Here is a 56693-nt window from a genome sequence, read left to right as displayed (position 1 = left end):
GGACAGCGTGACGGTCTGGGTGGCGGCCCACACGGGGGCAACAACGGCAGCGAGGGCGAGGGCGGCAAACAGTTTTTTCATGATGAACTCCTGTGATTAATAGAAAAATGGCATGACGTAGGGAAATCCGAGCGAGACCAGGACCAGCGCGGCCACGATCCAGAAAATGAGCTTGTAAGTAGCTCGCACTTGGGGAATCGCGCAGACCTCACCCGGTTTGCAGGCTTGCGCCGGGCGGTAGATGCGCCGCCAGGCGAAAAACAGCGCGACCAGCGCTGCGCCGATGAAGATCGGGCGATAGGGTTCCAGCACCGTCAGGTTGCCGATCCATGCCCCGCTGAACCCCAAGGCGATCAAAACCAGCGGCCCCAGGCAGCAGGCCGACGCAAGAATGGCGGCCAGCCCACCGGCGAAGAGCGCGCCGCGCCCGTTTTGTGGTTCAGACTTTTGTGGTTCAGACTTTTGTGGTTCAGACTTTTGTGGTTCAGACATACGCTTGTCCTTTCAAATTTGGTTTGGATAGCTTAAGCTTACTTCCGTAGTTATGTACGGAGTCAAGCGATATGCAAATTAATTTTGAGAATCTGACCATTGGCGTTTTTGCCAAGGCGGCCGGGGTCAATGTGGAGACCATCCGGTTCTACCAGCGCAAGGGCCTGCTGCCGGAGCCAGACAAGCCCTATGGCAGCATTCGCCGCTATGGCGAGGCGGATGTAACACGAGTGCGGTTCGTGAAATCGGCCCAGCGGCTGGGCTTTAGCCTGGACGAAATCGCCGAGCTACTGCGGCTGGAGGATGGCACCCATTGCGAGGAAGCCAGCGGCCTGGCCGAGCACAAGCTCAAGGATGTGCGCGAGAAGATGGCCGACTTGGCACGCATGGAGGCCGTGCTGTCTGAACTGGTGTGCGCCTGCCATGCGCGGAAAGGGAACGTTTCCTGCCCGCTGATTGCGTCACTGCAAGACGGAACGAAGCTCGCTGCATCGGCGCGGGGGAGTCACGGGGTGACTACGCCTTAGCGTGCTTTATTTTCCGAATTCTGAGACGACCCCAACTAGCGAAATGTTACAGATTTAATAGGGGTCTTAGTCTGCGAATCTTCATGGGAGACGGGACTAATCAGAGCCCTCGCTCTTGGATAACATTAGACGCTCGCGCGCAAAATTCCACCCATTCCGATAAGGCGGCGTATAGAGCCTTAGCGGCATCTGAGGTTGGCGCGTACTTATCTCTGTCGCAAGCCCATCTGGTGAACCGCTTCAGGGTATGCAGGCATCGTAGTCAGTGTCTGAGGGTCGGTTGAGGTCAATTTTGACTTCAAGAATCTAGACGTGGAGGGGAGGCCTCATGCCCGGCAAGACTTTAATTTCCATTGGCATGAGGCGCATGTTATTCGTGAACAGGCAAGATCCAAGTTTAAGCTTGTTTACTGATATTTTGCGGAGCCGATGAACTTAGAGAAATGCTCGCACCATATTTGGACCGTTGTAAACTCGTTGACGTTGACGCTTGCAGGAATGGTTTTCTTGAAATTCCCGAAGTTTTTCAATTCGCCAATCAGAATTGCTTCTTTCTTTATGTCCAAAAACGATTCTTTGTCGGTGGCTTGTTTCTTTGTCAGGTAAATTTTGTAGTCTGGACCAGGTGCTACATCACCTTTAAATACAATTTCGTTATCCGTAACAAAAAGTTGTCCATTCGCCCAGTGAAGGGCGTCGCTGCCTTTCTGATCTTTCTTGAACTCTCCGCTATACTTTGCCACCTTTTGCACTTCTTCAATTTCGGCGATGGTGGCGTTTTCTTGTGCTGTCAAAATCGGAAGTATATAGATCCCTAGCCCAACTCCCGCGCCAAACAGAGCCAGGTGGGACGCGAGCAGAATTATTTTTAATTGCTTTTTCATGGGTTGCCTCATGCAGTGAGTTATTTGGTGTGTCCATCATAATAGCTGGTTGCAGGATCTGAGTGCAACACGGTTATTGAATTGAAGCGGGAGCATCATGCCGCATCACCACGGCTTCTTGCATCACTTCGCCCATCACCTCGATCGGGCATTTGAAGTCGAAGCGTTTGCGCGGTCGCATATTCAGTTGCAAAGCGATGGCGTCCAGGGCTTCCTGACTATGCACCGACAAGTCCGTGCCCTTGGGCAGGTACTGGCGGATCAGTCCATTGATGTTCTCATTGCTGCCGCGTTGCCAGGGGCTGTGCGGGTCGCAGAAGTAGATCGCCACCCCGGTCCGCTGGGTGATCTCGGCGTGCCGCGCCATCTCCCGGCCCTGGTCGTAGGTCATGCTCTTGCGCACCGCCAGCGGCATGCCATTGAGCGCCGCACTGAAGCCCTCCAGCGCCGAGGTCGCCGTCGCGTCGGCCATCTTGATCAGCATCAGGTAGCCGCTGGTACGCTCCACCAAGGTGCCCACCGCCGAGGCATTGGCCTTGCCCTTGATCAGGTCGCCCTCCCAATGGCCTGGCATCAGCCGGTCTTCGACCTCCGGCGGGCGCACGTGGATGCTGAGCATTTCAGGGATCTGGCCGCGCCGATCGACGCCGCCAGAGCGCGGCCTGCGACTCGTCTTGCCCTGGCGCAGGCAGATGATCAGCTCCTTGCGCAGGCCACCGACCGGCAGGGCGTAGATCGCGTTATAGATCGTCTCGCGGCAGACGTAGGCCTCTCTGAGGCTGGGTATGTTCATGCTGCGCAGCTTGCCGGCAATCTGCTCGGGAGACAAACCCTCACGCAGCATATGGACGACCAGCTCGAAGCGCTCACTGCCCGGCAGCAGCTTGCACTGAGGCCTGCAGACCTGGCGGCGGACCTGCATCTGCTGCTGGGCAGCACAGGCCTGGTAGCGGGTGCCAGGGGCCCGGTTGCGGCGCAGCTCCCGGCTGATGGTCGAGGGGGAGCGGCCGAGCATCCGGGCAATTCGCCGCTGGCTGAAACCTTGGGCAAGGCCGAGTTGAAGGGTCGCACGTTCGGGGATACTGAGTTCGTGATAGGACATAGTGGCAGCACCGTACCGGAAAGGTCAGGTGTTGCACTCAGTTTTTGCGGCCGCCGTGCGTGATATGGCTTTGAGGGGAGGTAGTCGAAAGAATATTGGTATCTTTTGGGAGTTCTAAGTTTCGACCCGTCACTGGTAAATTCTGGCGCATAAGAGCCTCAAGGGTTGGCTGTTTTATTTTATTGTATTCGGCATTAAGCCCAATTTCTTGAGCGTTACGATAAAGCTAAATAACTGTGCGAAATAGTAGATCACTCAGGTAAGGGAACTCAATGCAGTTTGCGCGATCAGATCAGTCGCCAAACAAACCAAACCCACAAACGCATTGAGTATGAACAAAATAGCATTTTTGTACGGCGCTGAACAATGATTGACGATCTAACGCTCCAGAACCAAATCAGGGATCTGGCTTTAGCGAGTCGGAGCGAACCGACCGATGGTTGGCGTACCGAAGAGCTTGACCCTAAGTTGTGGAACGGTTGGCGTAAAATGATTCAGGGGGACCGGCTAGAAATCGCTGAATACGATCTGACGGCTAAGGTTAGCCAAGGGGACTCTCCTAGTGACAAGCCCGGAGTGGTTGAAGGTCTAAAACAAAGAATAAGGGCTTACAACTTTAGTAAACAAAGGACGTCATCAATAGCAGTGATATAAAAAGTTATCTTTGCCGCCCCGATAAGGCTTTACGGGGCGACTAAGTCTCACCCAACCGACAATTCCGATAGTTTCAGAATAAGCTTTGAGTTTTCTAAGATTGGAATTACTACACCACAGCACGTACTCGAGATACTACAAATAGCTTTTTGGTAGGACCGATACCGAATAAATATCCATAATACATCAGGAGAAACTTTTTTTAATTTTCTGTAACCGGTCATAAATCAGTGGCGGATAATTTGCATGATATTCACCACACTCTGGGCAATGCTCTTGTTTTAGGTACGCTTGATTGTCGAGATCTTGATAAGGAAAAACGCTGAAGAGAAGTTCGTGCTGCATAAGCGTTTTATAAAAACTCTTATGATAAGGTGCAATCTCGCTGTCTTTGATTTTGTCGAAATATAGGTCAACGCTGTTCAAAATGCTCATAATTTCTTTAACCCCGTCGAACCTTAAAATGTCGTCATCTTTGTGAATATCAACATCTAAGCTCTCTAGATCCTCAATGAAACATTTAATCGCTCGCCGGGAATGCAAAAGGATCATTTGCGACTTGCCATCAATCATCTTTTCCTGATCGTAGCTAAAATTTTTAATGTTTCTTTCGACGAACATATAAAGTTCGTGAAGCTGATTCAACTCGTGCCTCAGTTGCTCCTTCGTATATTCCTTTTCGATTTGCTGATGGAGGATGCCATTAGCGTCAATCTGAGCTTTTAACACCAGAAAGAGAAGCACTGAACCCAGAATTTGTACAAATGGGCTTGAAATACCTCCAAGAACATCTCCTATTTCGCCATAACCTTTCAAATATTGCAGCGGAAGAAGAGGTGCAAACAAAGGGATAAGCAGGCAAGCCGCACCACCAATGACTATGACCCAGAAAGCTATTTTGGTAACAGGAGAGTTATAGATATTCATTTTTACACCTTTTCAGAATTTTCTTTTCTGTACGCGCTAGGAGTTTTGCCAATTTTTTTCTTAAACAACTTTTGAAAGTGTTCATGTGCCGGATACCCAATGGCTTCACTCACTTCGGGAACAGACTTACCGGATTCTTTAAGCAGCTGCTTTGCTTTTTCAAGCCGACAATAGGTTAAATAATCAAGAGGTGTCATGCCTGACAGCTCCTTAAATTTGACGCTGTAGTTCGTACGCGACATCCCCGCAATCCCGGCGAGATCGTCAAGACCCCATTTTTTATCGAGACTATGATGAATAGCTTCCAAGGTTTTGCTGAGTTGCGGATTTTCGATCAGTTTGAAGAATCCAGCATTTTTATTGGATTTGTACATGTGGATTCTTAACGCTTGCACGAAGATAATTTCGGTCAGCTTTCTGACTAACGTGTTGCTTCCAGGAAGCCCTGATTTTGCTTCCTGCTCTATAATACTTAAAAGCATGGCAAGCCAAGGCGAGTGGGAGTTATCAGCACTCTTGATATGCACGACATTTGGCAGCGAATTTAAGAATGGATGATCGGGTCCGCCATTAAAACAAAAATGTCCGCAAACGACGTTGGCTTTGAGCTTGCTCTGATCACCGTATTCCAAAACTTGAGCTTCGGTGAGGTTGGCTTTAGCTCTAAATTCGACCGCAGGCTCGGCCTTGATTTTTGGTGCACTGGCCATGGTGTGCTCCATCCCTTTGAAAAAGATCAAAATATCGCCCTGCTCCGCCAATGCTTTAAGTTTAAGTTTTGGCACCTCATACCAAAACTCGCCATGAGTCACGATGTGAAATCTCGCTAGATTCTCTTCCTGCGGGAGGCTGATGCCCCAGTCTCCCGCAAATGAGGTTCTATACCAGTAGCTGCTAGTAAGCTCTACCTTATCTAAAATTTCACTGAGAACATCCATATATAGCTCCTACGTAAACTGTCCAATAGGTCATGTTATACGAACTATTGAACATATTATATCTATTTTACATGCTGTAAAGTCAGTCTAATCAGTAAGTGGATGAAAACTAAGGAGGCTTTATGAAACTAGATTATGTGATCGTTGCCGGAGGGTGTTTTTGGGGTCTCGAAGACCTCCTTAGGAGTCTGGACGGTGTGACGTCAACGAAGGTGGGCTACTCTGGCGGAGATTTTGATGATCCTACCTACGCCGATATTATAACAGGGAAAACGGGGCACGCCGAAGCGGTTCGCGTGGAATACGACCAAGACGAAATATCTCTCGAAGAGATTCTACATTACTTTTTCAAAATCCATGATCCGACTACGAAGAATCGCCAAGGAAATGATGTTGGCACTTCGTATCGCTCGGCAGCGTTCTATCGTGACGATGCACAGAAAGCGATTATCGAAAACGTGATTGATGAGGTCAATGAGATCGGTCGCTTCGAGAATGAAGTGGTCACGACCGTCACCCTGGAAACAGAATTCTACGACGCTGAGGCATATCACCAAAACTATTTGCAGAGGAATCCCAGCGGATACTCTTGCCATTTTGAAAGAGACTAAATCATGAACCAAATGAACGAGGAAAAAATGAAAGCACTTAAGAATGTTGTTATTTATACGAAAGACCATTGTCCATTTTGCGCACGCGTGAAGAATTACCTAACTGCTGAAAAGGTCGATTTCAAACAAATTCGCGTAGACGACGATCCGAAGACTTACCTGGAGTTGAAGGAAAGAACAAATCTCCAAACTGTACCGCAAGTTTTTGTGGATGGAGAATTCATTGGTAGTGCTACAGACTTCTTCTCGTGGATTGATAGCTAAAGAGTGAACCCTAAAATAAAGGAGCAAATATATGTTCAATTGGAAAAGCATTTACAACTACCTGGATAACGGCACTCCCGCGCCTCCCAAAAAAGTAGAAAAGAGCGAGGAAGAGTGGAAAGAAATTCTGACGCCAGCGCAATTTCGGGTCATGCGGATGAAAGGCACCGAACGCGCGCACACCGGAGAACTCTGTTCATTTTATGAAGCTGGAAGGTACGCCTGTGTGGGCTGCGACACCGAACTCTTTGACTCGAACCTAAAGTTCGATTCGGGAACGGGATGGCCGAGTTTTTCTGAGCCAGTCGCAGACAACGTAATTCAATATGAACTGGATACGACCTTCGGGCGCAGAATCGAAGTGCTATGCAATGTGTGCGAAGCCCATCTGGGGCACGCTTTTCCAGACGGTCCTGAGCCATCAGGGGTCCGATTCTGTATTAACTCGGAGTCATTGAAGTTTGTAGAATAATTTTTAAATCGAGGGGGTTTATGAAAGTGAACCTTTTGAAAAAAGGAGCCGTTCGTGTTGATTAAGCTGTTCGGTCATAAAGACTGCCATAAAACCAAGATTTACCATTCGTACTTGCAAGAAAAAGGGAGCCAGTTTGTTTTTTTGGATGTTCATGAAGACGACGCGGCTGCTGATGAACTGTGCTCCCTCTATTCGAACGGAAAGCTGAATTTCCCGACAATAGTGGTTGGGACAAAGAAGCTGAGAAACCCCAAGTTCAAGGACCTTGACAGGTGGTTGGAAGCTTCAATGAAATAATGAGTTTTTTAGAATTATTAATAACTTAATAAGCAGTAAGATCAATGATTACAGCAATTTTCCGCAGTTGTGTTACCAAGAAACATGCTGCGGAGTTTTAGCAAAGATACTTCATCAAGCTGGTGTTGGAAAACGTGGTCTTATCGTCGTTTGCACGGCGTGAGGAATGGGAGTGGCTTCAATTTTTGAAAGTTAGGTGAAAAATATGTCGGATCTAAAAATGAATAAAGAAGACGGTGTTGAAAGCTATGAATTTGCAACCCCTGAAGCAATCGAAGAAGCATTGAAAATCGGGAAGCTTAGTCAAACGGTTTTCGGCATGGGTTGCTTTTGGGGACCGGATTCTAATTTTGGAGGGACGCAGGGAGTAGTGCAAACACGTGTTGGCTACGCTGGAGCATCAACTCTGGATCCGAGTTACCGCAACATCAACGGACACGCCGAAGTCGTCAGAGTGATCTACGATAAAGACCAAATCAGCTACAGGGAACTTCTTGGAAGTTTTGAATCATGGTCTGTTCATGGTAGAAAGCAGGGCCAGTATCGCCAGATACTTTTTGTTTTTGATCTGGAGCAAAAACAAGTAGCTGAAGAACTGATTCAAGCGATTGGAAAGGAGAAATCTCCCGAGGTGATTGAGGCCGGAGAACAAAATGGTTATTTTTGGCCCGCCGAAGATTACCATCAAAAGCATCGTCTTCGCAGAAACAAACAGCTTGTAAGTCTTGCAGAAGTAGATTTCGGTCCTCGCTGGGATGAACATCTGTATTTTACTAAATTAAATAGTACCGATAGAAAAGGCTTCAGTCTCTCAAGCTGGCTAAAAAAGTTGTCTCCGGAAATGCAGAAAGCTTACCGAATCGGTTAATCTGAAATTGCAGCTGGCTAAAGAACTCTATTTTCTATATGTAAAGAATGTGACGATCTCCTTCACATGGAGTCCAAGAGAGCATAAAAAATCTGTGTAAGTCGCATTACCCATGTATTTGAAAGGAATAAATAATGCCAATATCAGACCAGCTTATCGACCGAAGCAAGACCTCAGTTTTTATGAGGTCTTGAGATCAGCGCAGCATGAACAGATCTCTTACAGTGTGGCGAACACACTGGTTTGATTGCGGCCTTGGGTTTTAGCTTTGTATAACATCTGATCGGCGACTTCGAGCAACTGCTTTTTGTCGTCAAATAAATCAGCGCTGGCCAAACCTATGCTGACCGTTAATTGTCGTAATAACCACTCATGGTTAGCCACTACCAGCCTTAACTTTTCCAGTGTTTTATTTGCGGACGCTGTGTCTGTGCCTGGCAGGATCAGCACAAACTCTTCACCACCATAACGGGCGAAAAAGTCATAGTTCCTGCTATGGCGCTGAAACAGAGCCGCGACTTGACTCAGTGCCTCATCTCCTGCGGCATGACCATAGCTGTCGTTAAAACTCTTAAAGTGATCAATATCAATCAATGCCAGTACAAAAGATTGTCCTGTTCTTTGCCAGCGAGCAAATTCAGCTTCAAACTTGAGGTCAAAAGCTCTTCTGTTGTTCACCCCTGTCAGCGCATCCGTCATGCTGGTATTATGTAATTGTTCGCCGACTTTTTTCAGCTCCAGTATGGCGATCACTTGTCTGGACAGAGCCTGCAAAGAGCTTATCTGCCGCTGGTTCAGCTGCTTAGGAACATGATCATAGACACAAATAGTACCAATCACTGCACCTTCGGGATCAATCAGCGGCGAGCCAGCATAAAATCGGTAGCCAGGTCCTGAAATCACCATAGCATTGGTACTGAATCTGTGATCTAAAGTAGCGTCAGGGACCACCATTACCGCATCAGGTGTTTCCATTGCATACACGCAAAAGGACTCTTTAATTAATACAGAGGTACGCGAAATACCAACTTTTGCAATTAGATTCAGCTTTGTGTCATCGGTTCGCGTCACCATAGCCACTGGTGCATCACAGATATAACACGCCAGTTCAGTGATATCCCGCAGGTTCTGATCTGCTTCAGCAGGTGCTTTTAGTGTGGTTTCTGCACTAGCTGTTTGAGCTAAACTAAAGGTCATGTACTTCTCCGTTTTTCTACTGCATTTTTCAAAGATCCTGCATAGAAAAATGAATTAAATCGTTGATTTAACTCTAGCATAGATCTGTCAGACTTGAAGTTATCTCTGTAGCAATGGTATTGTTTTGTACAATATTCGCCTGCTTGATTTGAGTTTTAGCTGTATTTATAAACTTTTGGCTTTTCCGGTCGCAGGCTCTATAATTTGCTCGTTTAAATCCAACTCTTCGTCTAACGTCATCTATTTAGTGTGCATGCGGCCTCCGGAGCATTTTCCGTGGCTTATTTTACCGAAGCATCGGGATTGCTAAATAGAGCTGAACGCTGTAATGCGCTTTCGAACTGAGCTTTCCGTAACTTCGGCATTAGTTCATGTACCTTGCTTACTGGATGTTGGTTGACGCGCAGCAGCACGTCCGTCAGATAATCGTAAACGTTAATAGCAGTGTTGACCTTGCTTTGAATGACGCCAACATGCTTAGCACCAAGCTCCGTTCAGCAGAATCACAGCCAGTTTTTCAGTTATCCCAAGTGTCACTCTCAGATTAAAGGCCGCCATACCGGATGTAGTGCCAACAAGAAAACTAAAACACAACTTCGCTGATCATCGCTGAGTGTTTATAAATCGTCTCCCATCACCGGTATCGATAAGCAGATAAGCCTGGTTATGCCATTAGCAGTTCTTGAAGCATTCCTGCTTTCAATGTCGTCAACGTGATCACGATTTGAGTTGAGATAACGACTCTGTTGCTGAAGACTCTCAGTTAATTGCCACTCACCAGATTCAAGAACAGCACCCGCTAACTCGGCACATACTGTTGCAAAACCATAAAGCGCTTGATTATCGCGGGTAAAACGCAGCGGCATCGTCTGGCCTTTTACAAGAAGGGACCATTCCAAAACTCTGTACTTACCTTTTAATCGGTTACTGACAAAAATAGTTATACTTGTACCGCTGGCGCCAACAACTAAAAAGCTCGTGATAGCTAGTCCTATCAGAGACCATAACTCTGGTTTCCCACTTAGTAACAGTGGATTAGGCAAATGACTCCTCAAAACGAGATCAGCACCAAGGGTCAGCGCTGTTTTATACACTGCTTGTTCTAATAATGGAGTTGCATTGACCAGTGACGCAACAGCATCACAACTATAAGGTTCTAGAACTGCCGTAGCTCTCAACCATTCTGTTTCATGGGCAATCGCCAACAAATTTGACCAAATTCGAACCAGTGCCGCTATATGAATGGAGTTTTCATCAGTCAGGACGGTTTGATTAAGCTGCTTATCCAGTTCCTGATGCCAGTATTGGTATTGGCTTGTCAAAAGTACAAACAACTCAGATTGAAGCAACTTATTATTAGTTACCGGTCTTATCCTATTTGACATCTCATTGAATAGTTGTATAAATTTTTTGTCTGCTTGTTGCTCACGCTTTAGCAGATCTTGCTGTTGTTGAAGCATCTGTAAATCGTATTCAATGGCCTGCTTAAAAAGTGTGAGTAAGGAACAGTGTTGTGATGCCCGATCTGGGCTTGAAAAGTCCAACATACACAAAGTACCGAAAGTTTTTCCGCTAGGCCAAAGCAATGGCAGGCCATAGTAATAACTAAAGCCTGCTGCAAATGTTGGGTTATTGTTTTCATATCGGGTACCGATTGCATTTTCAACTAGTAATGGCTGGTTACTGGAAATGACTTGGGAACAATAAGTGTTAAGTGCCAATGGAACAGGTTCACCGCAATAAAAAGTTGGTACTGACACACTGCCAACAGCCTGACAAATTTCGTTTTTATCTAATCGATTAATCAGCACACAAGGCACTTCCGCGACTTGAGCCATCGAGTTTACAATGCCTTGCCAGCGCTCTAGGAGCAGAGCGGTTTCTATGCTCAAATCTACTGCCATTTGTTCCCTCAGTATTTAAATAGTCCCCTTTTGCATCATTCGATCTTGTTTATCTCAGAGTATCAAACAGGAAACAAAGTGATTGATGTCAATCAGGGAATTAGCAGCATTGATGCATTAAGCGGCGCACATACACTCTAAGTAAAGTGCTTAAGTCTGATTATGGCAAGAAATTGTTACTTTGTCAGGGATAGTCAACACTTTATTAGCGAGAGACTTGCTTGGCTGACATTTAAGACAAATCGCGAGATTCCAAATCTGCCACCAACAGTCGGAACTGAGTAACTCACTTGAGCTTTAAAAAGTAAAGCATTGAAATATTTATGGTATTTATACATCCTACCTAGCTCACAGCAGAGTTTAGCATCGTGCATTAATATGACCTTACACTAAAAATACGTACTAGTTGACGTCTATCAAACTCGTTTACGAGATAGTGTAGTGGTCGACAAATTTTGGCCACATCGTTATTGCCTAATAACCGATGCTCTCTTTAAATGCGAAATGAGTAGTGCACGCATTTTTAGCCTTTTGGCAAAACGTTGATGTCTCGAAATTTTCAAGCGCTGTGCCTTGTTTATTTTCAGAAACGTCTGCTTTCAGTGAGTTCCTGATGCTCGGGCGCTCTAAATTATGGGTATAGACAATCTGATTTGCCCTATATTTGCAGTTTTTCGTGAACCCTTAATTTCACAACTCTTTTAATCTGATATCCAAAGTCTGCATCCATACATAGCCCCTACGTAAACTGTCTAATAAGTCACATTATACGAACTATTGAGCATGTTATATCTATTTTACATGCTGTAAATTCAGTTCCATTAGTAAATAGATAAAAACCAAGGAGGCTTTATGAAAAATAAATAATGTGATCGTTGCCGGAGGGTGTTTTTGGAGTCTCGAAGACCTCCTTAGAAATCAGGACGGCGTGACGTCAACGAAGGTGTGTAGTGGCACTGAAATGGCGACTGCGCAAGACGTGAAGATGAGCTGTCTGATAGCAACGGATTATCAAGCAGAACCTTCTTAAATACAATTTATTCCACGCCAATACAGCGTGCTGTCTTTCAAATCACTAGGAGAAATTTATGTCACGTTTGAACACCCCTACCACAATCGACGCCGCGCCTACTGCTACCCATACCTCACTCAAGGCTGTGGAAAAACAACTGGGCCGCGTTCCTAACATGTTCCGCGTCGTTGCCAACAGCCCTGCTGCGCTGACTGGCTACCTGCAATTGAGCGCAGCATCAGCACAGGGCGGCTTGGGTACAGCGACTCTTGAGCGTATTGCCCTAGCCGTCGCTGAGATCAACGGCTGCGATTATTGCCTTGCTGGCCATTCCTTCCTAGGCCGTAAGGTGGCCAAGCTTGATGATGCTGAACTCACTGCCAACCGCAGCGGTGCATCAAATGACCCTAAGGCCGACGCAGCCGTGCGTTTTGCTGCCGCCGTAGTCCGCCAGCGCGGGCAAGTCAGCAATGACCAGGTCCAAGCGGTGCTGAACGCTGGCTACAGTGATGCACATGTAGTGGATATTCTGTTGGCTGTTGCCCTGAACACTTTCACTAACTACGTTAACGAAGTGACACAGACCGAGGTCGACTTCCCGGCCGTTCAACCACTAGGCATTGATGTCTAATCCATTGGTGCTCAACTACAGCAATTACCTAAGTTAGGTTCGACTCGAGTAAACATATAGTTTTTCTCAAGAGTCATATCATTTTAGTGGGCTACATAGAGTGAGTCCACATGGCTAAAAATAATTGGAGATATAAGATGACTATTCCCGAAATTGAAAATGGTGTCCAGACTACCAATATCCTTAGTAATAATCTCGGTGCAAAAGTCACTAAGTTTGGTATAGGTGGCATCTACGTTGCCATGACGATAATATATTTGTGGTTTGGTGGTATGAAATTCACTAGCTACGAAGCAAACGGTATACATGGTTTTGTTAGTAATAGCCCTCTGCTTTCATGGATGTATAGTTTCCTCAGCATTCAAGGATTCTCAAATTTTCTGGGTGTGCTTGAAATTTCAGTTGGCCTGTTAATCGCTGCACGAGTTTTCTCCCCTAAGCTCGCAATCTTGGGCGGTGTACTTTCAACCGGACTCTTTTTTACGACATTGTCGTTCATGCTGACTACACCCGGTGTTTTTGAGGCATCTCTTGGGTTTCCTGCGATCTCTGTGGTTCCTGGCCAGTTTTTGCTAAAAGATTTAGGCTTGTTTGTCGTGTCTATATTTATCGTAGGCACATCACTTACAGCACTGGAGCACAAAAACAAATAAGCCGCATCCGAAACAACTATAAGTTAGAGGGCCTTAAATTCTGCGGTATAGGTCTTGCAGTTCTTTTTAGCTGTCATAGGCACCTCGTTATGTGATTTTACTCACTTAGCGCGGTGTACAGAACTACTGGATCAGATCATTTTTTCGGGTTAACGGCCTAAGTGAAATAAATTCTGTAAACAGAAGGTCTCTTATAATCTGAAAGGCACATGGCTCTACTCTATAAGAGGACATTTATGAATACCTATCAAAAATCTATGAATGCGATTTCTGCTCTGACTAAGGAGCAGTATCGGGTGACGCAAGAAAATGGTACAGAGCGTCCAGGGACTGGTGAATTGCTAAAGAACACCAAGCCCGGCATTTACGTGGATATCGTGTCAGGTGAGCCTTTATTTGCGTCTTCTGCCAAGTATGAATCAGGGTGTGGTTGGCCGAGCTTTACCAAAGCGATAGACTCTGTCAACGTAATTGAAATCACTGATAGGTCGCACGGCATGACCCGCACAGAAGTGCGCTCAACTCATGGCGACAGTCACTTAGGCCATGTATTTTCAGACGGTCCCAAAGACCAGGGTGGCCTACGTTATTGTATTAACTCAGCGTCATTACGTTTTATTCCTAGGGAAGAAATGGCAAGTAAAGGTTACGCAGAGTATTTAGACCAAGTAGAGGACATTTAATTATGGCAATTGAACGCGCAGTATTAGCCGGTGGCTGCTTTTGGGGCATGCAGGATCTTATCCGCAAACGTCCCGGTATCACTTCAACCCGAGTAGGTTATACCGGTGGTGAAGTGGCTAATGCTACCTACCGCAATCATGGTAACCATGCTGAAGGCATTGAAATAATGTTCGATAATGAAATCACCAGCTATCGACAAATTTTAGAGTTTTTCTTTCAGATTCATGACCCTAGTACAGTAAATAGACAAGGTAATGACAAGGGCACATCTTATCGCTCAGCCATTTATTATACCTCTGAGGCACAGCATGCTGAGGCAGTAAAAACCATTGCTGACGTGGATGCTTCGGGATTATGGCCTGGAAAAGTAGTGACTGAAGTCGAACCTGCAAGTGATTTTTGGGAAGCGGAGGCTATGCATCAGGACTATTTGGAACTCCGACCAAATGGCTATACCTGCCACTTCCCCAGACCAGACTGGAAGTTGCCCTCATCTCAATGAGTTTGCAGCAGCCCACACAGACTTGCAATTTGCATACGACAACCACCCTTAATACAATCGGCTTAGGCGGTGGTTGTCACTGGTGCACCGAAGGCGTATTTTCATCACTTATTGGCATTGCTACTGTCAATCAAGGTTGGATCGCCTCAATTGGTGACAACGCTCAGTTCAGCGAAGCCATTGAAGTGGTTTTTGATCCGACTGTTATTTCTTTATCAACCTTGATCGAAATCCATTTACATACTCACGCGAGCACATCAAACCACTCAATGCGTGGTAAATATCGTTCAGCGATATACGCTTATGATGAGGTTCAGTATAACCAGGCTGTAAACATATTAGATGCCTGTAGAGCTGATTTTGAGCAGCCAGTCATTACTCAGGTTTATTTTTTTAAGGATTTTAAAGCGAATAAAACTGAGCTTATCGACTACTTTTATACAGCACCCAACAGACCATTTTGTCAAAGGTACATTCATCCAAAACTCACCTTCTTATTAGCACGTTTCAGCCACTATGTTGATACGCATAAATTGACAGAGTCAGGTGTAGAGTTAACATCGATATAGGCTGTGCTACTCTGCAAGTTCGAGCGTCATGATTACCAACTCTAGTAGTGGCATCGATCACACGAAAACTAAAACGATGTCACCGCAAACGAATGGGATCTGCGAGCAGTTTGATAAGGCGATCCTGAACGAGTTTTATCAGGTGGCTTTTCGCAACAAGTTAATCAAACGCTGGAGACGCGGCAAAATGATCAGGATGAGTGGCTGTCTTACAACAATGAACGAACTCATCAGGGCAAAATGTGCAACGGCAGAACGTCAGTTGAAACTGATCTGATCCAGTAGTTCTGTACACCGCGCTAAGTGAGTAAAATCACATAACGATACAACAACGTTACCCTACATAATCCCAAACTAATTTATCGTTGGAAACGCGAGTTATCCGTGAAGATGATAGAGCTTCTACGCGAGATCCTTTCCAACTGAGTCTGTTCGATGCTCTGTTATACCAATATCTTTGGAAACGCCCTTCGATGGTAGCTTGTTGCTTCTATCAACATTCATACACTTTTGTGAAAAAAATTTCCTGTGTATTTATCGGTATAGGGGTCGCCTCAGAAAACGGAAAATAAAGCACGCTAAGCCCTTACTTACCCAGATGTTTGACTGTTCGTGGCACTTTCACCATGGCAATTGCAATTGCCCAACCCTTGCAAAATGCCGCACGCCTCTACAGATCGAGAGCCAGAACACTTCTCGCGCAAATCAACCAAGTGCCGTTTTAACTGCAACAGCGCGGACACACGCATTTCCACCTGTTGAATATGGGCCTCCAGCAGCGTGTTGACCTCCCCACAGTCCTGCATCGGGTTGTCTCGCAGACCCAGCAATGCGCGAATCTCGCTCAACGTCATCTCGAGCGAACGGCAATGACGGATGAATTGCAAGCGCTCAATGTGCGCCTCACCGTACAGCCGGAAGTTGCCACCGCTTCGCGCTGGCTTCGGCAGTAGCCCTTCCTTCTCGTAGTAGCGGATGGTCACGACCTCGCACCCAGAGCGCTTGGCGAGGTCGCCAATTCTGATTTCCATGCATCAATCTCCAATTATCACTTGACTCTATAGTGACTATAGAGATTTTAATGGAGGCTGAATAGAAGATTTTCAGGAGTTACTCATGAGCGAATGCGCTTCAAAGGGGTGTGGCTGCACGACTGAGCCGATCATCCAACCCACGGCACCGGCCCCGCTGGCAACCGGATCGGCTCAAGCGGTGTACCGCATCGAGAACATGGATTGCCCGACCGAAGAGGCGCTGATCCGAAGCAAACTGGCCGGTCTGGCGGGGGTGGCAGGTCTTGAATTCAACCTGATGCAACGTACCTTGGCCGTGCGACACGAATTGCCTTCGTTGTCTCCCGTCGAGCAGGCGCTGAAGGCCATCGGCATGCAAGCTGTGCGCATGGATCAGGCGTCGGCCGAGCAGACGACCAAGCTGTCCATTGCCAAGATGGATTGCCCGACCGAAGAGACGTAGATCCGCAACAAGCTCGGCACCGTGGCCGGTGTTGCTGATCTCGATTTCAACCTGATGCAGCGCACGCTGTCGGTACGCCATGCGAACCAGGTTCTGCCAGACGTGCTCGTGGCACTGCAAGCGCTTGGATTCGAGGCGCAGGTCGTGGACACGGCAGAGGTCGCATCTCCATCCGCCGCCCCTGTGACCACGCCGACCAACTGGTGGCCGCTGGGCATCTCCTTGGTCACTGCATCGGCGGCCGAGGCGGTCTACTGGCTCCACAACGGCAATCACTGGTCGGTTGTCGTTCTGGCGCTTGTCGCGGTCTTCACGGGTGGCCTCTCCACCTACAAGAAGGGGTGGATTGCGCTCAAGAACCGTAATCTCAACATGAACGCCCTCATGTCGATTGCGGTCACGGGTGCCATGTTGATCGGCCACTGGCCCGAAGCGGCAATGGTGATGGTACTGTTCGCGCTGGCCGAGGTAATCGAAGCCAAATCGCTGGATCGCGCTCGTAACGCTATCCGTGGCCTGCTCGACCTGACCCCGGAACAGGCCACGGTACAGCAGGCTGACGGCACATGGCGCGAGGTGGGCGCCAAGCAAATCACCATCGGCGCCCGCGTCCGGGTCAAACCAGGTGAGCGCATCGCCCTTGATGGTGAGGTGCTGGAAGGCCGCTCTGCCGTCAACCAAGCCCCGATCACGGGTGAAAGCCTCCCGGTCGAAAAATCCCCCGGTGATTCGGTGTTCGCTGGCACGATCAACGAATCCGGCTCGTTCGAGTACCGCGTCACCGCCTTGGCCAACAACTCCACTTTGGCCCGGATCATTCACGCGGTAGAGGCTGCGCAAGGTAGTCGTGCGCCGACTCAGCGTTTTGTCGATCAGTTCGCCCGCTGGTACACCCCCGTTGTATTCGGCGTTGCCATCGCCGTCGCGTTGTTGCCGCCGCTGTTCATGGGTGCGGCATGGCTCGACTGGATCTACCGTGCATTGGTTCTGCTGGTGGTCGCCTGCCCGTGCGCACTGGTGATCTCTACACCGGTCAGCATCGTCAGCGGCCTGGCCGCCGCCGCCCGCCACGGCATTCTCATCAAAGGTGGCGTCTATCTGGAAGAAGGCCGCAAGCTGCGCTGGCTGGCTCTGGACAAGACCGGCACGATCACGCACGGCAAGCCCGCACAGACCGACTTTGTCACATGGGGCAATGCACTCGCCTCGGACAGCCGCAGCATCGCTGCCAGTCTGGCGGCCCGCTCGGACCATCCTGTATCCAAGGCGGTGGCACAGGCCGCGCAGACGGACGGGGTTGCCTTGCTCGACGTGGCCGAATTCAACGCGCTGCCCGGTCGGGGTGTGCAGGGCCAAATCAACGGTGAAACCTACCATCTTGGCAACCAGCGGATGCTAGAAGAGCTGGGGCAGCGTACTCCCGAGCTGGAACAGCGCATCGCGGCGCTGGAAACCATGGGTAAAACTGTCGTGATGTTGGTCAGCGCAAAAGGGGTTCATGCCTTATTTGCCGTAGCGGACACCATCAAGGAAAGCAGCAGGAGCGCCATTGCCGAGCTTCATGCACTGGGCATCAACACCATGATGCTGACCGGCGACAACCCCCACACGGCACAGGCCATTGCCGCACAAGCCGGGATCGACCGTGCGCAAGGCAATCTGCTCCCAGACGACAAACTGCGCGAAGTTGAGCTACTGGCCATAAAGGGCAAGGTCGGCATGGTCGGTGATGGCATCAACGATGCCCCGGCCTTGGCGCGTGCGGACATCGGCTTTGCCATGGGAGCGGCTGGCACAGATACCGCCATCGAGACCGCTGACGTGGCCCTGATGGACGACAACCTGGGCAAGATTCCGACCTTCGTGCGCCTGTCGCGTGCGACGGCGCAGGTGCTGATGCAAAACATTGTGCTGGCCCTTGGCATCAAGGCAGTATTTCTGGTGCTGACCTTCACGGGTCAAGCGACCATGTGGATGGCGGTGTTTGCTGATATGGGGGCCAGCTTGCTCGTCGTTGGCAATGGCTTGAGGCTGTTGCGCAAATGAGCTGGAAATTCTTTCTCTACGACTGGGGTGGTCTGAACATCGCGTTGTTCCAAGCCATCAACATGAGCACACCTGCAGCGCTGGAACCGCTGGCATCGTTCTTCAACCTTGTGATAGGCAACTACTGGACTGCACCACTGATGCTCTTGGCGATGTGGGGATGGTCAAAGTCGGCACCTGACCCAACGCGGGCCGATGCCATCCGGTACAGACTCAGAGTCTTTAGCGTGGCCTTTGCGTTGGCATTTCTCGTCGCCACCATCTTGAAGCTATGGATCGACTTTCCACGCCCGCCTGCCGTTTTTGGCGACATGGTGCGCGTTATCGGGGGCATCGAACGACACTACAGCCTGCCCAGCGGGCATGCCACCTATGCCGCGCTGGTGGTCGGCGCGCTCTGGCCTTTGATAGGCCGTCGTGGCCGCATCGGCTTGGTGTTGTACGCCGCATTGGTCGGTTGGTCACGCATCGCAGCCGGAATGCACTTTCCTGCCGATGTGCTGGCGGGGTGGGTACTTGGATTGAGTTGCACGGCGCTCGCCGGGTGGCTGATGCCGCTGGCCGCCCCTGTGTGGCAATCGGCTCGCCGCACATCGACTTGGGTCTGGTTCGCAGTGGCCGCCAGTGCTGTCATGACCGATCAGCTCGCAAAGTTCGCCATCACCCGCACGTTTGCCTACGGTGAACAGGTCGAAGTCACGCCCTTCTTCAACTTCGTCCATGTCCTGAATCCCGGCGCGGCATTCAGCTTTCTGGCGAACGCTGGCGGCTGGCAACGTTACTTTTTCATCACGCTGGGCCTGGTCGTTTCTGCTTGGCTGGGACGCATGCTGTGCCAGCAATTGCCCCGTCTCGAAGCGATGGGATACAGCCTGATCCTCGGCGGTGCGCTGGGCAATGTCGCGGATCGTGTGCTGCGTGGACAGGTTGTTGATTTCCTTGACTTCCATTGGCGACTTGCGCACTGGCCCGCCTTCAACCTCGCTGATGTGGCGATAACTATCGGAGCGCTCTGCCTGTTCTTGACGGTTGTACCGAAAAGCAGTAAAGGCACAGAGGCCGAGGTGTCCGGTTAAGCTATACCCTAACCTGATGTCAGATGCCATGTGTAAATTGCGTCAGGATAGGATTGAATTTTGAATTTATTGACATATCTCGTTGAAGGTCATAGAGTCTTCCCTGACATTTTGCAGGGAATTCCATGACTGGACAGCGCATTGGGTATATCAGGGTCAGCACCTTCGACCAGAACCCGGAACGGCAACTGGAAGGCGTCAAGGTTGATCGCGCTTTTAGCGACAAGGCATCCGGCAAGGATGTCAAGCGTCCGCAACTGGAAGCGCTGATAAGCTTCGCCCGCACCGGCGACACCGTGGTGGTGCATAGCATGGATCGCCTGGCGCGCAATCTCGATGATTTGCGCCGGATCGTGCAAACGCTGACACAACGCGGCGTGCATATCGAATTCGTCAAGGAACACCTCAGTTTTACTGGCGAAGACTCTCCGATGGCGAACCTGATGCTCTCGGTGATGGGCGCGTTCGCCGAGTTCGAGCGCGCCCTGATCCGCGAGCGTCAGCGCGAGGGTATTGCGCTCGCCAAGCAACGCGGGGCTTACCGTGGCAGGAAGAAATCCCTGTCGTCTGAGCGTATTGCCGAACTGCGCCAACGTGTCGAGGCTGGCGAGCAAAAGACCAAGCTTGCTCGTGAATTCGGAATCAGTCGCGAAACCCTGTATCAATACTTGAGAACGGATCAGTAAATATGCCACGTCGTTCCATCCTGTCCGCCGCCGAGCGGGAAAGCCTGCTGGCGTTGCCGGACTCCAAGGACGACCTGATCCGACATTACACATTCAACGATACCGACATCTCGATCATCCGACAGCGGCGCGGGCCAGCCAATCGGCTGGGCTTCGCGGTGCAGCTCTGTTACCTGCGCTTTCCCGGCGTCATCCTGGGCGTCGATGAACTACCGTTCCCGCCCTTGTTGAAGCTGGTCGCCGACCAGCTCAAGGTCGGCGTCGAAAGCTGGAACGAGTACGGCCAGCGGGAGCAGACCCGGCGCGAGCACCTGAGCGAGCTGGCGATGCAAACCGACAAAGGCATCGTGCTGGCCAGCGCCTTGATCGGGCACCTGCGGCGGCAGTCGGTCATTCTGCCCGCCCTCAACGCCGTCGAGCGGGCGAGTGCCGAGGCGATCACCCGTGCTAACCGGCGCATCTACGACGCCTTGGCCGAACCACTGGCGGACGCGCATCGCCGCCGCCTCGACGATCTGCTCAAGCGCCGGGACAACGGCAAGACGACCTGGTTGGCTTGGTTGCGCCAGTCTCCGGCCAAGCCAAATTCGCGGCATATGCTGGAACACATCGAACGCCTCAAGGCATGGCAGGCACTCGATCTGCCTACCGGCATCGAGCGGCTGGTTCACCAGAACCGCCTGCTCAAGATTGCCCGCGAGGGCGGCCAGATGACACCCGCCGACCTGGCCAAATTCGAGCCGCAACGGCGCTACGCCACTCTCGTGGCGCTGGCCACCGAGGGCATGGCCACCGTCACCGACGAAATCATCGACCTGCACGACCGCATCCTGGGTAAGCTGTTTAACGCTGCCAAGAATAAGCATCAGCAGCAGTTCCAGGCGTCAGGCAAGGCCATCAACGCCAAGGTACGTCTGTACGGGCGCATCGGTCAGGCGCTGATCGACGCCAAGCAATCAGGCCGCGATGCGTTTGCCGCCATCGAGGCCGTCATGTCCTGGGATTCCTTTGCCGAGAGCGTCACCGAGGCGCAGAAGCTCGCGCAACCCGATGACTTCGATTTCCTGCATCGCATCGGCGAGAGCTACGCCACCCTGCGCCGCTATGCACCGGAATTCCTTGCCGTGCTCAAGCTGCGGGCCGCGCCCGCCGCCAAAAACGTGCTTGATGCCATTGAGGTGCTGCGCGGCATGAACACCGACAACGCCCGCAAGCTGCCAGCCGATGCACCGACCGGCTTCATCAAGCCGCGCTGGCAGAAACTGGTGATGACCGACGCCGGCATCGACCGGCGCTACTACGAACTGTGCGCGCTGTCCGAGTTGAAGAACTCCCTGCGCTCGGGCGACATCTGGGTGCAGGGTTCACGCCAGTTCAAGGACTTCGAGGACTACCTGGTACCGCCCGAGAAGTTCACCAGCCTCAAGCAGTCCAGCGAATTGCCGCTGGCCGTGGCCACCGACTGCGAACAATATCTGCATGAGCGGCTGACGCTGCTGGAAGCACAACTTGCCACCGTCAACCGCATGGCGGCAGCCAACGACCTGCCGGATGCCATCATCACCGAGTCGGGCTTGAAGATCACGCCGCTGGATGCGGCGGTGCCCGACACCGCGCAGGCGCTGATAGACCAGACAGCCATGGTCCTGCCGCACGTCAAGATCACCGAACTGCTGCTCGAAGTCGATGAGTGGACGGGCTTCACCCGGCACTTCACGCACTTGAAATCGGGCGATCTGGCCAAGGACAAGAACCTGTTGTTGACCACGATCCTGGCCGACGCGATCAACCTGGGCCTGACCAAGATGGCCGAGTCCTGCCCCGGCACGACCTACGCGAAGCTCGCTTGGCTGCAAGCCTGGCATACCCGCGACGAAACGTACTCGACAGCGTTGGCTGAACTGGTCAACGCTCAGTTTCGGCATCCCTTTGCCGGGCACTGGGGCGATGGCACCACATCATCATCGGACGGACAGAATTTCCAAACCGCTAGCAAGGCAAAGAGCACGGGGCACATCAACCCAAAATATGGCAGCAGCCCAGGACGGACTTTCTACACCCACATCTCCGACCAATACGCGCCATTCCACACCAAGGTGGTCAATGTCGGCCTGCGCGACTCAACCTACGTGCTCGACGGCCTGCTGTACCACGAATCCGACCTGCGGATCGAGGAGCACTACACCGACACGGCGGGCTTCACCGATCACGTCTTCGCCCTGATGCACCTCTTGGGCTTCCGCTTCGCGCCGCGCATCCGCGACCTGGGCGACACCAAGCTCTACATCCCGAAGGGCGATGCCGCCTATGACGCGCTCAAGCCGATGATCGGCGGCACGCTCAACATCAAGCACGTCCGCGCCCATTGGGACGAAATCCTGCGGCTGGCCACCTCGATCAAGCAGGGCACGGTGACGGCCTCGCTGATGCTCAGGAAACTCGGCAGCTACCCGCGCCAGAACGGCTTGGCCGTCGCGCTGCGCGAGTTGGGCCGCATCGAGCGCACGCTGTTCATCCTCGACTGGCTGCAAAGCGTCGAGCTACGCCGCCGCGTGCATGCCGGGCTGAACAAGGGCGAGGCGCGCAATGCGCTGGCCCGTGCCGTGTTCTTCAACCGCCTTGGTGAAATCCGTGACCGAAGTTTCGAGCAGCAGCGCTACCGGGCCAGCGGCCTCAACCTGGTGACGGCGGCCATCGTGCTGTGGAACACGGTCTACCTGGAGCGTGCGGCGCATGCGTTGCGCGGCAATGGTCATGCCGTCGATGACTCGCTATTGCAGTACCTGTCGCCACTCGGCTGGGAGCACATCAACCTGACCGGTGATTACCTATGGCGCAGCAGCGCCAAGATCGGCGCGGGGAAGTTCAGGCCGCTACGGCCTCTGCAACCGGCTTAGCGTGCTTTATTTTCCGTTTTCTGAGACGACCCCAAGTGGAAGAACCGACAAATTTGATGAGCTACGACGATTCCACCATTAAGCTGCCGGGCGCTCAAAATACATCCATCCGGCTACAGCGAACTTTGGAGCTGTTTAAATTGACCTTGGATCACGGCTTTTTCCTGAAGAATGACTTTATTCTCGTCGATCAGAAGCGCCGCTTTATCCTGGGTGGTTTTCAATTCGGTTTTTGTGGTCTCCAGTGTTTGGGATAAGACGGCCACTTGCTTATCAACATCAGCTTTCTGAGTGGTGAGCACGGCCATGTTTTGCGCCAAATGATCATTTTGATGCTGGTATTCCCGGCACTTTGCCACGGCTTCTTCAAGCTCGTGTTTCAGGTTCTGGACATCTTCTATCTTTCCCTTCACGTCGCTATTTAGCGCCCCATTGGCCCGTTTTAATTCATCGGCATGTCGTTGTAACTGCACATTGGCGTCAAACAGCTCTGACGCTCTCGACTCAGCCTGGGCGAGCCGGTGTTGCAGATCCTGGATCTGATCGTTCAGCCCCTGGTTAACTGAACGGAATTGTTCGCGCTCCTGCTGGCGGTCTTCGGCAGTACGCTGCTGGTAATGTTCGAAATGATCGCGGATATCCTTATTTTCTTGTTTGAGTTCCGCAACGCTCTCCTTCAATTCAACAATCCGTGCAGCAGCTTCGTCCCGCTGGGACTCGGCCTTGGCCAGGCTGACACGCGCGTCTTCCAGAGACCGACTTTGCTCGCTTTTTTCTTTGCTCAGCCGTTCGGTCTGGTTCTCCAGGTCCCGTTGTCGGGCAGTTAGTTGCGCCATGGTGTTGTCGGCATGGGTCAACTCTTTGCGGAGTTCTTCCTTTAAAGTCTCGAATTCCTGGCGAGCTTGTTCGATACGGTGGTCGGCCATCTGCTGTACCCGCTCATGCAGGGACTTTACCACCTCGACGAGGTCGTTCGGCAGCCCACTGACATCGGCCGCCTCCCCATTGTCTGACCGCCAACGCTTGAGCAATGGCGCGATGGTGCTTTTGCTGCCGGTGCCCAGGTGTTCGCGCACCCGATCCACCGTGGGTTCCTGGCCTTGCGTTTTAATGGCTTCAGCGGCTTTAGCGATATCGTGATAAGTGACTCCGGCACGGGCCATGGTGATTCCTCTCGGATTATTTAGTAACATATTACATAACACGTAATATAACATTATATTAGTTCGTTTCAAGATCGCTTGAATTCATGATACTAACCACTGATAATCATCCTTATCGTGGGCTAGTTGATCTTGACGTAAATTTTCGACTTGTAACGCCGGTATATAGCCGCCTTTTGAGCGACATCGAAGGAAATCCTATTCATGAACAACAAACCGCCAATACAGGCTAGCAACTTGTCGTTACGTAATAAGGATGCGACCCTGGTTGAACGCCAGGGGCCCGAACCACTACGGCAATACCTCCAGGCAGCGACATCCGACAACACACGTAAAGCCTACCGTTCGGCCATTCGACAATTTGAAAAATGGGGTGGTCGCCTGCCCTCGGATCGGGATACTGTCGTGCGTTACCTGCTGGCCAGAGCCGAATCGCTTAATCCCCGAACCCTGGATCTGCACCTGACCGCTATTAGCCAATGGCACCATTATCAAGGGCTCATCGATCCAGTAAGTGATCCGTTGGTCCGCAAAACCATGGAAGGCGTTCGTCGTACCTATGGCCAACCCAAGCGCAAAGCCAAGGCATTGCGCTTGGAGCACGTCGCCCAAATGGTGAATCATTTGCGGCAACTACCAACCACCAAAAAGAAACTGAGGGATATCGCGCTGGTGTTGACCGGCTTTTTCGGTGCCTTTCGCCGTAGCGAATTGGTGGCCATTCGCTACGGTGATCTGGTGTGGGAACCTGAAGGACTTCTCATCCGGCTGTCTAGTTCCAAGAACGATCAACAAGCCTCCGGCTTAGTGCGAGCATTACCTTTCGGTGCACCAGACTGCTGTCCTGCTACGGCCATGAAAAACTGGATAGAACTGGGTGGCATTAATGAAGGTCCGGTTTTTCGCCCCATTAACCGGTGGGATAAGATTCAGCCTAAAGCGTTGAATCCCAGTGCCATTAATGAATTACTCAAGACTTTGGGTAACGCCTGCCAGTTCGATTTTGTACCGGAATTGAGCAGCCATAGCTTCCGGCGCGGCCTCTCTACATCGGCAGCCCGAGAACGAGTTGATTTTGAGTTGATTAAAAAGCAAGGCGGATGGAAGAGCGATGCCACCGTCAGGGAGTACATTGAAGAAGGACAGCAGCTCTCCAATAACGCTACCCATATATTGATGGAGAAAATGGCGGTTCTTATAGATACCGTTCGGGTAAAAGAGATATGAACATGACAAGAACTATCAGTAAAGTTGCCAAAGAACTGGCTATCAATATAGAAACCGTTCGCTTCTATGAGCGTCGTGGATTAATAGAGCAACCGCCAAAACCCGAGTTGGGCTACCGCCATTATCCCGATGAAACGGTTAATCGCATCCGGTTCATTAAGCGGGCGCAAGAATTGGGGTTTACCCTGGAAGAGATCGCCAACCTGCTAAGCTTGAATGACCGCCCATGTGCTCAGGTGCAGGAGCTGGCCGAGTATAAACTCAGCGCCGTCATGGAAAAAATTGCCGATCTGAAGCGGCTCGAAAGCGCACTCAAGGCATTATTGACGCAATGTCAGAGTAATAACGATGACTCACATTGTCCCATTATCGACTCCCTGCAACCTTAATTAGTTTTACACGGGCATCACAAAAACGTTTGACTCCGTACATCGGTACGGAGATTACACTTGCTCCATACACTGAAATCAGAGGAGTAAGTCGTGTCACAGAAAGAATCCAATCTACCTATTATTGGCGGCGTTATCGCGGCTGTTGGCGCTGGCCTGTGCTGCGCTGGTCCTTTCGTGTTGTTGCTGCTAGGCGTGAGTGGCTCCTGGATTGGTAATTTAACCTTGTTAGAACCTTATCGTCCCATTTTTATCCTGCTGGTTTTAGCCTTATTTGGCTTCGCAGGCTGGAAGGTCTATCGCCCCGTTGAGGACTGTGAGCCAGGCACCGCCTGTGCAGTTCCTCAAGTGCGAAAACGCCGGCAGGTGATCTTTTGGTTAACGGCACTGACTGCGTTGGTGCTAGTCACCAGCAATTATTGGATTGTCTGGTTTGCCTGAATACTTTCTTACCGCTCACTTTTATTAATGACTTAATACGTTACTGGAGAAAATGATGAAGAAAATTGCCTTGTTGTCTTTGCTAGCCTTGACCAGCCTGACCGCTTTTGCTGCGCCGAAAACAGTTACTTTGGAAGTTCCAACCATGAACTGTGTGACCTGCCCCTTTACGGTCAAAAATGCCTTAAAAAATGTTGAGGGTGTGAGTAAAGCTGAAGTCACCTTTGAAACCAAATTGGCAGTTGTCACATTCGACGACGAAAAAACCACAGTAAAAGCACTGACCGAAGCCACCACTAATGCGGGTTATCCATCAACGCTCAAGGAGTAAAGCATGGAAATGCTAATACAGTTACTGACCCGTTTCGGCGATAAGATTAGCTCATTGGGCGCGCTGGTTTCTGCTATGGGATGCGCCATGTGTTTCCCGGCCATCGCCAGCCTGGGCGCTGCGGTCGGGTTGGGTTTTCTCAGCCAATGGGAAGGTTTGTTTGTTAATACCCTGTTACCGTTGTTTGCCTGGATTGCCCTGGTACTCAACGGACTTGGCTGGTTCAGCCACCGGCAATGGCACCGTAGTGCGCTGGGTGTGGTCGGCCCCATTTTATTGCTGTTATCGCTCTATCCGTTTTTCCAATACGGCTGGAGCAGCTATGTCACCTATTCAGCGTTAGGCCTGATGGTTGCCGTATCGCTTTGGGATATTTTTTCACCCGCGAATAAACGCTGTGATGATGACAGCTGTGCTGTTTAACACGACGCAATGCCTGACTACTATTTGAGGAAAACGAATGATCTTACTATCGATAGAAGGGATGACCTGTCCAAGTTGCGTCGCTCACGTTAAAGAAGCGCTCGATGCGATCGAAGGCGTGAATAAGGTTGAAATATCTTATGAAAACGCCAGCGCAACGATCACCACAAACGGTGGGGTCAGCGTAACCGATCTCATTGGAGCGATTGAAGCCCTGGGTTATAACCCCTTAGCGGAAAACACAGCACCGAACGCCTACTGTGACAACGAAAATACCAGCAACACAGAAAGCAACCGAACTCAACATGTGGCGATTATCGGTACGGGTTCCGGCGCTTTTGCCTGTGCTATCAAAGCCGCTGAAGGTGGTGCCAAGGTCACTCTTATTGAGGGAGCCGATGTGATTGGCGGCTGTTGCGTGAATGTCGGCTGCGTACCCTCAAAAATTTTGATCCGCGCCGCTCAATTGGCACAGCAGCAACGCAATAATCCCTTTGCCGGACTGGAAAATCATGCGCCCCAATTGAGTCGAGCCTTGTTGGCTCAGCAGCAGACCGCTCGAGTCGAAGAGCTGCGCGCTGCAAAGTATCAGAATATTCTAGAGACAAATCCTGCGCTTAGTTTACTTAAAGGTTGGGCGCAATTTAAAAATGCAAACACCCTGATAGTCAGAAAAAATGATGGCACTGAGCAGGAAATCTTTGCTGATAAAATCCTGATCGCCACTGGCTCCACGCCAACCATTCCTCCCATCGAGGGGCTGGCCGAAACGCCTTACTGGACCTCTACCGAAGCGCTGTTTGCCGAGGAATTGCCGCAGCACCTGGTGGTGATTGGTTCATCGGTCGTGGCGCTAGAAATTGCCCAGGCTTACCGACGATTGGGCAGTGAAGTCACCGTGTTGGCAAGACACTCACTACTTTACAGTGAAGACCCCATAATCGGTGAAAAACTGGCAGGCTGTTTTGAAAAAGAAGGCATTCGAGTTTTAAACAACACGCAAGCCACCCAAGTGACCCACGATGGAAATCAATTCACCCTGAACACTAATGCAGGCGAGCTCAGTTGTGATCGTTTGCTGGTAAGCACCGGGCGACACGCCAATACCAGCCAACTCAATCTGGACGCGGTGGGTGTCACCACCAACAAAAAGGGCGAAATCGTTGTTAACGAACGCATGGAAACCAATGTTGCTGGTATTTACGCTGCCGGTGACTGCTCTAACATGCCGCAATTTGTCTATGTCGCCGCGGCCGCCGGTAGCCGTGCTGGTATCAATATGACGGGCGGCGACGCCAAACTGGATCTGTCCACCATGCCCGCCGTGATCTTTACCGATCCACAGGTGGCTACCGTCGGACTGACCGAGGAACAAGCCAGGGCTCAGGATATTGAGACCGACAGCCGCGTACTGGGTATGGAAAATGTCCCACGTGCGTTAGCCAACTTTGAAACCGACGGTTTTATCAAACTGGTCACAGAGAAGGAAACGGGGTTGTTGCTAGGCGCGCAGATCCTGGCTCACGAAGGCGGCGAACTGATCCAGAGTGCGGCTTTAGCCATCCGCAACCGTATGACGGTGACGGAATTAGCCGACCAGCTTTTCCCTTACCTCACCATGGTGGAAGGTTTGAAGCTCTGCGCGCAAACCTTTAACAAGGATGTCAAAGAACTGTCCTGTTGTGCAGGATAAGAGAGGGCAGTATGGGAACGGCACCCGCCACGCATTCACTGACAGCCCCAACGGTCAATGCGTTGGCGGATGGATTGAACAAGGGTGAATTCGTTCCTTTTTACCAGCCTCTATGGGATGTTCAACACCAATGCTGGGAAGGCGCTGAAACGCTCATTCGCTGGCAACATCCAACTGAAGGATTGATCCAGTCAGACACCTTTATTCCCGTTGCCGAACAAAGCGGATTAATTCTGGAACTGGGCGCGTTTGTCTTACGGGCGGTCTGTCAACAGATGATGCATTGGCGTCAACGCGGTTTACCCGAGGGTATCATCGCGGTCAACGTCTCTGCCTTACAAATCCACCAACCTGACTTTGTCGAAGACCTTGCCAGGATATTGCGTGATACGGGACTGCCTGCTCCGGCATTGGAACTGGAATTAACCGAAACACTGGCCCTGGAGGATACGCCAATCCTGATCGAAAACCTGCATCGCTGCCAGGCGCTGGGCATTCGCCTGTCCATCGACGATTTTGGTACCGGGAGTTCGTCGCTGGCACGCTTGCAATGCTGCCCAGTGACCCGCCTAAAAATCGACAAAACCTTTGTCACGCATATGACAACCGAGCCAAAGGATCGCGCCATTACCGAAAGCGTCATCACCCTTGGCCATAACCTGAATTTATCCATCGTCGCGGAAGGGGTTGAGACGGCCACTCAACAACAACTTTTAGAGAAGCTTGGCTGTGATGTATTACAGGGCTATCGGCTGGCGCGGCCAGCCGATGCCGAAACGACTGAAGCGTTGTGGCCAGGCCGCAGTGTTTGAAACGAACGGAGACAAACCCATGTCAAAAGCCGCCGTGTCAAAAGATGTGTCACGATACTTTGAGGTGATCCCCGACTTTGCGGCATTCATGGATGCCGATGGGCAGGCACTCGAATTTCCCCTGACGATCTCGCAACTGGCGAAAGCCGCGCAAACCACAGTGCATACCGTCAGGAATTACGTCTTGGAAAATTTGGTACTTTGCCCAGAGCATTCCGCGGGTGGTTTCGGTTTATACAATCAATGCGCTTTAAACCGGCTGCGCTTCATTCGCGCAGCGCGTGCGGCGGGCCTGCTGATCCTGGATATAAAACCCTTGCTCTACGCCATCAACGAAGGCGACCAGCAAGCCTGTGAAGCCGCCATGCGCGAACTGCAAACCAAAATTGATGAACGCCAGGCTTACTTGCAGGCATTGGATTCACAGCTGTCGGAGCTGCGCCAACTGGCCTGATCGCCATAACAAAGGAGTATACGATGTCAGAAAAATGTGAAACCGGCCCCCACGACTGGGTAGCCAATAAAGGCCGATTTATTCTCACCTGGGTATTGCCAGCGATACTCATAGTGATTACCGGCATGATGCAACTTGCACCGTGGATGACCGGCAGTATCTGGGCGATCGCTTTAAGTTGGATGGGATATGCCTGTTTAAGAAATGCGCGTCAATGTGGGCGAATGCATTGTTTTTTCAGCGGGCCATTTTTTCTGGGTTCCGCCATGTTGGCATTAGGCATTGGGATGCAGTGGATACAATGGCTCACCTTTAACGGATTAGGACTCTTTTTACTGATCGGTACACCACTGGTTTGCGTGTTACCGGAGATGTTCTGGGGAACTTACAAAGTTGCGACAAACGGCAAAGAAGAATGAATGCGATAGTGAAGCGCGCTACAAACTCTATAAAACGCCTCTGGTCACTTGTAGTGTATGCATTTCAATCGCCGGTTCAGGATTCTCACTCAAAACGGCGTACCGCGATCCTCTTTAGTCTGGTGCTGGTCGTCCACTTGGTTGTCCTGCCAGCGCATGAACTGGGTTCCGATATTGGCTTGCGTTCTTTTGCACATCTTAATCTGAGAATCGCGCTATTTGCGTTTTTGTTCGCAACGCTGGAGAGCGTTCTCATCAATTTATGGGTTCAACTGATACGCAAGAAGACCCATTGCAGAACGGCACCAGCGGCGGGCGGCATAGTTATCGGGATTGTAAGCCCCCTGTTGTGTTGTACCCCGCTGCTGCCGACCATCTTAAGTTTTATCGCCATTTTGTTTCCTTCCGCTGTTTCTGGTATGGGTCTCAAAATTCAGTATGCGGTCAATGTGTATCAAACCGAACTGTTGCTGTTGGCGTTGGTATTACTGTTGTTTGCGATTGTTCAAAATGCTTGGCATCTCAATTCAGGCGACGTAATGGCAGGCCATCACAAGGAATAAAGCAATGAAAGCCACTTGCGACTAATCTAGGCATATCCAAATGACGACTAGAAACCTGATAACTATAACGCGATGCTTTTACACAATAATGCATCTATCAGAGAAAATTTAAGTCGATGGCCGCTATCTATCAGACAGCTTATCCACGAATTAAATCTGATATCACCGAAAATGAGTTAGGGGATGTCTATACACCTACGCAGGAAGATCAGAAGTTTGCACTGCGTCACTGTAAACGAACCAGCACATCCTTTTTGGGGCTCCTGATTCAGCTAAAAATCACGCAGCGATTGGGCCGGTTCGTAAACCTGGATGAAATACCAAAGGTGATCATCACGCACATTAAAAATCAGTGCCGTTCGCGGGTGACACTGAAGGATCTCCAAACCTATTACACATCGGGCGCGAAGGATCGTCACGTAAAGCTGATTCGGCGCCATCTTAATATAAAAGCCTACGATGCGGCCAAGACCTCTGAATTGGCACAGATTTGGGCACTTGAGGCAGCGACTACCAAAGAAGCATTACCGGATATCATCAATGTCACGTTGGAATATTTGGTCAAAGAGCGATACGAGTTACCGGCGTTCAGTGTACTTGAGCGGATATGTCAGGCGGCCAGGGCCGAAGTCAACACTCGGTATTACGATCAATTGTGTGGCTTTTTAGAGTCTGAAAGTCGCCAATGCATCAACGATATTCTTCGATCTAGCACAGGACTGAATGGTTTTGGTTGGAGCACGCTGAAAAATGAACCCAAACGCCCGACCCCTCGCAATATCCATGCGTACATCCAATACCTGGAATGGCTTACATCCCTGCAAACACTTTTGCCCACGGATTTGGGGTTGCCGCCAGTTAAACACCAGCAGTTTATCAACGAGGCCAAGGCCCTGGATTACGCCGAATTGATGAAACTAAAGCTGAACAAGCGACTCGCACTCGTCATCGTTTTAATCCGGCACCAATACGCACAAACACTGGATAACGCCGCCGATATTTTTATCAAGATGTTGTTAAAAATGGATCGCTCGGCGCAGAAGCTGTTGGAGAAGTACCTTGCAGACCATCAAAAGCAAACCGATCATTTGATTTCTGTGTTGTCTGGGACGGTCAAGGTGTATCTTGATAAACCCGATTCGGAGGCAGCTTTTGTTCCGATACTGGGAAAGAACAGTGATCAGCTAATGCAAATGTGCGAACAATATATGGCATTCGCAGGCAACAACTATTTGCCGTTTATGGTTCGACTCTATAAAAAGCAACGATCCACCTTGTTTCGTACGATTGAAATACTCAACCTGGCATCGGCCACGGAAGACAAGGACTTGCTCAATGCGTTCCAGTTTATTTTGACGCACAAAAAGCGTCGCACGGAGTTCCTGTCAATTCAAAGCGATCCGAACGATCCCTCTTCCAGAAATGTCATTAATATTCGCTGGATTCGCGAAAGCTGGTGGAAATTAGTCACGGGAAAATCAACCAAATCAGCACAGGTGTCGGAGGTTAATAAAACCTGTTTTGAGCTGTGTGTGTTTGAACGGATCGCTGAAGAACTAAGTACCGGTGACTTGTTCATTCCCTACAGTGAAACCTTCGATGATTACCGGGAGCAGATGATCACCTGGGAAGAATACGAAGCGCAGTTGCCTACCTATTGCGAGGAGGTAGGGCTCGTCGCCGGTGATACTGAATTTACAACAACGCTGAAGAAGTCCATGGAAACGAGCTGCCGGAAAGCTGACAGCCAATTCCCGGAGGACGAACTGGTTCGTATTGAAAACGGGAATCTGATTATCGGTAAACCAAAGCCTGATCAACCCTTACCTGAAGTCGAAGAAATTGGAGCGCTTTTGCGCGATCGGTTGGACAAAATCAACCTGCTTGATGTGATTATCAATGTCGAAAAGTGGCTGAACCTGAATAAACATTTTGGCCCGTTGTCGGGCTTCGAATCACGTATCAGCGACCCGGAGTTACGTTTTGTCCTGACCGTGTTTTGTTACGGTACCAACATTGGTCCCACCGAAACCGTGCGATCTGTGCAGGGCGTTTCTCGCAAGCAAGTCGCCTGGCTTAACTTAAAACGCACGACGGAAGCGCGTCTCGATAAAGCTATTGCGAAGATCAATAGCGAGTATAAGAAATACCGGCTCATTGAGTGTTGGGGAGCAGGCAGCAGTGTGTCCGCTGATGGAAAGCTTTGGGATCTCTACGAAGATAATTTGCTATCTGAATACCATATTCGGTATGGCAGCTATGGCGGCATTGCCTATTACCACGTCTCGGACACCTATATTGCATTGTTCAGCCGGTTTATTCCCTGCGGTGTCTACGAGGCGATTTATATCTTGGACGGCCTACTCAACGATGAATCTGATTTTAATCCGGACACCGTTCACGGCGATACACAGGCGCAATCCACACCCGTCTTTGGCCTGGCGTACTTGCTGGGCATAAAGCTCATGCCCCGTATCCGAAATATCAAAGATCTCAGCTTTTATAAGCCTGATCGCTCCATGGTACTCAAGCATATTCAGTCTTTGTTCAAGGAGCCGATCAAGTGGGATCTCATTGAAAAGCACTATGCGGATATGATGCGAACGGCCATGTCAGTTAAAGCAGGGAAAATCACCGCTTCGACAATCCTGCGCCGGTTCGGCACCAAGAACCGGAAAAACAAGCTGTACTTTGCGTTCCGTGAACTCGGGCGCGTGGTCAGAACCATGTTTTTGCTGGAATACATTACCGACGTTGATCTGCGCAAAACAATCCAGGCAGCGACCTGTAAGAGCGAAGAGTTCAATGAGTTTGCCCGGTGGTTGTTTTTTGCTAATGGCGGGAAAATTCCTGCAAACTTGAGACACGAACAAAGCAAAATCGTTAAATACAATCATTTGCTGGCCAACTTCGCGATCTTATACAACGTAAACGCGATGACCGAAGTGTTCAATCAATTGAAGTCGGAAGGGTACAATATTACCCGCGACATTATGGCCGAATTCTCACCGTATCATACCGAGCATTTGGGGCGGCTAGGAAGTTTTGAGCTGGATCTAACCAAGCAGGTTAAGCCCATGACTTTTGAACTGCTGGTTGATTAATTCATAATATTCAATCGGTTACGTTAGAGGTGGCTAAATTCAACGCTTTTACCGGCCGGACCACTAGAAGGTTTTCTCAACTCAGTGTTTAGTTTGATGAGTCTGCAATTAACTTCACCTGGTTACAGCTGCATCAGCAAGCGGGCAAAGACAGTCAAAGTTAACTACCGCCCCCCTTGCCGAGGCGCGATTGCTCACTTAGTTGTCGATGCCACAGGACTGAAAGTATATGGCGAAGGTGAATGGAAAATGCGTAAACATGGTAAGGAAAAACGCCGAACTTGGCGTAAGTTGCACCTTGCGATAGATGCGGCCACACATGAAGTCATCGCAGCCGAAGTCAGTTTAGAGAGTGTGGCAGATAGTGAGGTTCTCCCAACGTTATTAAACCCACTAAGGCGCAAGGTAAAACAAGTGTCAGCTGACGGTGCTTATGACACCAAAAAATGTCATAAGCTGCTGAAACGCAGAGGGTGTAAACCTACGATACCGCCGCGAAAAAATGCAGGTTATTGGGAAGAAGGTCATCCCAGAAACGAGGCCGTCAGCGCTCTGAAAAGTGATGAACTCAAACAATGGAAACAAGAGAATGACTATCACCAACGCTCCCTGTCAGAAACAGCTATGTATCGTTACAAGCAACTGATTAGCCCGAAATTGAGCCTGCGGGACTACAACGGCCAAGTCGGCGAGGCACTGGCTGGTGTGAAAGTGATGAACAAAGTCATAGGACTGGGTATGCCTATTCGCCAGAGGGTCAATTAATACCAGGAACCCTTTTAGGAAAAGGCATACCTAAGATTGATTTAGGCAACAACGCCAAGGTTGTCTGTCCGCTCTTTCTGCTGACTTGCACCTTTCAGTTTTAAGGAGTGATGTCGTGGTTAATAACTTAAAAAAATCAATATTTTGCTTGGAATTTGGCCAGCGTAAATCTATAGCCTATATAGCAAGTCTTTATTTTTATTCCGTTTTTTTAAATACTCTTAATAGTCAAGCCTAAAAATAAATTAAAACTATTTAAGCATTACGCAATAATGAATAGTTGACTAAAATACTCAACAAATATAACATGCGCAATATAAGCATGTTTAATGAATGCTAGTCCTAAATAGATTAAGTAGAGGTAGTTCTGATGAGTTCATCATTGACTAAGACTAAGTTCACTAAAACTGATGATAAAACCAAAAATGTTACCCAATTTGTGCCGGACACGGATGATAGTACTGCAACGGATACCAAAAACACTGAGCAACCTGAACAGGTAAAAACGGTAGAAAAACCTAAATCCCCTGGTTTTTGTTGTGGTTCTTGTTCATAAACCACTTGCTTTAGAATTTTAATATCAACTTACATGTATAGCAGGGCACTAATTAAAAAATAGCTTATGGTGCTTTTTATTAGAAATAATACATGCTTATTAATAAGCAATGGAAATAAGCTAGCAATGCTTATCTCTCTTCAAACTCATCTAGGCTATTTTTTGTTGTTTATGGTTGATATAAAAATGACTAATAGTCAAGTTTTTCTCAGTCGATATGATTCTTCGAATACTTATGATTGGTTTTCGAATACATAGGCCAGAATTCATTCGACTTAATATGCCATGAATATTTTAGATCACGCCTAAATGATATTATTTGTCAGCTAATTTTAAAAGTATATTCAAACTTTTAAAAAAGATACTACGAAAACATAGAGGAAAATATGCGTTCATTATTTATTCGCATGAGGTTTATCCATTGGTTAGGTGCTATTGTACTTTTCATGAATGCAACCTTTTTCACAGATCTAATATTTTCACAGATCATTCAGTACATTATTACAATATTTTTGATTATTCATGATATTGATGAAAAAGTTTGGGGAGTTGACTCCTTAAAAAAAGTTACCGAATACATGAAACACTTTGAAAGAAAAGATCTTTCAGTTCCATGTACCATCAATAGCTTATATAACAGTGAAATGGAAAAAGTTCTTAGTGTTATCAATACATTTAGAGAAAATGTAAAAATTGCACTAATCGATATTCAGCAACAGGCCATAGCTTCTGATGAAATATCAGATCTTCTAAAAGTTAAAGCGCAAAATATTTCATCGCGTATCAATGAGCAAGATAATCGGGTCAGTATTCTCACTTCACAAATAGAGGCCTTAGATCAAACCTCTCTAGCATTACAAGCTAAAGCAGAAAAAACACGTGAACAAGTAGAAAATACGCAAATAGGGCTTGTTCGATCAAACGAATATATGGGGGCTATGGTTAAAGATTTAAGCTCGTTTATTGCAAGTAATGATGAACTCCAAGAAAAATTTTATCAACTTTCTCAACAAACAAAAGCCATTGAGGGAGTGGTATCCGTTATTAATAACCTAGCCGATCAAACCAATCTATTGGCTTTAAATGCTGCCATTGAAGCCGCTAGGGCTGGAGAGCATGGACGAGGCTTTGCCGTTGTTGCCGATGAGGTCAGAAATCTAGCCAAATCAACCCAAAGTAGTTTAGATGAAATTAATCAAATTATATCAGGAATATCTAAAGCGGTTCTTGATGCTGGTCATCATATGAAATCACAAACATCTGCAATTGTTCTACTATCGGATTACACAACAACGAGCCAGTCAGAATTAGGCGTTGCATGTAAAAACATCAGTGAAATTTTAACTTTGATTGGGCAAGATAGAACAAATAATAATTTGGATATCCTCTATGTAAATAGATTAGTTGGTGATGTAAGTAAGGAAATTGAGGTGCTAAAACACCTCTCAAGCTCCAACTCAAATGATTGCATCGAATTAGAGCAGCAGGGCCATAGCTTAACTCAAGTTACTGAAAAAATTGTTCGCCAATTAGGGATGTTTAAAACTAAATAGTAGCATAACTTAAAGTGCCCAATTGGGTTGACCAGAACAACTTTCCTTGCATTAAAGGAAAATTCTAGAAGACTAAAAATAACTACTTCATTCCAAAAGCTACTCCTCTCAGCAGTATACGGCGCTGGTGAAATGGAACAACTGTAATGCATTTTTTAGTATATGAGTTCTGTTGGCCTCCCTGATATTTATAAAGTACGCATAAGCGTTAGCCTAAAGCCAGTGTAAAATGGCACTGTGTTGAATAGGCGTTGTTGCCTAAATGAATGAACCTTCCGTCTCAGATGCGATCAGATCCTGTGAATACCACGCAGGAACCGCTATCAGATGGGCAAATCTAAATCTCGCATTACCAATTGGCCGGAATATAACAAGGCGTTGACCAACCGAAGCTCACTGACTTTTTGGATAGACGAGCAGGCGCTCAACCTCTGGATATTGACGGCCGTTTCACCAATGGTCAGGTCAAACTGAGTACCCTGCAGGGATGCGGCAACTGGCAGGCTCAGACTGGAACGCGCATTGAAGCTCCATACGCCAAGACTTCCGGCTACGCCAGAGAGGGTTAACCCCTTCAGGAAAGTTCGTCGAGACGTTTTCAACAGCATGCGCATTCCCTTATTTAAAGTATGGTTACTGACAGAATTCGAGAACCGATTTAAATTAAATTACTGGTTCATCCACTTACAATGAAATGAATCTAGCACACCTTAAGAAACAAATTCATTACAATCGTGTAATGTACATAGCTGTATTACATTTACGTCATCTTCCCCACAGGTTGATTATTTTTATATATGATCATAAGGATATCTTTTATGTACCTCAGAAGGTAATTACACATGAATATATTAATCACGACCACTGCGTTTACAGCTTTATTTTGTGGGGCAGCTTTTGCTCAGTCCAGTGATATTGCCCATGAAGCACATCGATTTGTTAATAATGCCTCAGCCGTCAGTCATGTGAATTCCTCGACGCATGAAAACTTACCGGACAGGGTTAATAAAAACAACACGCCCTCATTCTCTGAAATGAATGAACATGAAAGGGCCATTGTTGCTCATTCATTTATGAACAACAGCGCGTCCTATGCGCATCAGAAAATGATTGAGGAACATAAAAAAATGCTGTCCGGCAGTGATGCAAATTCAAAGACCTCGTCTTCTTCTTTTAACGAACTGAATGCCGGAGAAAAAGCCGCTCTCGTGCATGAGCAGGTCAATAATGCCGGTGCGGAAGCACATCAGACGCAGGCAAGAAAGCTTCGCGGGCTGTATTCGACCAGGTAACTGCAGGCGGGTTAGTGCTTAGCGTCAGGTGCGCAGCAGGGCTTTACTGACGGGTTACGTAGCAGGACATGAGCCCCATATTGCTCTGCCGTAACCTGTTTCAGTCCCGTTAATCATCACCGTCGGGCTGGTCATACAGTTCCCAGAGCTTCAGGAGCAAACGGGAAACAAGATATGTTACAAAAATGACGACCATCAACGGTGCTCCCGATTAACTGACAGATGACACGCCTCCTGAAAACCCCTAGCATACGCCGCAGTGTTCATGCTAACGGCGAATTCCAGTAAATGTATTCTACCGATGTCGTAAAAGAAAATGCCTACCTTTCAGCCACCCGCTCGGGGCTGGAATCGAACGAGATCGCTACTCTTCAGCGCTCCTTGCCTTCCCGGTTTAATCTGCGGCATTTGAAAAAAAATGAATCATTAAAACTCGTACTGCAAAAGAAAGCGGGAAAATCACATGTCGTGGCCTATAAATTTACGTCCGGTTCATTTAATTACACGGCGTATCGTATATCAGATAAAAAGTTCTATAACCTTTCCGATACTTCCGGGAAAGGCAGTCTCGATTATCCGTTACCGGCCACAGCAAGACTCAGTTCGCCTTTCAATCCTGCAAGACTTAACCCGGTATCGGGAAAAGTGAGTCCCCATAATGGCATTGATTATTCCATGCCCATGAACACGAAAATAGTCAGCGTCATCGACGGAAAAATCACCCGGGCCGAATACAACAGTACCATGGGATATTTTGTTGAAGTAACGGGAAAAGCCGGTGTTAAAACTCGCTATCTCCACCTCAATAAAATACTCGTTACTAAAGGGGCCAGGGTTACACGGGGAGGTGCTATTGCGTTATCCGGTAACAGCGGACGTTCATCCGGTCCTCATCTGCATTACGAGCTGGTCATCAATAACAACCCTGTTAACTCTCTGGCGTTCCGGGCAGCGGCACCCGCTGATAACAAACTCGAACAGCATGCCTTTGCGCATGCCAGAGACTACGAACGATACCTGGACTGATAACGGGACCGCGACGCGGCCCCGTCTGCCGGATTAATTTTTTTTATCGTTTTCACTTCCGTGATGTTGATGATCTCCATGCCCTCCGTGGCCGTGGAAAAGATGCATTAGCGGGCAGACCAGCAATAACAGATATGGCCAGTAACCTGCCACATGTGACCAGTGTTCGCGCAGGAGGGCAAATGCCGCGATCGCGGCGACAGCAATAAGCGCATAGGTGGTACTTTTCATACTGGACTCCTTCTGTTCGTAACTGACCCTTCACTCAGTGTTATTTCCCGAGCCTGACACTTTTCAGACGCAACGCATTCACAATGACGCTGACGGAGGAAAGAGCCATGGCCGCCGCCGCAATAACTGGCGACAGCAGTATTCCATACACAGGATAAAGCAGACCTGCAGCCACAGGCACGCCAAGTGCGTTGTAGATAAATGCAAAAAACAGATTCTGACGGATATTTTTCATGGTGATCTCTGACAGATGACGGGCCCTGTTCAGTATCATCAGGTCGCCTTTGAGAAGGGTGACTCCGGCACTTTCAATTGCCACATCTGTACCCGTTCCCATGGCTATACCCACGTCAGCCGCTGCCAGCGCCGGGGCATCATTCACACCGTCTCCGGCCATCGCAACCACATGGCCAGACTCTTTCAGTCGGGTTATCACTGCTTTTTTGCCATCCGGCAGAATTCCGGCTTCAACCTCATCTATTCCCAGTTTCCGTGCGACTGCTTCAGCAGTAAGCTGGTTATCCCCGGTGAGCATAACAATGCGGATCCCCGCCTGACGCAAAGCTTTAAGCGCATCCGGCGTGGTTGCTTTCACGGGATCCGAGATAGCTATCAGGCCTGCAAGGTACCCATCTGTGGCCACATAGATAACGGTAGCGCCTTCCATCCGCAACGTATCCGCAACGGCCTTTTGATTATCAATAACGATACTGTTTTCCTGCATAGCCAGTTCATTACCAATAACAACCCGTTGACCTTCAACATCGCCTGAAACACCTTTCCCCGACGGAGCATTGAAATCACTGACTGCGGGTATCATGATCCCCCTGTGCTGGGCTGCCCGGACTACAGCCATACCCAGCGGATGCTGCGAGCCTTTTTCCACTGCGGCCGCTACACGTAAAAGAGATGCTTCCCCACCCGGATTGAGACTGATAATCCCTGTCACCGTAGGCGAACCTTCCGTGAGCGTGCCTGTTTTGTCGACAACCAGCGTGTCCACTTTTTCAAGACGCTCAAGGGCTTCGGCATTCCTGATTAACACCCCGGCCTGGGCTCCTTTGCCTACCCCCACCATTATCGACATCGGTGTGGCCAGCCCCAGTGCGCAGGGGCAGGCAATAATCAGGACCGACACAGCCGCAATCAGACCGTGCGCCATCCTGGGCTCGGGCCCCCAGACAGACCAGATCACGAAAGCAACAACCGCGATAAGTATCACCAGAGGAACAAACCAGCCTGAAACGCTGTCAGCCATTCTCTGGATGGGGGCACGCGAACGCTGTGCATCAGCGACCATCTGAACAATTCGTGAGAGCATCGTTTCATCACCGACTTTCTCTGCACGGATGATAAGACTACCTGTCTGATTAATCGTCCCCCCAATGACAGGGTCACCCTTCGTTTTGGTAACCGGCATAGACTCCCCGGTCACCATCGATTCATCAACGGTTGTTTTGCCTTCGATCACGATACCGTCGACCGGAATACTCTCTCCAGGTCTGATGCGGAGCTTATCGCCAGGCAGGACATCTTCCGCATTAATATCCGTTTCATGACCGTCATGATCCAGCCGTCTGGCGGTTTTGGGGGCAAGGTTCAGAAGCGCAGTAATGGCGCCTGAGGTTTGTTCCCGTGCCCGCAGCTCAAGAACCTGTCCCAGCAGAACAAGCACCGTAATAACTGCTGCGGCTTCAAAATAAACGGCCACCAGGCCATCCATGTTTCTGAACGATGCAGGAAACCAGGAGGGGAAGACGGTTGCAATGACGCTGTAAACCCAGGCTACCCCGGTCCCCATTGCAACAAGGGTAAACATATTCAGGGAGCGGTTACGTAACGACATTCCGGCCCGGGCGAAGAATGGCCAGCCACACCACAACACGACAGGGGAGGCCAGAAGCAGCTGCAGCCATGTGTTGTACTGTGGCGGTACTGTATTCCTCAAGTCGGGAAACAGATGAGATCCCATTTCGAGTACCAGAACCGGAAACGCCAGCAACAACCCCAGCCAGAAGCGTCTTGTCATGTCGTGAAGTTCATCACTCGGCCCCGTGGATGCCGTAGCTACGAGCGGCTCCAGTGCCATTCCACAGACAGGACAGCTTCCGGGACCATTGCGGCGTATCTCCGGGTGCATCGGACATGTCCACACACCTTCAGAATTCTCTTTTTCCGCCTGGTGGTGAGGCTGTTTTATCTGATCAGGGCTGACTTCGTGATGATCGTGGTGATGGTGATGGGAATGTTCACAGGCATCTTCGGTAAGATAACGATCGGGATGGGCTTTAAATTTACTCTCACAGCTGGCGGAGCAGAAATAAAGTTGATGGTCCTGGTATCGAATGCTGCTGTGCGCCCTGTCGGGCAGGATGGCCATCCCGCACACGGGATCTCTCACCTTATGCAATACGTGGCCCTCGTCCGGGGATAATGTCTGCTCAGAAGCAGTCTGGTTGTTGTGTTGCACTGCATTGTCATTTTTCACAGTAACTCTCCTTATGCATACCGAAGCATCTTCTGTCTTCAGGGTATGTCATGGATGCGATTACCACGAATATCGCCGGCACAGGAGTGCCTGCTACCAGCGTCCCGTTATCAGCCGTTCCGCTGACTATTCGATTCGCTGGAAGACTTTTTTACTTCCATCCGGTGAGAATGCGATAACATCGTAAGCCTCTTTTCGGGCTCCCATCTCCATTACAGGACTTCCTGCTGGCATACCGGGGGTGGCGAGACCGTATATACCCGAACCAGACTGCATTGCCTTATGTATCGTTGTCGCAGGCACATGGCCTTCAATGATCAAATTACCGGCAACCGCGGTATGACAACTTCGTAGTCCTGCAGGAATAGCATGCTTTTCTTTCAGGGCTGACAGCGCCTGATCATTCATGACGTGAGTTCGTACTTCAAACCCGTCTTTTTCCATCGCTTTGCCCCACAGGGAACAACAGCCACAGTTTTCAGATTTGTACATATCAATCACTTTTTCACTCGCCATCGCGGGTAGTGAAAGGCCGAGAGCCAGCGCCATTAGAACCACTTTTTTCATACTCACCTCTGTATATTATCGATATAAACCCTGACGTCAGGGTGAATCAGTAAAGAAGGACACCCACAGGGGGTGCCCTTTCAGGTTCAGGACACGCTTTTTTTATGTCTGCGCAGCCAGATTAATTTGTAGGCGGCAGGAATAATGAACAGGGACAGCAGCGGAGCCGTGATCATCCCACCAATCATGGGTGCCGCGATACGGCTCATGACTTCTGAACCTGCACCGGTTCCCCAGAGTATTGGCAGCAGACCCGCAACGATCACCGCCACGGTCATGGCTTTCGGCCGGACACGCAGTACGGCACCATGATAGAGGGCTTCATCAAGGCCTTCCGGTGTGAACGTCTCTTTACGGGACAATTTCGGGTGCGCTTCAATGGCATGACGCAGATACATCAGCATGACCACGCCAAACTCTGCTGCCACCCCGGCCAGGGCGATAAACCCGGTTCCGGTCGCCACTGACATATGGAAGCCCTGCCAGTACAGGAACCATATCCCGCCAACCAGGGCAAACGGCAGGCTCATCAGGATCAACAGGGCTTCATCAACCCTGCGGAATGCCAGATATAACAGGATGAAGATGATCATCACCGTCATCGGTACCATCAGTTTTAATTTCTTATTGGCGTGCTCGAGTAATTCAAACTGTCCTGAGAATGCCACACTGGTCCCCGGTCTCAGTTTCACTTTCTCACTGATGGCCGTCTTAATATCGTTCACCACCGACACCATGTCCCTGCCGCGGGCATCAACATAAATCCAGCTGGCTGGCCGGGCATTTTCGGTTTTCAGCATGGTTGGTCCGGAAACGACCTTAATATCGGCAACATCGCCCAGCGTAATTTGCTGCTTCATTGGGGTCAGGATTGGCATCTCTCTCAACGCCTGCGGACTGTTACGGTAATCCTGCGGATAGCGAATGTTAATAGGGTACCGGGCCACGCCTTCAACCGTCTCACCCACCATAGCCCCACCGATTGCTGAAGAGACGAACAGCTGGACGTCGCCCACAGTCATCCCGTACCGGGAAGCTTTTTCCCGGTTAATGTCCACATCAATATAACGTCCACCTTCCAGTCGTTCAGCCAGTGCGGAAACCACACCAGGTACGGTTTTAGCGACTGCTTCGATACTCTGTGCTGTTACATCGATATCCGACAGAACAGTACCCGATACCTTAATACCTATCGGACTTTTAATGCCGGTTGAGAGCATATCAATACGGTTACGGATAGGCGGTACCCAGAGGTTGGCCAGACCCGGTAAACGGACGGTCCTGTCGAGTTCTTCAATAATCTTGTCAATCGTCATGCCTGGACGCCACTGATCCTCAGGTTTCAGTTGGATGGTGGTTTCCATCATTTCGAGCGGAGCAGAATCCGTGGCGGTCTCAGCCTTACCGGTCTTGCCAAAAACTGAGGCCACTTCAGGCACCGTTTTGATTAGTTTGTCCGTGGTCTGTAAGAGCGCAGCAGCTTCTCCAGGAGACACGCCAGGTAACGTTGACGGCATATACAACAGGTCACCTTCGTTAATCTTCGGTAAAAACTCGCCGCCCACCTGACTCAGTGGCCAGATAACAGTGAAAATGGATAAAGCCGCAACCAGCAGGGTTGTTTTTGGCCAGTGTAGTACCCTGAGCAGTAACGGGTGATACGCTTTAATCAGCAACCGGTTCAGTGGGTTACTGGTCTCAGCAGGAATTTTCCCGCGGATCCAGAACCCCATCAGAATAGGGATAACAATGATTGCCAGTATGGCTGCACCCGCCATGGAATACGTTTTTGTAAAGGCCAGCGGACCAAACAGACGCCCTTCCTGCCCTTCCAGGGTAAAAATAGGAATGAACGATAATGTGATAATCAGCAGGCTGATAAACAGCGCTGGACCCACTTCAACGGAGGCGTCAGTGATAACCTTCCAGCGGGTGGCATTATCAATCTGTTCCCCGGGATGCTGATGGTCCCACTCCTCAAGCCGTTTATGCGCGTTTTCGATCATGACGATGGCGGCATCCACCATCGCTCCGACGGCTATTGCAATCCCTCCCAGCGACATAATGTTGGCATTCAGCCCCTGGAAGTGCATGACGATAAAGGCGATACACAGGCCAAGTGGCAGAGAAATAATCGCCACCAGGGCAGAACGGACATGCCAGAGGAACAGTGCGCAAACGACAGCAACAACGATAAACTCTTCAAGAAGCTTGTAACTGAGGTTGTCAATCGCACGATCGATTAACTGGCTGCGATCGTATGTCGTTACGATCTCCACTCCTTCAGGCAGGCTTGCCTTCAGCGTGTCCAGTTTATCCCTCACCGCCGTAATGACTTCGCGTGCATTTTTGCCCGAACGCAGGATCACCACTCCGCCAGCGACTTCGCCCTGACCGTTAAGCTCAGCGATACCACGCCGCATTTCCGGTCCCATTTGTATGCGGGCAACATCACGCAGGTAAACAGGTACTCCATTTTCCCCCGTTTTCAGGACGATATTTTTGAAATCATCAATAGTCTGAAGATAACCGCTGGCCCGGACCATATACTCTGACTCAGCAATTTCAACAGATGAGCCACCGGCTTCCTGGTTAGATGAGCTAAGAGCTTGTTTTACTTCTGGCAGACCGATGCCGTACTGCGTCAGTTTTACCGGGTCAAGCTGGATCTGATACTGCTTAACCACGCCGCCTACGGATGCAACTTCAGCGACATTAGGAATGGTTTTCAGCTCAAACTTCAGGAACCAGTCCTGCAGAGAACGCAGTTCTGAAAGGTCGTGTTTTCCGCTGCGATCGACAAGGGCATATTCAAAAATCCAGCCCACACCCGTGGCATCCGGACCGATTTCAGAACTCACCCCGGCGGGCAGTTTTCCCTGAACCTGATTCAGATATTCCAGCACGCGGGAACGGGCCCAGTACAGATCGGTGCCGTCTTCAAAAATGACATATACATACGAATCACCGAACTGTGAAAAACCACGCACAGTTTTTGCGCCAGGTACGGAGAGCATGGTGGTGGTAAGTGGATAGGTGACCTGGTTTTCTACAATCTGCGGGGCCTGGCCGGGATAGCTGGTTTTAATAATGACCTGCACATCTGACAGGTCAGGCAAGGCATCGACCGGCGTGTTAATAATCGTCCATGTACCCCAGATGCTGAGAAACAGGGCCCCCATCATGACCAGGAAACGGTTGGCGACAGAGCGCCGGATAATCCATTCAATCATCGTCGTCTCCTCAGTGCCCTGAATGCCTATTTACAGGCTGGTCAGACATTGCTGGCATACTGCTTTCTGTTTTTTCAGGATGGCGCATACGTTCCAGCGCGCCCGTAATATTGGCTTCGGAGTCAATGAGGAACAGACCACTGACCACCACGGTATCGCCTTCATTCAGGCCGGAGCCGATGCCGGACTGTTGTTGTGATTCATGCAGAACGTGGATCTGTTTCGGCACAAACTTGCCTTCATCATCAACAGTAATCACGCGCTGTTCTTTGCCGGTATCGATAACGGCCTGGCTTGGTATCAGCAGCATCTCCTGGCTCTTGGTATTGAGTTTCAGATAGGCATTCATGCCCGGCTTGAGAAACTCATCCTTATTAGAAACCTGGAGACGGACCTGAAGCGTACGGGTTGTCTGATCCACGCTGGGAAGAATGTTCCATTTTTCGACATGGAATGTTTTATCCGGATAAGCCGGTACCGAAATTTCAAACTGCGACGTATCTTTCAGCAGATAGGCGATAGATTCCGGCACTGCAGCGCTGATCCAGACCGGGTCCATCCCCTGAATCTGAGCCACCACCTTATCTTTCGAAATATTCATGCCGGTGCGCAGGTCAAATGCAGTAATGACACCATCAATAGGTGCTTTAATGGTAAAACGGGTCTGGATTGTGCGGGTTGAACGCAGTCTTTGAATATCCTCTTCCGGCATACCAGCCAGACGAAGTCGCTCCAGAACCCCTTTTATCTGGGTTGGCGTACCGCCTGTACCGGATAGCAGCAGGAACTCACTTTGTGCCTCAACCCATTCAGGAATGGTGATATCGATAAGCGGAGTGCCTTTCTTCACATGATCGCCAGTAGTCAGGGGATACACTTTTTCGACGAAACCGTCAGAGCGCGCCTGCACAATGACAAACTGATATTCGTTGTAACTGACATTAGCCGGAATTGTCTGAGAATAATTCAGCATTCCTCGCGTGACTTTTTGCGTTTTTAATCCCAGATTCTGAACCTGGGTTGGATCGATACGGATCCCGCCATTGCTTTTATCGCCACTTTCATCAGCATATTTTGGCACAAGGTCCATATCCATAAAGGGAGATTTTCCGGGTTTATCAAATTTGGTATCCGGTTTCATCGGGTCATACCAGAAAAGTACCTTTTTCTCCGGTGCCTTTTGTTCTGTTTGTACTGTTTTTTGTGATGAGTTTACATACTGCCAGGCAGTAACCGATATCAGCCCTCCTGCTAGGAGGCTGCTGATAATTATTGCAGCATATTTTATCTTTAAAGAAGCCATACAATTTCTCGCTGAAAAATCAAAACACCTGGCATATGCGCCCGATCATTCATTCACAGTAATCCCTTAATGAATGTTCAGGCGCACTGGATGTATTCGCTCCGGACAGTCAATCAGGATTGCGTAACGTTAATGCTTTTGAGTAAGGAGATATTGCCCTGCTGAATAAACGAGAAATCGACATGGTTGCCGATTTTCAGGGCATTGATAGCGTCGTCTGCATTAACAAAAGTGAAGCGCATGGTCATTGCAGGCCAGCCCACCGCAGGGATTGCTTCGTGCGAAATGGTGATCTTTTTACTATTCATATCAATGTCTTTAACGACACCGGTGCCCTTGATAACCTGCTGTACCGAAGCATCACTGGCAGCATTCATATCGCCATGCTGATGTGTTTCAGCATGAAGACCGGCAGAAAACATGACAGAGAAGGCACCAAATAAAACAGCTTTAAGTGAATTACGCATTTTTAATTTCCTGATTAATTAAATAAATTTATTCTACCCAACCGCCACCCAGCGCAGTAAACAGATTAATTTCGTTAACCTGTCGGGAATAGGTAAGATCGAGAATGGTTTGCTGCGTAGCGAAGAGGGAACGTTCTGCATCCAGCACTTCGATGTAACTGACAGCACCACTTGCATACAATCCTCTGGCTCGCTGGAGAGTTATCTGAAGTGAATCAAGATAACGCTGCTGTGACTCAAGTTGCTGGCTAAGGCTGTCGCGCAGCGCAAACGTGTCGGAAACATCCTTAAAGGCGGACTGAATTTTTTGTTCGTAATTAACCACCGACTGTTGCTGGCGAATTTCTGCCAGTTTGAGATTGGCTTTGTTCCTGCCGGCATTAAAAACAGGAATGTCAATTTTAGGGATAAAATTCCACATTCCGCTTCCTGGCGTGAAGAGACTGGACAGCTCCGTACTGCTTGCGGAAAGGCCACTGGTCAGGGTAATGGACGGGAAAAAGGCCGCCCGCGCTGCGCCAATATTCGCATCAGCAGCTTTCAGCTGGTATTCCGCCTCCATAATATCCGGTCGCTGCAGCAAAATTTGTGACGACAGGTTTGATGGCAGTTTAACTGGCGCGGTCTCACCGCCTTTCATCCCTTTTTCTGGCGGCAGTGCACGGTACGTTCCCAGCACCAGTTGCAGGGCATTGTTTGCCTGAGCCAGATCGCCTTCTCGTTTGGCTATCTCAGCGCGGGTACTTTCGATTTGTCCCCTGGCCTGTTCAAGCGCCAGCACATTCGTACTCCCGGTCACGAGCTGTTGCTCAACGAAAGCATAGGACTGTTCGTAATTTTTCAGCGTTTCCCGCGCGATACGGAGTTGTTCATACGCCAGTTGCTGGCTGAAATAGCTTTGTGAAACGCTGGAGACCAGCAGGATATGTACAGCCCGACGGGCTTCTTCGCTGGCAAAGTAGTTCTGGCGATCAGCGTCACTCAAGTTCTTGAGCTTGCCGAAAAAATCGAGCTCATAGCGGAGTTCCAGACCCGCGTCGTACTCCTGTGTGGTCGGCTTGTCGCCTTTCAGACCACCGCTGTAGGTGATCCCGGATGAGGCATTCAGCTGGGGATAACGATCTGCATCCGTGACGTTGAACTGGGCCCGGGCCTCTTCAACCTTCAGGGCAGCCATTCTCAAATTACGGTTATTAGCAAGGGCTTCCCCGATCAGCCGGGTAACCTGGGGATCGACAAAAAAGTTACGCCAGCCCGTATCCTGATAACCATTCACTGCTGGCATCAGGCTGTTTCGGGACAGTGAAAACTGCTGGGGTACCGGTGCTGCCGGGCGCTGATATTCAGGTGCCAGAGAGACACAACCGGTCAGGATGAATATCGTGCTAATGCTGAGTAATTTTAATTTGAACATAACGCTTCTCGTCCAGGCAGACCTGGTAAATGGTTCAAATGAAGTCCAGAGTATTGATAGGGGTACTTTACCGAACGCTCTCTGTTTGTCGGGTGACAGGATAATGACAATGTTGTCATTTTTGCTGTAATCCGTTGATAATGATCGTGGGCGCAATAGAATGACCTTAGCAGCCAGCCGGGGAGCAAGATGAAAATATTGATCGTCGAAGACGAAATTAAAACAGGTGAATATCTCAGCAAAGGGCTTAGAGAGGCAGGGTTCGTAGTGGATCACGCTGATAATGGTCTTACCGGATATCATCTCGCCATGACAGCCGAGTATGATTTAGTCATTCTGGACATCATGCTGCCTGATATGAACGGCTGGGATATCATCCGGATGCTGCGCACTGCCGGAAAGGGTATGCCGGTCTTACTGCTGACGGCCCTCGGCACGATCGAACACAGGGTCAAAGGACTGGAACTGGGTGCGGACGATTATCTGGTTAAACCCTTTGCGTTTGCCGAACTGCTAGCCCGGGTGAAAACCCTTCTGAGGCGGGGAAACACGATGATCACGGAAAGCCAGTTTAGGGTGGCTGGTCTCTCGATTGATCTCGTATCCAGAAAAGTCAGTCGCGCCGGAAACCGCATTGTGCTCACCAGTAAAGAGTTCAGCCTGCTGGAATTTTTCATTCGCCATCAGGGAGAGGTTCTTCCCCGTTCCCTGATTGCCTCTCAGGTCTGGGACATGAATTTTGACAGCGACACTAACGCGATTGATGTCGCCGTAAAGCGACTCCGCGCTAAAATAGACAACGATTACGAGACAAAGCTGATCCAGACAGTCCGGGGCGTGGGCTATATGCTGGAGGTCCCGGATGCATAGCAAACCTTCCAGGCACCCTTTCTCACTCTCCCTGCGGCTGACCTTTTTTATCAGCCTGTCCACGATACTGGCTTTTATCGCCTTCACCTGGTTTATGCTGCATTCTGTTGAAAATCATTTTGCCGAGCAGGATGTCAGCGATCTTCAACAAATCAGCACCACACTGAACCGTATACTCCAGTCCCCGGAAGATCCAGATGAAAAAAAAGTAAGCAAAATAAAGGAATCGATTGCCAGCTACCGCAACGTTGCCCTTTTGCTCCTCAATCCCAGGGGTGAGGTGCTCTTTAGTTCAGCGCAGGGGGCAGCACTACGCCCGGCCGTGAATTCAGCAGATTTTAGCGAGCACAGCCACGCACGGGATGTCTTTCTCTGGACGGTGGAGGATCCTGCGAGACCGATGGATACCGGGTCTGAAATGAAGATGGAAACATACCGGATTATCGCCTCCTCTGGCCAGGCGATATTTCAGGGCAAACAGCAGAACTATGTCATGCTGACTGGCCTCTCCATTAATTTCCATCTCCATTACCTCGATGCGCTGAAAAAAAATCTGATTGCGATTGCCGTCGTGATAAGCCTGCTGATTGTTCTGATCATTCGCATCGCTGTCCGTCAGGGGCACCTGCCCCTTCGTAATGTCAGCAATGCCATTAAAAGCATCACCTCCGAGAATCTTGATACGCGGCTGGAACCGACACGCGTTCCCATTGAGCTGGAACAGCTGGTTATCTCGTTCAATCATATGATTGGAAAGATTGAGGATGTCTTTACCCGCCAGGCCAATTTCTCTGCCGATATCGCGCACGAGATCAGAACGCCCATCACCAATCTGGTGACGCAGACTGAAATCGCACTGAGTCAGGATCGAACCCAGAAGGAACTTGAGGATGTCCTCTACTCCAGTCTTGAAGAGTATAACCGGATGACCAAAATGGTCAGCGACATGCTGTTCCTGGCGCAGGCGGACAATAATCAGCTTATACCTGACAGGGTCCGGTTTGACCTCAGAGCAGAAGTCATGAAAGTCTTCGAGTTTTTCGAAGCCTGGGCCGAAGAACGCAATATCACGCTCAAATTTAACGGGATGCCCTGCCTGGTTGAGGGAGATCCACAAATGTTCAGAAGAGCGATCAATAATCTGTTATCCAATGCCCTGCGTTATACCCCGGAGGGACAGGCAATCACCGTCTCAATAAGAGAGCAAGAGAGCTTTTTTGACCTGGTGATTGAAAATCCGGGGAAACCAATCCCTGAAGAGCATTTATCAAGGCTTTTTGACCGTTTTTATCGGGTGGATCCGTCCAGACAACGAAAAGGAGAAGGCAGCGGCATCGGCCTTGCAATTGTGAAGTCAATCGTGGAAGCACATCACGGAAGAGTGCAGGTGGAATCGGACGTACGCTCAACTCGTTTTATCTTATCCGTGCCCAGACTGGAGCAAAGGATTCCGGAGCCCCAACACTGAGAATAAAGATTTAAATGACAAAGATGTCATTAGCCTGTCATGCAGCAAACAGAAGCCATTCGATACTTATCAGGAAGGCTGGATTGCTTCATCAATACCCGGCGTCAGAGTACGCCAGGAAATGAATATCCAGCCAACTCCCGGAGAAATAAACACTGCCGGACTTGTTTCAGTTATGGAAATGAAAATATAGGTTGTGCTTCCCCCGGACAGGGACACCTTCGGTCAGAATTCCCTTTTCTTTAAACCAATTATGGTGCCCGACAGCATAATCGTGGATCTCAGACCAACCTTCGGCGCCAGCAATCACACCACACAGAGTGACGAACAATACATCATGCAACGGGTAAGTCACTTTGGCAGATTGTCGGCTGTCAGCAATCGAGTTGAAATGTGATGTGAAGGCTTCAAGGTACATGCTCTTATGCTCTCTATAAGAAAAAGAGAGCATAAGAGCATAATCGATGCCGTCCGTCTAATTTAGCTCAAAACGGTTAAAATATATTCACGATCTCGCCCTGCTTATGTTTGTAACCCCCCAGGGCCGGATTATAAATTGTTAAATTGGTTAACAAACCTATCCAGTCGAACGAATTTCATTCGATTATGGATGATTTATATCAATCAATAATCTCGCATTAAGTCGACTTAAGAACAAAATAGCTAAATGTTAACAGAATTTACAAAGCATAATCTCACCCTGTGTAACCCCCTGGTTCTAAAATACATTCAAGATGAATTTTTTTGTAAACGTAGATATTGATAAATTATCAAATAACAAGTTTTTCAACTTTAATCATCTAGACGTATTTTCATATAAAATTGTAAACCCAAGCACACCCATTAACACGACCTGAATTTACAATTACAATATAATTATTAGGGAATTAACATTTGTCAAAAACATTTACAACCTTTAAAAGCTGTAAGTGAATTTCGTTCTTAAATCTGTAGCGTCTTTTTGATTGTTTTCATAATCCAATATTGAAAAATCAATTGATATACCGATATTTTCGAGTTTACCATCAAATTGATATGCAAGATTAACCGTCCATTCATTTAAATCTTTTCCCACTATGGGATTGTCAAAAGATGTATAAAATATTTTACCTTTAAGATTAGAGATAGCAGAACCTAACCCCAATTGATACGAATTTGTTCCAGATTCAAATGCCCCAACACCCGCAGTTTTAGTAGTGGCAGTAAACTGATAATAAGCTCCTTGACCAATGCCTCTAAAAACTCTATTATCTCCTTCATTTCCTCCAGCTAATGTATAACCAGCAAAAAAATCTACTCCTCCCTGACTGAAACCTACTTTAAAGCCCAAAAGATCATTATCGACTAGTTCATTTTTATCCCACTTAGTTTTGTAATATTGCATTGCAATATAACTGTTAAAGTTAGTTGGCAATGTATATTCGACATCCGCATAAAGTGCTTGGACTTCATTTATTACATTTGCGTACTGTGAGTTAACTTTGAATTTTTTAGCGATTCGCTTGTTAACTTGTACGAAAAAAACGCCATCATTACCTATTTTATAAAAATCGCCAGGAGAGCCAGAACCATTAAAATCAAAATCAACAAATTCATTATCAACATAAAACGATTTATCTGTTCGAGTCTGATATTTAGTCACATATCCAATCGAAATATCAGTACCATCAAAATGACTTGAAGACACCTGATACATTTCAAAAGATTCATTTATCAATCTTGAACCTGAGTTAGCGATAAGGGGTGATGAAAAGTGTTGTCTACCTCCAGAAAACACAGTATCACCAAACTGATACTTCAAAAAAGCTTCCGATAATACAAGACCTTGTGCGTTCATATCTCCCGCAGTTGTATCATCATCATCATTGATATTACTAACGTATGACCCCTGTACCTCTCCTCCCAATTTAAACCCATTAAACTCTGATGTATTAAAAGTAACATTACCACCATTCACCCAAATCGAGCTATTCTCTGTATTTGAATCGTCAAAATCTTGTTCGAAATAGTACGATCTCGCTGTACCTCCAACATTACCATTGTGTATCCATTCAGAAAAACTCTCAATATCATCATTAGAGAGTGCATTATTACTCATTGCTAATAACACCAAAAATATTTATTATATTTAAACATACAAACCTTATTAACGTTAAGTTACAAATAAGAAACTATATTAAGTAAAACTAAAATCAAAGATAAACAAATAAATTACAAACCCAATCGATAATACAAACTAGAGCATTTTTAACAGTGATCTATTTAACAAAAAAATATCAAACCGACATAAATATTAATTTAAAATAAACATAGGTTTAAAACCCAAGTTTAAAAACTTAGGTAGAAAAATTATATGAAGACGCAAGTTTAAAACCTGAGCTAAAAACCTAGGAGAATAGAGCGTTAAAGCATATATTTAAAAAACAAAAAAACAAACGACCAAAAACATCAGGCCAATATCAATAATGTGAATTAGCTCAATATATATATAACCACAATCGTTACAATAAAAAAAGCGAGGCACGTTTAAATAAAAATATTTTATAAACTATATAGGATAACTCAGACCATGATTAAAAAACACATTCTATTAGCACTTATAGTTGCATATTCAAGTCAATCATATGCCACAATAATAAATGCAGAAACGTTTAAAAATTTAGACTATAAGAGTGCTGTTACAACAGCACATACACTATACAAAAATAATGAAGGGATAATGATAAAAGTATTACCCGATAGAATAGTTGCAACTTTCTCAGATGGTAAAAGTAGTTCTGTAGCAATACCAAAAGATCAATTCTTTCTTTCAATAGCTCCGTACATTAATAGTTCTCATCCATGTACGAATCATGTTTTAACAGGTTGTACCGGAGAGATAATAAATCAAACAATGAAAGTTGTCATGACTGATACTGACACAGGTGAAACATTAATAGACAAAAAAATGACGACACAACGTGATGGATTTATAGACTTTTGGGTTCCAAAAGATAAAAACTTAGCATTTAATATTTACTATGAAGCAAAAGACGGAAGCAAAAGAGTGGCGAGAGAAGTATTGTCTACTTTCAATAACGATAGAACTTGCATTACAACTATGAAACTTATTTAAAATTAACATTTAAATATGGCTTGTAAAAGGACTGGAATTACTCCGGTCTTTTTTATATAAAAAATGGAAATCCTTTTCCATAAAATATCATGCATTAACATGACGTGAGTCTTTGTGGTTTTCTTGGGAACACTACCTACAAAGGAACTCAAGATAATCCTTTATCTGGTTGATGAAATTCTTATTAGTTACGACCAGTGCACGTGGGTTATTTTCCAACTACCATCCACTTGTTTAATTAACACAAGCGTTTCCATGGTCATCGAGTCAATACTTTTACCCTTATATTCACCTTGGGCGTGACTTATTGACGTTGAAATAGCAATGTCACCCGTAATCGTTATTTGGTGTTCTTTTGGCGTTATGGTTAACCCTTTTAAGTAAGCCATATCCGCAAGCATATGATGATTGGCATAATCCGTAAGTGAACGTTCTACTTTTCCACCTTCATAAATTTGAACATTGGCTGCTAATAACTGCCTAACAATAACCTCATTGCCCGCTTGTAATGCAGCATGAAAATGTTTGACAACATTGCCCGCGGCGGAATCAACACCGATAAACGCTTTTTGTTCTATCGGGTGTGTTTCATCACCATGGGCGAAGCTCAATGAGCTTTGTCCTGCGGACATCAGTAATATCCCGGTCGTTATGAGTATTGTTAAAGGGCTATTTTTCATTTTTATCTCTCTGTTAATTTATAGTGATTATCCAAGGCTCATAGGACCTAGCACGCTCGAAAGTACCGCTGTTGTCGCTAATATCAGTACTGCTATTAATGCTTCTAATCCAATCGATTTTTGTAGTTTTTGTTTTGCGAGTAATGTGTTCGCAATCGTTAATTTAGGTACTAAAACCAATTTATGCCATGCTGCTATAAGCAAAATGATAGCCACCAAACAGAGCTTGATGGTGACCGCAATACCATAATCGGAACTGATTAATTCAGTGGGACTATCAAACAACATCCACACCATTCCCATGCCTGAAAGCAACACTAGAATGACAATCACTATGCCTAAACGACCAAATGTATCCATGACATTTTTTATGACGATGTGGTCATCGGTGCAGCATAATTTCCATAATGGATAAAAAGCGCCTATCCAACTGCCAATGATCAACACGTGTATCAATATTAAGCCTTGAGCAAGCAATCCCAGTTCGGTGCTATGGCCAATAAAAGTAAACGTGACAGCAATTAACAGACAACTGAGAATCGCTAATACCGCAGAAAACGTTTTGATATAACGGTTCTTATGTAACAGTAAACCACTAGCCACTAGCATTAACCCAAAACCGATTAAGCGCCAAAGCACCGTTTGCCCTACCTGGGTTGGCCACAGAAAAGCATGCATCTGCGCATCAAATATTCCCATCAAGCCGTTTTCAGCAAAAGCCCCTACTTGCGCAAAATAATTGATACTAACGGCAATCAATCCCAATACGGCACCTAGGCCGGTATATTTTGCAACGCTAATGCTCAGATTAAGTTGACCCTTAATGAGGTATTGCATCAATGTGCCGCCAATAACAGCGGCAACACTCAGATAGATAACCCATTTAGATATCAACACCGATATTTCAAATACGGTTAATATCATGTTTACTCATCCACTTATTGATGTGCAGTGTGCTCGCTAGTCTCATGCTCCATTGTCATAGGCGGTGCACTGCGAGTGTTCATGCCAGAGTCGTGAAGCATAAAGCTCATGTTGCCTTTCATCTTATGACCGTCATCACCCATGATCATCCAGTTAACTGTGTAATTAGCTGCGTTTAATGCTGGTAGGGCGAATGAAAATTCAGCTTGACTGGCCGCACTTGAAGGTAATGTTAACGGTACGCTTTGCTGCTTCTCATCTTGCATTGTTAATTTGACCAAACGTACCGGAGCCGTAAAGGTCAGTTCAAGCGTTGTTGGGGCTTGACTTAGCATGGCACCGTTAGGGGG

Annotated in this window: 54 protein-coding genes and 7 pseudogenes (2 of these 61 running past the window's edge); 37 read left to right on the top strand and 24 right to left on the bottom strand. The window is 48.4% G+C overall.

What is annotated here, in order from left to right; genetic code table 11:
• Together merP (SHEWANA3_RS22730) and merT are read right to left on the bottom strand one after the other, a co-directional pair.
• Positions 1–81, bottom strand: partial view of a mercury resistance system periplasmic binding protein MerP gene (gene merP, locus SHEWANA3_RS22730; protein ID WP_000732275.1) — the start only. 195 nt of this gene lie to the left of the window's left edge; the window shows 81 of its 276 coding nt (coding positions 1–81); its start codon is at positions 79–81; its stop codon lies off the left edge, out of view.
• Between the two features lie 15 nt (positions 82–96).
• Positions 97–492, bottom strand: a complete 396-nt coding sequence (merT, locus tag SHEWANA3_RS22725; protein ID WP_001294653.1) for a mercuric ion transporter MerT — start codon at positions 490–492, stop codon at positions 97–99.
• A gap of 71 nt (positions 493–563) precedes the next feature.
• On the opposite strand from merT, the gene merR (SHEWANA3_RS22720) reads away from it, so the two are divergent.
• Positions 564–1019: an Hg(II)-responsive transcriptional regulator gene (gene merR, locus SHEWANA3_RS22720; RefSeq protein ID WP_001166628.1), complete on the top strand. Its 456-nt coding sequence runs from the start codon at positions 564–566 to the stop codon at positions 1017–1019.
• A gap of 407 nt (positions 1020–1426) precedes the next feature.
• Here merR (SHEWANA3_RS22720) and SHEWANA3_RS22715 read toward each other — a convergent pair whose 3' ends face one another.
• The 4 genes from SHEWANA3_RS22715 to SHEWANA3_RS22695 all read right to left on the bottom strand — a co-directional run bounded on the left by SHEWANA3_RS22715 (position 1427) and on the right by SHEWANA3_RS22695 (position 5524).
• The gene (locus SHEWANA3_RS22715) at positions 1427–1903 is read right to left on the bottom strand and encodes a DM13 domain-containing protein (protein WP_011711661.1); all 477 of its coding nucleotides are present in this window, start codon (positions 1901–1903) and stop codon (positions 1427–1429) included.
• A gap of 73 nt (positions 1904–1976) precedes the next feature.
• Positions 1977–3005 carry an IS30-like element ISShes10 family transposase gene (locus SHEWANA3_RS22710; protein WP_011711660.1) on the bottom strand — a complete coding sequence of 343 codons (1029 nt, stop codon included), beginning with the start codon at positions 3003–3005 and terminating at the stop codon, positions 1977–1979.
• A gap of 840 nt (positions 3006–3845) precedes the next feature.
• A complete protein-coding gene (locus tag SHEWANA3_RS22700; RefSeq protein ID WP_011711659.1) occupies positions 3846–4586 on the bottom strand; it encodes a hypothetical protein in 741 nt (246 codons plus the stop codon).
• A gap of 2 nt (positions 4587–4588) precedes the next feature.
• Positions 4589–5524: an AraC family transcriptional regulator gene (locus tag SHEWANA3_RS22695; RefSeq protein WP_002123001.1), complete on the bottom strand. Its 936-nt coding sequence runs from the start codon at positions 5522–5524 to the stop codon at positions 4589–4591.
• Positions 5525–5646: 122 nt separating this feature from the next.
• Here SHEWANA3_RS22695 and msrA (SHEWANA3_RS22690) point away from each other — a divergent pair, with 122 nt between their 5' ends.
• The 5 genes from msrA (SHEWANA3_RS22690) (at position 5647) to SHEWANA3_RS22670 (ending at position 8039) form a co-directional block, all read left to right on the top strand.
• Positions 5647–6135, top strand: a complete 489-nt coding sequence (gene msrA / locus SHEWANA3_RS22690) for a peptide-methionine (S)-S-oxide reductase MsrA (RefSeq protein ID WP_011711658.1) — start codon at positions 5647–5649, stop codon at positions 6133–6135.
• Between the two features lie 3 nt (positions 6136–6138).
• Entirely contained in the window at positions 6139–6399 is a 261-nt protein-coding gene (locus SHEWANA3_RS22685; protein ID WP_005403706.1) for a glutaredoxin, read from the top strand.
• A gap of 31 nt (positions 6400–6430) precedes the next feature.
• Positions 6431–6871, top strand: a complete 441-nt coding sequence (gene msrB, locus SHEWANA3_RS22680; protein ID WP_005403705.1) for a peptide-methionine (R)-S-oxide reductase MsrB — start codon at positions 6431–6433, stop codon at positions 6869–6871.
• A gap of 54 nt (positions 6872–6925) precedes the next feature.
• Positions 6926–7171, top strand: a complete 246-nt coding sequence (locus tag SHEWANA3_RS22675; protein ID WP_011711656.1) for a glutaredoxin domain-containing protein — start codon at positions 6926–6928, stop codon at positions 7169–7171.
• Positions 7172–7391: 220 nt separating this feature from the next.
• Positions 7392–8039: a peptide-methionine (S)-S-oxide reductase gene (locus SHEWANA3_RS22670; protein ID WP_223846397.1), complete on the top strand. Its 648-nt coding sequence runs from the start codon at positions 7392–7394 to the stop codon at positions 8037–8039.
• 219 nt (positions 8040–8258) lie between these two features.
• On the opposite strand, the gene SHEWANA3_RS22665 is transcribed toward SHEWANA3_RS22670, so the two are convergent.
• From SHEWANA3_RS22665 to SHEWANA3_RS22660, 3 genes and pseudogenes are all read right to left on the bottom strand, one after another.
• Positions 8259–9236 carry a sensor domain-containing diguanylate cyclase gene (locus SHEWANA3_RS22665; RefSeq protein WP_002119794.1) on the bottom strand — a complete coding sequence of 326 codons (978 nt, stop codon included), beginning with the start codon at positions 9234–9236 and terminating at the stop codon, positions 8259–8261.
• A 281-nt stretch (positions 9237–9517) separates the two neighbouring features.
• Positions 9518–9766, bottom strand: a pseudogene (locus SHEWANA3_RS23850) (transposase domain-containing protein); the annotation flags it as partial.
• A gap of 87 nt (positions 9767–9853) precedes the next feature.
• On the bottom strand, positions 9854–11140 hold the full coding sequence (locus SHEWANA3_RS22660) for a GAF domain-containing protein (RefSeq protein WP_000257537.1): 1287 nt from the start codon (positions 11138–11140) through the stop codon (positions 9854–9856).
• An 868-nt stretch (positions 11141–12008) separates the two neighbouring features.
• Between SHEWANA3_RS22660 and SHEWANA3_RS23960 the strand changes: the two genes are divergently transcribed.
• The 7 genes and pseudogenes from SHEWANA3_RS23960 to SHEWANA3_RS22630 form a co-directional block, all read left to right on the top strand.
• Positions 12009–12170, top strand: a complete 162-nt coding sequence (locus SHEWANA3_RS23960; RefSeq protein WP_223290059.1) for a peptide-methionine (S)-S-oxide reductase — start codon at positions 12009–12011, stop codon at positions 12168–12170.
• A gap of 58 nt (positions 12171–12228) precedes the next feature.
• Positions 12229–12783 (top strand): carboxymuconolactone decarboxylase family protein, encoded by a 555-nt coding sequence (locus SHEWANA3_RS22655; RefSeq protein ID WP_011711655.1) that lies wholly within the window; start codon positions 12229–12231, stop codon positions 12781–12783.
• Between the two features lie 137 nt (positions 12784–12920).
• Entirely contained in the window at positions 12921–13436 is a 516-nt protein-coding gene (locus SHEWANA3_RS22650) for a DUF417 family protein (RefSeq protein WP_011711654.1), read from the top strand.
• Between the two features lie 236 nt (positions 13437–13672).
• On the top strand, positions 13673–14119 hold the full coding sequence (msrB, locus tag SHEWANA3_RS22645; RefSeq protein ID WP_011711653.1) for a peptide-methionine (R)-S-oxide reductase MsrB: 447 nt from the start codon (positions 13673–13675) through the stop codon (positions 14117–14119).
• Between the two features lie 2 nt (positions 14120–14121).
• On the top strand, positions 14122–14622 hold the full coding sequence (gene msrA / locus SHEWANA3_RS22640; RefSeq protein ID WP_011711652.1) for a peptide-methionine (S)-S-oxide reductase MsrA: 501 nt from the start codon (positions 14122–14124) through the stop codon (positions 14620–14622).
• Positions 14619–15191: a peptide-methionine (S)-S-oxide reductase gene (locus SHEWANA3_RS22635; protein ID WP_011711651.1), complete on the top strand. Its 573-nt coding sequence runs from the start codon at positions 14619–14621 to the stop codon at positions 15189–15191. The genes msrA (SHEWANA3_RS22640) and SHEWANA3_RS22635 overlap by 4 nt, the downstream gene beginning before the upstream one ends.
• A 15-nt stretch (positions 15192–15206) precedes the next feature.
• A pseudogene (locus tag SHEWANA3_RS22630) lies at positions 15207–15476 on the top strand (IS481 family transposase); the annotation flags it as partial.
• Between the two features lie 305 nt (positions 15477–15781).
• Here SHEWANA3_RS22630 and cadR read toward each other — a convergent pair.
• Positions 15782–16222, bottom strand: coding sequence for a Cd(II)/Pb(II)-responsive transcriptional regulator (gene cadR / locus SHEWANA3_RS22625; protein ID WP_011638890.1), 441 nt, complete (start codon positions 16220–16222; stop codon positions 15782–15784).
• Positions 16223–16307: 85 nt separating this feature from the next.
• Between cadR and SHEWANA3_RS22620 the strand changes: the two are divergent.
• The 4 genes and pseudogenes from SHEWANA3_RS22620 (at position 16308) to SHEWANA3_RS22605 (ending at position 23372) form a co-directional block, all read left to right on the top strand.
• A pseudogene (locus SHEWANA3_RS22620) lies at positions 16308–18713 on the top strand (heavy metal translocating P-type ATPase).
• Positions 18710–19789, top strand: coding sequence for a signal peptidase II (gene lspA / locus SHEWANA3_RS22615; RefSeq protein WP_011638892.1), 1080 nt, complete (start codon positions 18710–18712; stop codon positions 19787–19789). Before SHEWANA3_RS22620 ends, lspA begins: the two are co-directional and overlap by 4 nt.
• A gap of 125 nt (positions 19790–19914) precedes the next feature.
• Entirely contained in the window at positions 19915–20475 is a 561-nt protein-coding gene (locus SHEWANA3_RS22610; protein WP_000147567.1) for a recombinase family protein, read from the top strand.
• A gap of 2 nt (positions 20476–20477) precedes the next feature.
• On the top strand, positions 20478–23372 hold the full coding sequence (locus SHEWANA3_RS22605; RefSeq protein ID WP_011711650.1) for a Tn3-like element ISShes11 family transposase: 2895 nt from the start codon (positions 20478–20480) through the stop codon (positions 23370–23372).
• A gap of 113 nt (positions 23373–23485) precedes the next feature.
• Here SHEWANA3_RS22605 and SHEWANA3_RS22600 read toward each other — a convergent pair whose 3' ends face one another.
• On the bottom strand, positions 23486–24535 hold the full coding sequence (locus SHEWANA3_RS22600) for a DNA-binding protein (RefSeq protein ID WP_011711649.1): 1050 nt from the start codon (positions 24533–24535) through the stop codon (positions 23486–23488).
• A gap of 204 nt (positions 24536–24739) precedes the next feature.
• Between SHEWANA3_RS22600 and SHEWANA3_RS22595 the strand changes: the two genes are divergently transcribed.
• From SHEWANA3_RS22595 to SHEWANA3_RS23695, 15 genes and pseudogenes are all read left to right on the top strand, one after another.
• Positions 24740–25762 carry a tyrosine-type recombinase/integrase gene (locus SHEWANA3_RS22595; RefSeq protein WP_011711648.1) on the top strand — a complete coding sequence of 341 codons (1023 nt, stop codon included), beginning with the start codon at positions 24740–24742 and terminating at the stop codon, positions 25760–25762.
• Positions 25763–25764: 2 nt separating this feature from the next.
• Positions 25765–26151 carry an Hg(II)-responsive transcriptional regulator gene (gene merR / locus SHEWANA3_RS22590; RefSeq protein WP_040133151.1) on the top strand — a complete coding sequence of 129 codons (387 nt, stop codon included), beginning with the start codon at positions 25765–25767 and terminating at the stop codon, positions 26149–26151.
• Between the two features lie 93 nt (positions 26152–26244).
• Positions 26245–26592 (top strand): mercuric transporter MerT family protein, encoded by a 348-nt coding sequence (locus tag SHEWANA3_RS22585; RefSeq protein ID WP_007642845.1) that lies wholly within the window; start codon positions 26245–26247, stop codon positions 26590–26592.
• Positions 26593–26647: 55 nt separating this feature from the next.
• Positions 26648–26923 carry a mercury resistance system periplasmic binding protein MerP gene (gene merP, locus SHEWANA3_RS22580; protein ID WP_011711647.1) on the top strand — a complete coding sequence of 92 codons (276 nt, stop codon included), beginning with the start codon at positions 26648–26650 and terminating at the stop codon, positions 26921–26923.
• Between the two features lie 3 nt (positions 26924–26926).
• Complete coding sequence (merC, locus tag SHEWANA3_RS22575; protein WP_007642843.1) at positions 26927–27346, top strand: organomercurial transporter MerC; 420 nt, start codon at positions 26927–26929, stop codon at positions 27344–27346.
• Positions 27347–27383: 37 nt separating this feature from the next.
• The gene (gene merA, locus SHEWANA3_RS22570) at positions 27384–29039 is read left to right on the top strand and encodes a mercury(II) reductase (protein ID WP_011711646.1); all 1656 of its coding nucleotides are present in this window, start codon (positions 27384–27386) and stop codon (positions 29037–29039) included.
• An 11-nt stretch (positions 29040–29050) separates the two neighbouring features.
• Positions 29051–29851: an EAL domain-containing protein gene (locus SHEWANA3_RS22565; RefSeq protein WP_011711645.1), complete on the top strand. Its 801-nt coding sequence runs from the start codon at positions 29051–29053 to the stop codon at positions 29849–29851.
• Positions 29852–29870: 19 nt separating this feature from the next.
• Complete coding sequence (locus tag SHEWANA3_RS22560; protein ID WP_011711644.1) at positions 29871–30305, top strand: MerR family transcriptional regulator; 435 nt, start codon at positions 29871–29873, stop codon at positions 30303–30305.
• A gap of 23 nt (positions 30306–30328) precedes the next feature.
• Entirely contained in the window at positions 30329–30724 is a 396-nt protein-coding gene (locus tag SHEWANA3_RS22555; RefSeq protein WP_040133152.1) for a hypothetical protein, read from the top strand.
• On the top strand, positions 30721–31287 hold the full coding sequence (locus SHEWANA3_RS22550; RefSeq protein ID WP_040133153.1) for a hypothetical protein: 567 nt from the start codon (positions 30721–30723) through the stop codon (positions 31285–31287). The genes SHEWANA3_RS22555 and SHEWANA3_RS22550 overlap by 4 nt, the downstream gene beginning before the upstream one ends.
• 116 nt (positions 31288–31403) lie before the next feature.
• Positions 31404–34391, top strand: coding sequence for a Tn3 family transposase (locus SHEWANA3_RS22545; protein ID WP_011711642.1), 2988 nt, complete (start codon positions 31404–31406; stop codon positions 34389–34391).
• Positions 34392–34454: 63 nt separating this feature from the next.
• Positions 34455–35156 (top strand): annotated as a pseudogene (locus tag SHEWANA3_RS22540) (IS5-like element ISSpu16 family transposase); the annotation flags it as partial.
• A gap of 370 nt (positions 35157–35526) precedes the next feature.
• The gene (locus tag SHEWANA3_RS22535) at positions 35527–35712 is read left to right on the top strand and encodes a CCGSCS motif protein (protein ID WP_041413340.1); all 186 of its coding nucleotides are present in this window, start codon (positions 35527–35529) and stop codon (positions 35710–35712) included.
• 386 nt (positions 35713–36098) lie between these two features.
• On the top strand, positions 36099–37265 hold the full coding sequence (locus SHEWANA3_RS22530; RefSeq protein ID WP_011711640.1) for a methyl-accepting chemotaxis protein: 1167 nt from the start codon (positions 36099–36101) through the stop codon (positions 37263–37265).
• A 327-nt stretch (positions 37266–37592) separates the two neighbouring features.
• A pseudogene (locus tag SHEWANA3_RS23695) lies at positions 37593–37700 on the top strand (IS5/IS1182 family transposase); the annotation flags it as partial.
• Here SHEWANA3_RS23695 and SHEWANA3_RS23395 read toward each other — a convergent pair.
• Positions 37700–37873 (bottom strand): annotated as a pseudogene (locus SHEWANA3_RS23395) (twin-arginine translocation signal domain-containing protein); the annotation flags it as partial. The pseudogenes SHEWANA3_RS23695 and SHEWANA3_RS23395 overlap by 1 nt on opposite strands.
• Positions 37874–38107: 234 nt before the next feature.
• Here SHEWANA3_RS23395 and SHEWANA3_RS22520 point away from each other — a divergent pair.
• Together SHEWANA3_RS22520 and SHEWANA3_RS22515 are read left to right on the top strand one after the other, a co-directional pair.
• The gene (locus SHEWANA3_RS22520; protein WP_001023257.1) at positions 38108–38557 is read left to right on the top strand and encodes a copper resistance protein; all 450 of its coding nucleotides are present in this window, start codon (positions 38108–38110) and stop codon (positions 38555–38557) included.
• A 288-nt stretch (positions 38558–38845) separates the two neighbouring features.
• On the top strand, positions 38846–39583 hold the full coding sequence (locus SHEWANA3_RS22515) for a peptidoglycan DD-metalloendopeptidase family protein (protein ID WP_011711639.1): 738 nt from the start codon (positions 38846–38848) through the stop codon (positions 39581–39583).
• A gap of 33 nt (positions 39584–39616) precedes the next feature.
• On the opposite strand, the gene SHEWANA3_RS22510 is transcribed toward SHEWANA3_RS22515, so the two are convergent.
• From SHEWANA3_RS22510 to silC, 7 genes are all read right to left on the bottom strand, one after another.
• Positions 39617–39814 carry a DUF2933 domain-containing protein gene (locus SHEWANA3_RS22510; protein ID WP_000843494.1) on the bottom strand — a complete coding sequence of 66 codons (198 nt, stop codon included), beginning with the start codon at positions 39812–39814 and terminating at the stop codon, positions 39617–39619.
• Between the two features lie 40 nt (positions 39815–39854).
• Positions 39855–42302 (bottom strand): Ag(+)-translocating P-type ATPase SilP, encoded by a 2448-nt coding sequence (gene silP / locus SHEWANA3_RS22505; protein ID WP_011711638.1) that lies wholly within the window; start codon positions 42300–42302, stop codon positions 39855–39857.
• A gap of 126 nt (positions 42303–42428) precedes the next feature.
• Positions 42429–42869 (bottom strand): DUF411 domain-containing protein, encoded by a 441-nt coding sequence (locus SHEWANA3_RS22500; RefSeq protein ID WP_041413329.1) that lies wholly within the window; start codon positions 42867–42869, stop codon positions 42429–42431.
• Between the two features lie 86 nt (positions 42870–42955).
• On the bottom strand, positions 42956–46102 hold the full coding sequence (silA, locus tag SHEWANA3_RS22495) for a Cu(+)/Ag(+) efflux RND transporter permease subunit SilA (RefSeq protein ID WP_011711636.1): 3147 nt from the start codon (positions 46100–46102) through the stop codon (positions 42956–42958).
• A gap of 10 nt (positions 46103–46112) precedes the next feature.
• Positions 46113–47405 (bottom strand): Cu(+)/Ag(+) efflux RND transporter periplasmic adaptor subunit SilB, encoded by a 1293-nt coding sequence (silB, locus tag SHEWANA3_RS22490; RefSeq protein WP_011711635.1) that lies wholly within the window; start codon positions 47403–47405, stop codon positions 46113–46115.
• A 113-nt stretch (positions 47406–47518) separates the two neighbouring features.
• Entirely contained in the window at positions 47519–47872 is a 354-nt protein-coding gene (cusF, locus tag SHEWANA3_RS22485; RefSeq protein ID WP_011711634.1) for a cation efflux system protein CusF, read from the bottom strand.
• 28 nt (positions 47873–47900) lie between these two features.
• The gene (silC, locus tag SHEWANA3_RS22480; protein ID WP_011711633.1) at positions 47901–49286 is read right to left on the bottom strand and encodes a Cu(+)/Ag(+) efflux RND transporter outer membrane channel SilC; all 1386 of its coding nucleotides are present in this window, start codon (positions 49284–49286) and stop codon (positions 47901–47903) included.
• Positions 49287–49475: 189 nt separating this feature from the next.
• Here silC and silR point away from each other — a divergent pair, with 189 nt between their 5' ends.
• Both silR and silS read left to right on the top strand, forming a co-directional pair.
• Positions 49476–50156, top strand: a complete 681-nt coding sequence (gene silR / locus SHEWANA3_RS22475; RefSeq protein WP_011711632.1) for a copper/silver response regulator transcription factor SilR — start codon at positions 49476–49478, stop codon at positions 50154–50156.
• A complete protein-coding gene (silS, locus tag SHEWANA3_RS22470; RefSeq protein WP_011711631.1) occupies positions 50149–51624 on the top strand; it encodes a copper/silver sensor histidine kinase SilS in 1476 nt (491 codons plus the stop codon). Before silR ends, silS begins: the two co-directional genes overlap by 8 nt.
• A 208-nt stretch (positions 51625–51832) precedes the next feature.
• Here the strand turns inward: silS and SHEWANA3_RS22465 are convergent.
• Both SHEWANA3_RS22465 and SHEWANA3_RS22460 read right to left on the bottom strand, forming a co-directional pair.
• Positions 51833–52042: pseudogene (locus tag SHEWANA3_RS22465) on the bottom strand (transposase family protein); the annotation flags it as partial.
• A gap of 498 nt (positions 52043–52540) precedes the next feature.
• Positions 52541–53722 carry an OprD family outer membrane porin gene (locus SHEWANA3_RS22460; protein WP_140418344.1) on the bottom strand — a complete coding sequence of 394 codons (1182 nt, stop codon included), beginning with the start codon at positions 53720–53722 and terminating at the stop codon, positions 52541–52543.
• A gap of 471 nt (positions 53723–54193) precedes the next feature.
• Between SHEWANA3_RS22460 and SHEWANA3_RS22455 the strand changes: the two genes are divergently transcribed.
• Positions 54194–54739: a CueP family metal-binding protein gene (locus tag SHEWANA3_RS22455; RefSeq protein ID WP_011711628.1), complete on the top strand. Its 546-nt coding sequence runs from the start codon at positions 54194–54196 to the stop codon at positions 54737–54739.
• A gap of 188 nt (positions 54740–54927) precedes the next feature.
• Here SHEWANA3_RS22455 and SHEWANA3_RS22450 read toward each other — a convergent pair whose 3' ends face one another.
• The 3 genes from SHEWANA3_RS22450 to SHEWANA3_RS22440 all read right to left on the bottom strand — a co-directional run.
• The gene (locus SHEWANA3_RS22450) at positions 54928–55371 is read right to left on the bottom strand and encodes a nuclear transport factor 2 family protein (protein ID WP_011711627.1); all 444 of its coding nucleotides are present in this window, start codon (positions 55369–55371) and stop codon (positions 54928–54930) included.
• A 75-nt stretch (positions 55372–55446) separates the two neighbouring features.
• The gene (locus tag SHEWANA3_RS22445) at positions 55447–56343 is read right to left on the bottom strand and encodes a CopD family protein (RefSeq protein WP_011711626.1); all 897 of its coding nucleotides are present in this window, start codon (positions 56341–56343) and stop codon (positions 55447–55449) included.
• Positions 56344–56357: 14 nt separating this feature from the next.
• Positions 56358–56693, bottom strand: partial view of a copper resistance CopC family protein gene (locus SHEWANA3_RS22440; protein ID WP_011711625.1) — the 3' portion only. Its footprint extends 87 nt past the window's final position; only the last 336 of its 423 coding nucleotides appear in the window; its start codon lies beyond the right edge, outside the window; it ends in the stop codon at positions 56358–56360.

The sequence above is a fragment of the Shewanella sp. ANA-3 genome (assembly GCF_000203935.1).
Taxonomy (GTDB): Bacteria; Pseudomonadota; Gammaproteobacteria; order Enterobacterales; family Shewanellaceae; genus Shewanella.
This window is presented reverse-complemented; position numbering and strand designations above follow the sequence as displayed.

What these genes read in the sequence shown, in the direction of transcription:
- merR (WP_001166628.1), top strand. Translation starts at nt 564, where the DNA reads ATGCAAATTAATTTTGAGAATCTGACCATTGGCGTTTTTGCCAAGGCG.
- SHEWANA3_RS22555 (WP_040133152.1), top strand. Translation starts at nt 30,329, where the DNA reads ATGTCAGAAAAATGTGAAACCGGCCCCCACGACTGGGTAGCCAATAAA.
- SHEWANA3_RS22460 (WP_140418344.1), bottom strand. Translation starts at nt 53,722, where the DNA reads ATGAGTAATAATGCACTCTCTAATGATGATATTGAGAGTTTTTCTGAA.
- SHEWANA3_RS22695 (WP_002123001.1), bottom strand. Translation starts at nt 5,524, where the DNA reads ATGGATGTTCTCAGTGAAATTTTAGATAAGGTAGAGCTTACTAGCAGC.
- SHEWANA3_RS22610 (WP_000147567.1), top strand. Translation starts at nt 19,915, where the DNA reads ATGACTGGACAGCGCATTGGGTATATCAGGGTCAGCACCTTCGACCAG.
- SHEWANA3_RS22500 (WP_041413329.1), bottom strand. Translation starts at nt 42,869, where the DNA reads ATGAAAAAAGTGGTTCTAATGGCGCTGGCTCTCGGCCTTTCACTACCC.
- silR (WP_011711632.1), top strand. Translation starts at nt 49,476, where the DNA reads ATGAAAATATTGATCGTCGAAGACGAAATTAAAACAGGTGAATATCTC.
- SHEWANA3_RS22535 (WP_041413340.1), top strand. Translation starts at nt 35,527, where the DNA reads ATGAGTTCATCATTGACTAAGACTAAGTTCACTAAAACTGATGATAAA.
- SHEWANA3_RS22565 (WP_011711645.1), top strand. Translation starts at nt 29,051, where the DNA reads ATGGGAACGGCACCCGCCACGCATTCACTGACAGCCCCAACGGTCAAT.
- SHEWANA3_RS22595 (WP_011711648.1), top strand. Translation starts at nt 24,740, where the DNA reads ATGAACAACAAACCGCCAATACAGGCTAGCAACTTGTCGTTACGTAAT.
- SHEWANA3_RS22665 (WP_002119794.1), bottom strand. Translation starts at nt 9,236, where the DNA reads ATGACCTTTAGTTTAGCTCAAACAGCTAGTGCAGAAACCACACTAAAA.
- msrA (WP_011711658.1), top strand. Translation starts at nt 5,647, where the DNA reads ATGAAACTAGATTATGTGATCGTTGCCGGAGGGTGTTTTTGGGGTCTC.
- SHEWANA3_RS22700 (WP_011711659.1), bottom strand. Translation starts at nt 4,586, where the DNA reads ATGAATATCTATAACTCTCCTGTTACCAAAATAGCTTTCTGGGTCATA.
- SHEWANA3_RS22635 (WP_011711651.1), top strand. Translation starts at nt 14,619, where the DNA reads ATGAGTTTGCAGCAGCCCACACAGACTTGCAATTTGCATACGACAACC.
- SHEWANA3_RS22545 (WP_011711642.1), top strand. Translation starts at nt 31,404, where the DNA reads ATGGCCGCTATCTATCAGACAGCTTATCCACGAATTAAATCTGATATC.
- SHEWANA3_RS22660 (WP_000257537.1), bottom strand. Translation starts at nt 11,140, where the DNA reads ATGGCAGTAGATTTGAGCATAGAAACCGCTCTGCTCCTAGAGCGCTGG.
- SHEWANA3_RS22450 (WP_011711627.1), bottom strand. Translation starts at nt 55,371, where the DNA reads ATGTCCGCAGGACAAAGCTCATTGAGCTTCGCCCATGGTGATGAAACA.
- merA (WP_011711646.1), top strand. Translation starts at nt 27,384, where the DNA reads ATGATCTTACTATCGATAGAAGGGATGACCTGTCCAAGTTGCGTCGCT.
- SHEWANA3_RS22710 (WP_011711660.1), bottom strand. Translation starts at nt 3,005, where the DNA reads ATGTCCTATCACGAACTCAGTATCCCCGAACGTGCGACCCTTCAACTC.
- msrB (WP_005403705.1), top strand. Translation starts at nt 6,431, where the DNA reads ATGTTCAATTGGAAAAGCATTTACAACTACCTGGATAACGGCACTCCC.
- SHEWANA3_RS22530 (WP_011711640.1), top strand. Translation starts at nt 36,099, where the DNA reads ATGCGTTCATTATTTATTCGCATGAGGTTTATCCATTGGTTAGGTGCT.
- SHEWANA3_RS22655 (WP_011711655.1), top strand. Translation starts at nt 12,229, where the DNA reads ATGTCACGTTTGAACACCCCTACCACAATCGACGCCGCGCCTACTGCT.
- SHEWANA3_RS22685 (WP_005403706.1), top strand. Translation starts at nt 6,139, where the DNA reads ATGAACCAAATGAACGAGGAAAAAATGAAAGCACTTAAGAATGTTGTT.
- lspA (WP_011638892.1), top strand. Translation starts at nt 18,710, where the DNA reads ATGAGCTGGAAATTCTTTCTCTACGACTGGGGTGGTCTGAACATCGCG.
- merP (WP_011711647.1), top strand. Translation starts at nt 26,648, where the DNA reads ATGAAGAAAATTGCCTTGTTGTCTTTGCTAGCCTTGACCAGCCTGACC.
- SHEWANA3_RS22605 (WP_011711650.1), top strand. Translation starts at nt 20,478, where the DNA reads ATGCCACGTCGTTCCATCCTGTCCGCCGCCGAGCGGGAAAGCCTGCTG.
- merR (WP_040133151.1), top strand. Translation starts at nt 25,765, where the DNA reads ATGACAAGAACTATCAGTAAAGTTGCCAAAGAACTGGCTATCAATATA.
- merC (WP_007642843.1), top strand. Translation starts at nt 26,927, where the DNA reads ATGGAAATGCTAATACAGTTACTGACCCGTTTCGGCGATAAGATTAGC.
- merT (WP_001294653.1), bottom strand. Translation starts at nt 492, where the DNA reads ATGTCTGAACCACAAAAGTCTGAACCACAAAAGTCTGAACCACAAAAG.
- SHEWANA3_RS22550 (WP_040133153.1), top strand. Translation starts at nt 30,721, where the DNA reads ATGAATGCGATAGTGAAGCGCGCTACAAACTCTATAAAACGCCTCTGG.
- SHEWANA3_RS22445 (WP_011711626.1), bottom strand. Translation starts at nt 56,343, where the DNA reads ATGATATTAACCGTATTTGAAATATCGGTGTTGATATCTAAATGGGTT.
- SHEWANA3_RS22670 (WP_223846397.1), top strand. Translation starts at nt 7,392, where the DNA reads ATGAATAAAGAAGACGGTGTTGAAAGCTATGAATTTGCAACCCCTGAA.
- SHEWANA3_RS22560 (WP_011711644.1), top strand. Translation starts at nt 29,871, where the DNA reads ATGTCAAAAGCCGCCGTGTCAAAAGATGTGTCACGATACTTTGAGGTG.
- silB (WP_011711635.1), bottom strand. Translation starts at nt 47,405, where the DNA reads ATGGCTTCTTTAAAGATAAAATATGCTGCAATAATTATCAGCAGCCTC.
- cadR (WP_011638890.1), bottom strand. Translation starts at nt 16,222, where the DNA reads ATGGAAATCAGAATTGGCGACCTCGCCAAGCGCTCTGGGTGCGAGGTC.
- silC (WP_011711633.1), bottom strand. Translation starts at nt 49,286, where the DNA reads ATGTTCAAATTAAAATTACTCAGCATTAGCACGATATTCATCCTGACC.
- SHEWANA3_RS22510 (WP_000843494.1), bottom strand. Translation starts at nt 39,814, where the DNA reads ATGAAAAGTACCACCTATGCGCTTATTGCTGTCGCCGCGATCGCGGCA.
- cusF (WP_011711634.1), bottom strand. Translation starts at nt 47,872, where the DNA reads ATGCGTAATTCACTTAAAGCTGTTTTATTTGGTGCCTTCTCTGTCATG.
- SHEWANA3_RS22650 (WP_011711654.1), top strand. Translation starts at nt 12,921, where the DNA reads ATGACTATTCCCGAAATTGAAAATGGTGTCCAGACTACCAATATCCTT.
- SHEWANA3_RS22715 (WP_011711661.1), bottom strand. Translation starts at nt 1,903, where the DNA reads ATGAAAAAGCAATTAAAAATAATTCTGCTCGCGTCCCACCTGGCTCTG.
- msrB (WP_011711653.1), top strand. Translation starts at nt 13,673, where the DNA reads ATGAATACCTATCAAAAATCTATGAATGCGATTTCTGCTCTGACTAAG.
- silS (WP_011711631.1), top strand. Translation starts at nt 50,149, where the DNA reads ATGCATAGCAAACCTTCCAGGCACCCTTTCTCACTCTCCCTGCGGCTG.
- silA (WP_011711636.1), bottom strand. Translation starts at nt 46,102, where the DNA reads ATGATTGAATGGATTATCCGGCGCTCTGTCGCCAACCGTTTCCTGGTC.
- SHEWANA3_RS22515 (WP_011711639.1), top strand. Translation starts at nt 38,846, where the DNA reads ATGTATTCTACCGATGTCGTAAAAGAAAATGCCTACCTTTCAGCCACC.
- SHEWANA3_RS22520 (WP_001023257.1), top strand. Translation starts at nt 38,108, where the DNA reads ATGAATATATTAATCACGACCACTGCGTTTACAGCTTTATTTTGTGGG.
- SHEWANA3_RS22600 (WP_011711649.1), bottom strand. Translation starts at nt 24,535, where the DNA reads ATGGCCCGTGCCGGAGTCACTTATCACGATATCGCTAAAGCCGCTGAA.
- msrA (WP_011711652.1), top strand. Translation starts at nt 14,122, where the DNA reads ATGGCAATTGAACGCGCAGTATTAGCCGGTGGCTGCTTTTGGGGCATG.
- SHEWANA3_RS22455 (WP_011711628.1), top strand. Translation starts at nt 54,194, where the DNA reads ATGATTAAAAAACACATTCTATTAGCACTTATAGTTGCATATTCAAGT.